The sequence below is a fragment of the Bacillus sp. GC_Bacil_1 genome (assembly GCF_026540675.1).
Classification (GTDB): domain Bacteria; phylum Bacillota; class Bacilli; order Bacillales; family Bacillaceae_G; genus Bacillus_A; species Bacillus_A cereus.
Genome location: NZ_JALNUG010000015.1, coordinates 1 through 57671 on the forward strand (window position 1 = coordinate 1; position 57671 = coordinate 57671).

Sequence of the window (57671 nt, forward strand, 5' to 3'; positions counted from 1 at the left end):
AACGGGAGCAACCGGAGCAACAGGCCCGACTGGAATAACGGGACTGCCCGGAATAACAGGAGCAACCGGAGTAACAGGCCCGACTGGAATAACGGGGCCGACTGGAGTAACAGGACCGCCCGGAGCAACGGGAGCAACCGGAATAACGGGAGCAACCGGAGTAACCGGGCTAACCGGAGCGACGGGAGCAACCGGAATAACGGGAGCAACCGGAATAACGGGACCGACAGGAGTAACTGGAGCAACAGGTCCTACTGGGGGCATTGGTCCTATAACCACAACCAATTTGTTATATTACACTTTTGCAGATGGAGAGAAACTTATATATACAGATGCTGACGGGATACCTCAATATGGTACAACGAATATTTTGTCTCCTAGTGAAGTTTCTTATATTAATTTGTTTGTTAACGGAATACTGCAACCACAACCATTATATGAAGTGAGTGCTGGTAAATTAACTTTATTGGATACGCAACCACCATCGCAAGGATCTTCAATTATATTACAATTTATCATTATTAATTAAAAGGACAGTTCCTTAATGAAAAGGAATCTGTCCTTTTTGTTTTATATTTGAATAGTTAAAATTAAGTGAAGGTACATTCAATTTCTAGCTGTTATAAATGGTTGAATGATAGGAATTTTAACTTCAATCCTTTTCATAGTGTATTGGAATAAAATATAAAATGAATTTTGCAACATAGTATATGAGAGTTCTCTATAATACAAACGGCTTCATGTTTAAAAAAGAGAACACAATCTTAGTAAAGAAATAAGGTATATTTATATGAAAAAAATGGCACTGTTAATTGTTGAGTATATTCAAATTAATATGTGTATTTAAACCTAAGAGATAAACGTGGAAAAATAAAATAAACTCTTAAGTTTAGGTATTTAATCTAAGCAGTCAATTATTAAAAACATATAATTAATATGTGAGTCATGAACATAATTAAATAGCGTTTGCAAGTTTAATTATATTTCATGTTTCCTATTTTAAGTCAATATATAACACATACTCTTTTACAACTTTATGATCCTTATAATAGGAAAAACTCAAATATAAAACAAGTAAGGAGGACATAAATGACAAGTAATAATTGTTTCGGTCATAACCACTGCAATAATCCGATTGTTTTCACTCCAGATTGCTGTAACAATCCACAAACAGTTCCAATTACTAGTGAGCAATTAGGTAGATTAATTACTTTACTAAACTCTTTAATTTCGGCTATTGCAGCGTTTTTTGCAAATCCAAGTGATGCAAACAGATTAGCTTTACTCAATTTGTTTACTCAACTATTGAACTTACTAAATGAATTAGCACCTTCTCCAGAAGGGAATTTCTTAAAACAATTAATTCAAAGTATTATTAATTTACTACAATCTCCTAACCCAAATCTAAGTCAATTACTTTCTTTATTACAACAATTCTACAGTGCTCTTGCACCATTCTTCTTCTCTTTAATTATTGACCCTGCAAGCTTACAACTTTTATTAAACTTATTAACTCAATTAATTGGTGCTACTCCAGGAGGCGGCCCAACAGGTCCAACAGGTCCAACAGGTCCAGGAGGCGGAGCAACAGGAGCAACAGGAGCAACAGGAGCAACAGGAGCAACAGGAGCAACAGGTCCAACAGGAGCAGGAGTAACAGGAGCAACAGGAGCAACAGGAGCAACAGGAGCAACAGGAGCAACAGGAGCAACAGGTCCAACGGGAGCGACAGGAGCAACAGGAGCAACAGGCCCAACAGGAGCAACAGGATCAACAGGTCCATCAGGAGTAACAGGAGCAACAGGCCTAACAGGAGCAACAGGTCCAACAGGAGCAACAGGTCCAACAGGAGCAACAGGTCCAACGGGGGCAACAGGTTTAACTGGTGCAACAGGCTTAACTGGTGCAACAGGAGCAACTGGTGGCGGAGCTATTATTCCATTTGCTTCAGGTACAACACCATCTGCGTTAGTTAACGCGTTAATAGCTAATACAGGAACTCTTCTTGGATTTGGATTTAGTCAGCCTGGTGTAGCTTTAACTGGTGGAACAAGTATCACATTAGCATTAGGTGTAGGTGATTATGCATTTGTAGCACCACGCGCAGGGGTTATTACGTCATTAGCTGGTTTCTTTAGTGCAACAGCTGCTTTAGCTCCATTATCACCTGTTCAAGTGCAAATACAAATATTAACTGCACCTGCAGCAAGCAATACGTTTACAGTACAAGGCGCACCTCTTTTATTAACACCAGCATTTGCCGCAATAGCGATTGGTTCTACAGCATCAGGAATCATTGCTGAAGCTATTCCAGTAGCGGCTGGAGATAAAATACTACTGTATGTTTCATTAACAGCAGCAAGTCCAATAGCTGCAGTTGCTGGATTTGTAAGTGCAGGTATTAATATCGTTTAATTTGTTACAATGTTTAGTAGGAAATTAAACAGGGGTTTGTATATAGTCCTTCCTAATAAATTTAGGAAGGACTATATTTTTTGAGGAAATAAGTAATAAATCAATTGAACAATTACTCTTTATTAAGTTCGTATAAAAAAGTATAATTTACCCTTTCTCATTTAAGGCATAAGTTATGTAACTTTAAAAATTTCCGATCAGCAAAAAAAGATGAATTCTTTTAAAAAAGAATTCATCCATAAAATAAACTATTTATTTTTATTACAGTTACATCCTTTTTTCTTTACATAGCCTTGCTCGGCTAAGTCTCTTTGCGATTGGGAATTGGAAGATTGAGAATTGGAAGATTGAGAGGATGCTGAAGAGCTACTATTTTTATTATAAGAGTAGTTTTTTCGATAGTTATAATTACTCATAGTACTATCACCTCCAATTTAATATATAAATATTATATGTATGTACACTATCAATTGTTACTATTATTAATAGGAAGAGAACATACAATAAAAAAATCTCCTCGGTATTTTCCTAGGAGATAAATGATGATTCTTTTAAAAATTTACAAATTAATAGCCCCAGTAAAGAGGAAAGTAATAAGAATCTTGGGGATACGGATTATGTTGTTGAGGGAGGGGTTGGGTTGGGTAATTTTTCATTCCACGGTTTTGATTGCAGTTTGCCGGAGGGCCAATAACAGTAGTTGATTGAATAGGAGAAACCGCTTGTTTCCATTGTTGTTCATTGAGGCAGTAAGTATGGGCCATCATATGAGCAGGAGTTAATCTTAAAATATCAGAACCGAAAATAACTTCTGGCGCTGGGGCATTGAAAATAGCTAATAAATGAGTATTATCAGCTGTAGCAATTTCATAATGCCACCACGCTTGTGGAATGTTGGCAACTTGCCCCGGTTTTATCGGTAAGTTTAATATTTGATTCGTAAATGGATTAAGTAAAGAAACAACAGCAGACCCTGAAATACAATAAACAAGTTCAGCTGCATTTTGATGAATATGTGGTTCTACAACATTTCCTGTACTTAAATAAATATCTAATAAAGAAGTATTTTCTAAAGTGTTTAATTGTTTAATACCAAGTACATTTATATAATTTTGGGCATCTTTCCGAAAAAAATTACTTTTATTTACATCATAAGTAAAATTGGTTGAGGGGGAGGTATAGTCGATGTTGGCAGTCAATTGTATTACCCGCCTTTCTATAGGTAAGTTAGGTTACAAAATTAGGATATGTGTCTAGTCTTTGTTTTGTGCTGTTGTCGGTAGCTTAATAAATTCACTTATTCCATAAAGAATAAAGTATAAAGATTAAACTATATTCGTATTCCCATTCATACTTTGGATTGATGGAAAAAAGTAATGAAAATGTTAATTTAAAAGTACATCAATCATTTATAAGGAGTGAATGTTCATGTCATTTAGTGAAATGATTAGAAATGAAGTACTCAGCTGGGCGGGTGTTTCTGAAAAACCGCATCGATTTGGTGGTATTGAAATAAATTATGGTAAGAAAGAACTTGGCCATCTTCATGGTGATAAATTAGCTGATTTACCATTTCCGAAGTTAAAGCGAGATGAATTAGTGAAGCAAGGATTGGTAAAACCACATCACGTATTACCTGAATCAGGATGGATCAGTTATTATATAAAGAGTGAAGAGGATATTCCATTTGCAATTGAGTTATTTCGTATGCAATATGACCGAATTAAAAAATAATGAAATAAAGTAGGGTAATAAAAATTTATTTTCATGTCACATCCCTCCTTAATCGTTCGTCTTGTATGTAGAACGATAAGGAGGGATTTTATTATGAATACATTTGATGTAGCAATTGTTGGCGGTGGGCTTGCTGGATTAACAGCATCTATATATTTAGCGAAAGCTGGAAAGAAAGTGATTGTATTAGAAAAATCCAGTCAATTCGGTGGCCGAGGGATGACTATAAATAAAAATGGAATCTGCATGAATCTTGGTGCACATGCTTTATATAGAGGCGGGGCAGCGTTTATAACTTTTAATGAGCTCGGTTTGAATCTTCCAGGTGGAATACCATCTACAAAAGCACATGGAATATGGAAAGGGGATATATTCACCATCCCAACAGATTTTCGCTCAATTTTATCAACACCACTACTTTCGTGGTCTGCAAAAGTACAATTCTCACGTCTTATGATTCGTTTAGGAAATTTAGATGTAGGAGAAGTTCCGAAAATGAGTCTAACTACATGGGCAGAAAATGAAATAAAAGATCCAATGGTTCGTAATATATTTTATGCGCTATGCCGGACAACAACATATACGTTTGCTCCTACAATACAATTAGCATCATCTGTACTAAAGCAAATACAGCTTTCTATAAAAGAAGGAGTGCTTTATGTAGATGGTGGTTGGGAGACGATAATAACAAAATTAAGAGATTTAGCGAATGATGTCGGGGTAAAATTTTTGGCTAAAAAGCATGTTTTGGAAATAGAGCATTATGAAGATAAACAAAGAATACATTGTGTTGATGATGAGGTTTTTGCAGTAGATACAGTCATCGTGACGACTCCGCCAAAAGAGGCTTGTAAAATAATAAAAGGTGCAGAAGGAACAAATTTGCATAGATGGAATGAACAATCGGTACCGGTTACTGTTGCTGCATTAGATATTGGCTTGAGACAATTACCCAATCCTACACATCAATTTGTATTAGGATTAGATCAACCTATATTTTTCACAAATCAATCGAGAGCAGCTAAATTAAGTGAAGATGGATCAATTGCAGTGAGTCTAATTAAGTACCATAATCCTATGCTAGAGATGAATCATATTCATGAAGATAAAGAACAGTTGGAAAGTACGATGGAGTTGTTACATCCAAATTGGAAAAGAGAAGTTGTTGCACAGCAATATTTACCGAAAATAACAGTAGTACATGATTTTCCTCATATTGACCGTGTTGAAAAGCCGGGTCCTAATATACCTGAAATGCCAGGTGTTTATGTTGCAGGAGATTGGGCAGGGCATGATGAAATATTAGCTGATGCTGCGGTAGCAAGCGGGAAACGAGCAGCGTTACACATTTTAAAGCAATATGAAAGTGAGGCAGTTCATCATGGAAACGGAGCAGTTATATGAAGCGTATCAACCATTATTATTTTCGTTAGCATACAGAATCCTTGGGAGTGTTATGGATGCTGAGGATATCGTTCAGGATGTATTTATCTCGCTAAATAATATAGAAGATCCTCAATCTATAGAAAATATGAAAGCATATTTATGTAAGATGGCGACAAATCGTTCAATTGATAAATTACGATCGGCAGCGCATAAACGTAACGTGTATGTAGGGATGTGGTTACCAGAGCCACTTGTAGACGAGAGTGATGAGCCATCAAAGTCATTTATAATGAAAGAATCCCTTTCCACCGCATATTTATTACTTTTACAACAACTATCTGAGGTAGAAAGGATTGTTTTCATATTAAGAGAGGTTTTCAGTTATGAATACGAAGAAATAGCTTCAATTGTTGATAAGAGTAGTGTGAACTGCAGGAAGATCTTTCAACGTGCAAGAAAAAGCATTTTGGAGAAACCGAAGCAATCAAAATTAAGCACGGAGAAAATGGCTTCTTATGTTGAAAAGTTTGTATCATCATTACAGTGTGGGGATGCGGAAGGTATGTTAGAAGTATTAAAAACAGATGCTATACTCAAAGCTGATGGTGGTGGTAAAGTTACGACTGCGATTAATCCGATTTATTCTGCGGATCGAATTATACGTTTGTTCTTTGGGATTGCACAACGATTGACAGAAGAGTACACTGTTGATTTCAAAATGGTAAATGGTATACCAGGAGTTATAGTTACAATAAATAATAAAGTAACGTATGTTCTTTCGTTTGCATTTGAGGATGAGAAAATTTCAAATATTTATATGATGGTTAATCCTGAAAAACTTATGCATTTAAATGTAAAAATATAAAAAAGCGCATTTCTTCAGAAATGCGTTTTTTATTATTTTTCTAACATTTCAAGAGGTACATCTTTTTCGCCCGCTACCTCAAATTTAATTTCCCCGTCTTCTTCATAAATACGTGTAATAATCGGTATAGTAATCATTAATTTTTTATGCTGCTTTCGTTTTCGAGCAGCATCTAAGCTAATCACGTTCATTTGTAAGCATCCTTTCTTCTGGAAATATATAAACAAAGAAAATGCGTCCGAAAAGGGCGCTTAATTGAATTTGAAATACCGATTCATTTAAATGGGGTTTATATAATTTAATAACTGCAATTTTAATATGAAATAATATGAATGGAATAATTGCACGTAGAAATTAACTTTACCAAAAAACGAAACAATATGCTATAAAAAATTATAAATCTTTGTCATATAACAGGAAAAAGGTTTTTGTTTCGCATATAATAAAAAGTAGACGGGCAGCAAGAGCTTTTTCATCATATTGCTTGGAAAGGCGATGAAAAGAATGGATACAGTAGATTCATTATTATTGCAACTTGAACAATATGGAGAAGAGCATGATCGAAATAAAAAAACAAGGGAAGAAAAATTACGGAATGTTTCTCGTGAGATGGGGCAATTTTTATCAATTTTAGTAAAAGGGTGTAATGCAAAAAATATCTTGGAAATTGGAACTTCTAATGGTTATTCTACATTGTGGTTAGCTAATGCGGTAGAAGAAACAAATGGAAATGTAACAACTGTAGAGCTTTCTTCAGAACGAGTTGGAGAGGCACTTGTCAATTTTGAAAAGGCAAACCTGTTACAAAGAATCGATATTCATAATCAAGAAGCCGGGGCATTTTTAGATTCGCAATTAGATCATTCATTTGATTTTATTTTCCTAGATTCAGAGCGCACGCAATACATGTGGTGGTTTGAGCATATAAAACGTATGTTACAACCAAAAGGTTTTCTTGTTGTTGATAATGCAACTTCTCATGCGAGTGAATTAGATGAGTTTATAAAAATGATTGAAGAAGATGATACGTTTGAAACGGTGTTATTAGCGTTTCAAAAGGGAGCATTTGTAGCTCGCAAAAATAAATAGAAGTGAGTGTAATAGAATTATCACATTGAAAACAGGTGAATGTCAAAAGATTGAGTGTAGCACGATTGAAAGAACGTAAATTATTTAGGAAATATATGAAGAATCCGCCTTCAGCATGTTGTTCTCTAGGTCTTAAGTCTGAGGAAAATTATGTTGATTACAGGTATACTTATAGTAAGAAACAGGGAATGACTGCATAAACAGGCATTTCTAAAAAAGTCGATTTCAAGCAGTCAGAATGTATATGAAATACGATATAATTGATGAAATATAGTGCATATAAATTCGCACATATAAATAAAGGAGCGATTTTGTTGACTGAACTCGAGAAAAAAGAACCTGTATCCATTGTGAAAGATAATAATGTAGAAGTAGTAGTTGATACAGTTATAAAAGATGCAGAATTAGAGGAACTAAATAAAGAAGCGGATCTTTATGTACAAAAGTTAAATAGCGAGCAAAATACAGATTTATCAAAAGTATTGTCTCAGCTAGGAGATTTAGGGGATAAAGAGCAACAAGCAGCAGGACAAACGTTATCAGCTTTAAAACGCCCTGTAACAGCGATGATGAATGGGAAAAATGAAGAAATTCCAAATACATTGTTAGAATTACGAAAAGTGGTATCAGAGCTTGATCCCAATTCACTTAAAGCAAGTGGTATGAAGAAAATAATGTTTAAAGTATTCAAGAAAAATCCACTTGAAACATACGTGCATAAATACCAATCTATAGATAAACAAATCGAGGAAATTATTAGATCCCTTCTAATTGGTCGTGATAACTTACAAGAGGATACAGTTGGTCTTGAAATGTTAAAAGAACAATCGCACGATAAAATTCATGCTCTTGATAAACAAGTATACTTAGGGAAAAAGCTTGCTGGCATGCTTGAAGCTGAGAAACAAAACCCAGAGCGTCAAAGGGATATTCCGTTAATTAACGATGCATTAGAAAAGATACTTGTACGTACACGTAATATGCAGCAAGCGAAAAGTGTATTATTACAATCTATAGCTTCTGTAGACATCATTAAGAAAAATAACGAAAAATTAACAGAGGCAATACGTAATGCGATTACGATGACGCAAAACGTTGTAACAGTTTCAGCTGCTATTCAGCTTGCATTAACGAATCAACGGAAAACAATTGATGCAGTAAATGCGACGAATGAAGCAATTGAATCGATGGTATTAAGTAATTCTCAAGCGTTAAAACAAAATACAGAAGAAACGACGAAATTGCTTGAAAACCCTGCTATTAGCATGGATAAATTACGTGAATCATTCCAAAATGTGTTCGCTGCAATTGAAGCATCTGAAAAATCTTCAGAACGTATTATTGAGTCAAGTAAGAAGTTCGTTATTGAACTAGACACATTTAATGATGAGATGAAGCAGAAACTCATTCAGCGTCCAAGGAAATAACTGATTATTAGAGGAGGTGAACAAATGAGTTTCATTCAAACAGTACTATTACTACTCGGTACATTGCTTTTAATAGCATTTACTGTCGTTGTTTTAGTCGTATACTTCGGGCGGAAACTGTATTTTTCATGGACGAAGCCATATAAAAGAGCGCAAGATTCTCTAGATAAGATATCAAACAAATCAATACCGTTTCTACAAGAATTTACACAACATCCACTGTTTTATCGCTGGATTCGCACCGAAGGAAAGAAAGAACAAAATACATTAAATACTCTATTTTGTACATCAGGTCAACGTACGAGAGAGCAAGTCTTCTCGATGTTACCGAAAGAAAAGCAGAAAAAAGTGCATGTAATGGCAAAAACTACGAAAAAGCTTACGAATGAAGATATTGATGTGGCTGCGATGAAAGTGAAAGATTTCTTAAGACAAGAAACGCAGCAAACTGTAAAACCGACAGACTTATCATTTTACAAATTGTATTTTTATGACCGTTATCCAGACGCATTAAATGCAATTCAAGCGTATAAACGCTCAATAAATCCTTCATTACAAAGAACGGTTGATGATATTACAATTTCAGTATTAAATGCACTTCCGTACTATCAAGAGCAACGCATGTTTGAACAACAACATAAACTTGAAACATTCTTAATGAAAGATTTAACGGCCATGTTATCGTTGGTAGTACAATTACCACCTTCACAAAGACCAGAGAAGGAAGAAGAACTGAAGATCTACTTGGAAAATTTCAAAAAAGAAATGGAAGTAGTAGAGCGAGATATTCGCGACTCGATTGATCACGATTTAAATGTGAAGATGAGAGCAGCGACTGAGAAGTTTAAGAATAAATAACAAAAAGCGCCTTAAAAGCTAAATATCACAGCTTTAAGGCGCTTTTTTTATGAGGCTTTATTTTGCTCTAACGGTAGTATGACTAGAAGCCACACTTTCATTATGCAATCGATCAACTGCAGTTACGACATACGTATACGTTTCTCCAGAAATAGCGGTTTTATCTACATAAATTTCTCCAAGTTTTGTTTTTCTTACAGTAGTAAGTAAATTTTTTGGGTTTTGTATATCCACTTCATTTTTCCCATTCGCGCGGTAAATAGCGTAATAAGCAGAATCATTATCTCTATTGTCAATGATGCCAATTGCAATACCTTCATTTCTTGGAATGGCACCTTTTAAAGTCGGTTGTTTTGGTGGATTATGATCAATCCAAGGCATAGGCGGGATTAATGCAGGGTGTTTATATATGTCTTTTGAGAGTCTATCTTTAACTCCAAGTAGATTGTTATTAATATCTTTTAAGCTAAAATGCATACTACCTTTGATTTCAGGATATAGCCGGTTTAATGCAATTTGTCTTGGATATTCTTCTGGATCAGACCAAGCAGGGACGGAGTTATTATTAATTTTATAGGCCGCTTGACCAATGTATAGGTGAATCGGTTTGTTATTTGTTTCTTTAACCCACCAATCTACTAATATGTCATATGAAGCTGGGGTGAAACCTATATTCCAATATATTTGCGGTGTAATGTAGTCAATATATCCTTTTTGTATCCACTCACGTGTGTCAGCATAAAGGTCATCATAGTTTCTTTGGCCTGCGGTTGTGTTAGAGCCAGTCGGATCGTCAGCTATATTTCTCCATACGCCGAACGGACTAATGCCAAACTTTACATATGATTTTTCTTGTTTTATAGCATTATTTAAATCTTTTACAAGTTCATTTACATTGTTACGTCGCCAATCTTCTATATTTGTAAATCTACCGTTATTATATGTTTCGTACGTTTTCTGATCTGGAAATTCTTCACCGGCTACTTTATATGGATAAAAATAATCATCCATATGCAGCGCATCAATATCGTAATTTTGTACGATTTCTAAAGCACCTTCTGTTATAAATTTTTTCACTTCTGGAATACCGGGATTGTAATATAACTTTCCGCCATAAGGGACAACCCAATTGGGATGTTGCCTTGCAGGGTGATAGTTTGATAATCGATTTATATCGGTGTGATTCATCGTTATTCGGTATGGATTAATCCAAGCGTGGAATTCTATATTTCTTTTATGAGCTTCTTCAATCATAAATGCGAGCGGGTCATAACCAGGATCTTTTCCTTGTGTACCCGTAATGTATTCAGACCAAGGACCGTAATTTGAAGGATAGAAAGCATCAGCGGTTGGTTTAATTTGTACAACAACTGTATTCATACCAGTGCTTTTTACATTGTCTAATAACCTTATAAATTCTTGCTTCTGTTTTTCAATAGGTAAGCCAGTTTTTGATGGCCAATCAATATTCAGAACTGATGCGATCCATACAGCACGTAATTCATGTTTTTTGTACGTAGTATTTACTTCAGCATAAGTAGAGTGAGGGGGAATGAAAGAGAAAGGGATGAACAAGATAACGATACAACATATCATTAATAAACGTTTAACGATCATTTATACGCCTCCCTATCATATGATTATTTAAAATAATATCTGAGGCAAGGTTGACCTTGCAATAGAGAAAATTGCATATTGAAACATTAATTTAATAGGAAAAATATTTTTAATGAAATTTACTTTCATTATAACTAAATTCATTTACTACTTCATATGCTTGTTAGTAAAGTGAAACTTCCTTTCATTTGAAGGGTAATAAATTATAAGTATAGGAGGATTAATAAATGAAGGTTTTGTTCGTCTGTTCTGGAGGAATGTCCAGTGCAATTGTTGTAAACGCTTTAAAAAAAGAAGCGGAGAAAAATGGTGTGAACATGGAAGTGCATGCAATTGGAACGAATGAGGTAGAGGAAGAAGTAAAGAATGGCTGGGATGTCGTAATGGTGGCACCTCAAATAAGACACCGATTTGATTCTGTAAAAAAATTTGCAGAGGAGGAATCTATTCCGTGTGGCATCATTCCACCGCAAGCATACACGCCACTTGGAGGCCCGACTTTATTAAAAACTGTAAATGAATTAATCAGTTAGGGGGAAGCGTTATGAATAAGTTTGTCACGTTTCTTGATAAAAACTTATCTGGCCCGATGGCAAGGCTTTCTGAGCAGAGGCATCTACAAGCAATCCGTGATGGAGTTATTTCGGCGTTACCATTTATTATAGTAGGAAGCTTCTTTTTAATAGTAGCATTTCCACCACTGCCGAAAGATAGTTTCATATCGGTTTGGGCATTAAAGAATCAAACAAGTATATTGATACCATATCGTTTAACTATGTTTATTATGTCCTTATATATAGCATTTGGAATAGGATATAATTTAGCGAAAAGTTATAAATTAGATGCTTTATCAGGAGCACAGCTTGCGGTATGTTCACTACTTTTAACATTAACGCCTGAGTTAATTGATAAAAAAGGGTTCATGCTTCCGATGACAAATCTCGGAGGTCATGGATTATTTGTGACGATGATTGTTTCTATTTTATCCGTAGAGATTTTAAGATTTTGTAAGAAGAAAAATGTAATGATTAAAATGCCAGAACAAGTACCGCCATCTGTGTCGCGTTCGTTTGAAGCACTTATACCTGCTGCATTCGTTATTATTATAATGAGTCTAGTAACTGTCGTTTTTAGCATTGATTTACACCATGTTGTTGATAAATTAGCAGCACCATTAGTAAAAGCTGGGGATAGTTACTTCGGTGTAATGATTCCAGTGTTTTTAATTACGTTTTTTTGGTCATTCGGAATCCATGGTGTGTCGGTTGTTGGAACTGTTGCTCGGCCATTATGGGAAGTATACCTAGGGAAAAATGGTGAAGCAGTTGCTAGTGGAGCAGATCAGTTGCCATTTATTTCACCAGAGCCGTTATATCAATGGTTTATATGGATTGGCGGTTCTGGTGCGACGTTAGGGCTTGTATTAGCTATGATTATATTTGGTCGATCGAAATATTCGAAAGCATTATCAAGAACTTGTATTGTTCCGGGTATTTTTAATATTAATGAACCAGTCATATTCGGATTACCGATTGTACTAAATCCAATTTTAATTATCCCATTTATCATTACACCACTTGTAACAGCAACTGTTGCATATTCAGCAACTGCGATGGGATTTGTAACACCAACGCATATTATGCCGCCATGGACATTACCTGCTCCAATTGGTGCATATTTAGCAACAGGTGGAGATTGGCGTGCGATTGTATTAGTTTTTATAAATATAGCAATATCGTTCCTTATTTATTTACCATTCTTTAAAATGTACGACAAAAATATGCTTGAAATTGAAAAGAATGGTGACGGGGAATCTGTTAATCCTTAATCTGCACGCTGTTATTTTGAGTGATAGACTTTTTGTCTATCACTTCTTTCACATTAAAACTAGAAAGGGGGAAATAGAATGAATATAAAATTTAGTTATAAAGGCGTATTTTTATTATTATTTGGAGTGATTTGTGCAAATTTACTTTTTGTCCCTTTATTAGGCATGCTAAATCTATCACAAATGCATAGTATATGGCTCGTTACAAGTATTGCGGCAAGCGTTTTGCTTACGGTAGTTGTTTCTTTCATTGATGGATCGTTTGCATCGAAAGCTCAGTTGTTTTTTAGATTTATATTGTTTTCGATTGGTTGTACGTTCGTTACTTACATGATTGTTTTTTAGTAAATAGGAGGTCATGCACGTTATGTATATTGCAGGGGTAATGTCTGGTACTTCATTAGATGGAATAGATGTAGCGCTCGTTCATATAGAAGGAAGTGGTGTAGATTCTAAAATCGAACTCATCCATTTTACTACTGTTCCATTTTGTAATGATATGAAAAATGAGATCCAACAAGCGTTATCAATTGAAACTTCGAATGTCCAACTTATATGTAGTTTAAATTTTAAACTTGGTTTATGCTTCGCCAATGCTGTAAAGGAAGTTTGTAAAGAGGCCAATTTTCCTTTGAGACAATTAGATTTAATAGGCTCTCACGGACAAACGATTTATCATCAGCCAAAGCAAGAAGGTAATATTCTTTCTTCAACTTTGCAAATTGGGGAACCAGCAGTAATAGCGTATGAAACGAATACGACAGTTATTTCCAATTTTCGAACGATGGATATGGCAGCTGGAGGACAAGGTGCACCACTTGTACCATATTCAGAGATTATTTTATATCGTCACCAAACTAAAAATAGACTACTACAAAATATCGGCGGGATTGGTAATGTGACTGTAATACCAAGTCAACTAAGTGAGAAGAGCGTTATAGCATTTGATACAGGTCCAGGTAATATGGTAATGGATGAAGTATGCCAAAGGTTATTTCAGTTGTCATATGATCAAAATGGTAAGATTGCAAAACAGGGGGTAGTTGTAGAAGAAATTTTGACATATTGTATGAACCACCCATTTTTGAAAATAAATCCACCGAAATCAACAGGTAGAGAACAGTTTGGAGAAGCGTTTGTGACTGAATTATTGAATCGATTTGAAAAGCATAGTAGAGAAAATATATTGGCAACTGTCACGATGTTTACAGCAAGTTCAATTGTTCATCATTATCAGGAATTTATTTTTCCGTATTATGAAATCGATGAAGTAATATTAGGCGGGGGCGGAAGTTATAATCGTACACTTGTTGAAATGATACGATTTGGATTAAAGGAAGAAAAATGCAAAATATTTATTCAAGAAAATTTAGGCTATTCCTCAGCGGCGAAAGAAGCGATCGCCTTTGCGGTTTTAGCAAACGAAACGTATTATCGTAATCCGAGTAATGTGCCGAGCGCAACAGGTGCTAAGAATTCCGTGGTTTTAGGGAATGTAACATTCCCTCCAATATGTAAATGAAAATGAGGCGAACATATGAAGTATATGATCGGAGTAGATGGCGGGGGAACGAAGACAGAGGCAATTGCATTTGATCAAAATGGAAATGAAGTTGTAAGAGGTATGAGCAGATTTGGAAATGTATTAATAGATTTTGATGAGGCACTTTTGCATATTATGGAAGCAATTGATCAATGCCAGAAGAATTTAATAAATGAGCATTGCGTTTGTATTTGTTTAGGATTAGCTGGTATAAGCGGAGCGAATACAAATGAATTAACATTACGTTTAAAAAAGAAATACGGAACAAAAATTGAAATTTTTAATGATGCAATGATCGCGCATGCAGCTGCTTTAAAAGGAAAGGATGGAATATTAACTATAGGTGGTACAGGTGCAATTTGTATAGGAAAGAAAGGAGAAGTATATCAGTATAGCGGTGGATGGGGACATATTTTAGGTGATGAGGGGAGCGGATATTGGATTGCATTACAAGCTTTAAAGAAAATGGCAATTCAATTCGATCAAGGAATCAGTCTTTGTCCATTGAGTTTGAATATTCAAAGTCAGTTTCAACTGTTGACACCGTCTCATATAAAAAGCTTAGTATATACTTCTTCTAAAGATAAAATTGCAGCAATCGCGCCATTAGTTATTCAGGCAGCGAGAAATGGCAATGATTATGCGCATGAAATTATAATGCGAGCTGGAAAGGAATTAGCAAGAATTACGGTAGATGTTTATAACAAGATGCAATTTAAGCACTCAACTCCAATTGCAGTAAGTGGCAGTATATTGCGTTTAGTTCCTGAAATATTTGCTGCATTTAAGAAATGCTGTGAAGAAAGTATTAAAGAAATTGTATTTGTATCACAAGCAGAAATGGCAGTGAAAGGAACATATTATTTAATGAGAGATATATATTTTTAAAAATAGCGTATGAGAATTTTTGTATGATTTGTAAAAATATGATGTTAAAATGTATAAAGGGATGTATGTTAAAACGTACAATATACGTAGTAATTGAATATTGTATATGTAATCCCATGTAGAAAGTGAATGATTACATGATTAATAGTATGCAGTTTTTATATTTGATGGCTTCTTATTTAATTGGAAACATCTTGACCGCTTATATAGTAACAAAATTGAGACATAACGTTGATATTAGGGGTGAAGGAAGCGGAAATCCTGGTGCAAGAAATATGGGGCGCGTATATGGAAAAGGGTATTTCATCGCTACATTTTTAGGTGATGCGATTAAAGGGGCAATCGTTGTTACTGTTGCAAAATATCTTTTTGAAGATCCTACATTCGTAATGTTAACATTATTGGCCGTTATTATTGGACATATTTACCCAGTTTTATTTAAAGGTAAGGGCGGTAAAGGTATTTCAACATTTATTGGAGGATTAATCGCATTTGATTATTTGATAGCGCTTACCCTCATAGGCATTTTTATTGTATTTTATTTAATATTTAAAGGATTTACGAAGCCAGGACTAATTACGATTGCTTGTTTACCAATTTGTATGATTTTTTATTCTTATTCTATTGTTACGACTATTTTAAGTGGAATGATTATTGTACTTATTCTATATGTAAATCGAGAATAAAATGAATGTTTAATAAGTGGGGATAATCTCCACTTATCATTTTTTATTAAATAGATAAAGGAGATAAGGCATGGGGTTAATTTATAAAGTTGCTGATCAAGATTGGGAATTTGAAAGTATACATAAATTGAATTATAAAACTTTTGTAGAAGAGATTCCGCAACATGAAGAAACGAAAGACCGGTTTCGTATAGATCGGTTTCATGAAGAAAATACATATTTAATTTGTTTAGATGAGGATAGATTAGTAGGTATGGTCGCGGTGCGGGGAAAACGACCATTCTCGTTAGATTATAAAATTTCAAATTTAGATATTTATTTGCAAGAGCATGGAGAAAAAGTGTATGAAATTCGTTTACTTTCAGTAGAACGTGAATATAGGAATGGAAGAGCGTTATTAGGATTAATTCGTTTTCTACATCGTTATTTGCTTCTAAATGGATATGAATTGGCACTCATTTCTGCAACAACACGTGAACTAGCTTTATATGAGCAAATGGGATTCAAATCTTTCCATACGTTAGTTGGTACAGAAGAAGCAGCCTTCCAGCCAATGTATGTTACCCCTGCTATGTTTGAAGAATCGAGTGTTGGAAGTATTATGACGAAAGAATACACGTTTTTACCTGGTCCAGTAGATATTGAAGAGAATGTTCGAAAGGCATTTTCTACGCGGCCTATTTCGCATCGCTCTAAGTCATTTCAAGTGACGATGGACAATGTGAAAAAACGGTTACTTCACATGACAAAAGCAAAACATGTACAGCTTATGTTAGGAACAGGGACGTTAGCAAATGATGCAATTGCTTTGCAACTACGTTCTTTAAAAGGGAAAGGACTAGTATTAACAAATGGAGAATTTGGAAATAGATTAGTTGGGCATGCAAAACGAGCACAATTACATTTTGATACGTATAAAAAGGAAATGGGAGAGCCGTTTATTTATAACGAATTAGAAGAAATAATGACAACCGGAAATTATGAATGGCTTTGGTTTGTTCATCATGAAACATCTACTGGAATGTTAAACGATTTAAACGAGCTAAATACTCTTTGTAACGAGAATCAAATGAAACTATGTGTAGATTGCATAAGCTCAATTGGAGCAATACCAATAGACTTGAAGGATGTGTATTTTGCAAGTGGTGTTAGCGGTAAAGCGATTAAATCATATACAGGAATTTCTTTCATTTTTCATAACCACATTGTAAAAATAAACGAGGCTGTGCCGGCTTATATGGACATTGGTATGTATGAAGAAAATGAAAGCATTCCATACTCACAATCATGGAATTTAATTTATGCATTGCAAGAAGCGTTGAAGAGATTTGAAGATGAAAAGGCATTTGTAAAAATTAAAGAGACATACGATTATGTTGAAGAAGTTATTACTGATATGAGCTTAAAGCTTGTTTCACCTAAAGAACATGCCGCGCCAATTATACTTACTATTGTATTGAGCGAGGATCATTCTTCTAAAGTAGTAGGCGATGCATTAGCATTACAAGGATACATCGTTCATTATGAGTCATCTTATTTACAAAAGAATAATTGGATCCAAATTGCATGTTTAAATCATTATAAAGAACGTGATGTGAAGAGGATGTTAAATTGTTTGCAAATGTGTTTATTTCAGAGTGGGGTACATATATAAAGACTTTTTCTTTTCGTATAAAGGAGCTACGACTTACGAAAACTTAGGAATAGAACAGTGGAAGAGGTGTAAGTATGATAACTAGAAAACTACCATTACATATAGACGATATTAAAAAAGCTCACAAGATTCTAGATAGAAATGCTCGTAAAACGCCATTAGTAAAATCGTTTTACTTGACTAGTAAAACGGGGGGAGAAATTCATTTGAAATTAGAAAATATGCAATTAACGGGTTCTTTTAAATTTCGTGGCGCATTTAATAAAATGTCGCGGCTCACGGGTCAAGAAAAAGAAAGAGGTGTAATTGCATGTTCAGCAGGTAATCATGCACAAGGAGTTGCATTATCTGCTCATTTACTCGGTATTAAGAGTAAAATTGTTATGCCAATTTCTGCACCTCAGGCAAAAGTTGAAGCAACTAGAGGATATGGATCTGAAGTGATTTTACATGGTGAAACCTTTGATGATGCAAAGGCAAAATGTGAAGAAATTATAAGGGAAACAGGTGAGACATACTTACATCCATATGATGATGTAGAGGTAATGGCTGGTCAAGGTACAATTGGATTAGATATTCTTGATGATATGTGGGATGTAGATACTGTCATTGTACCAATAGGTGGAGGCGGAATTATTTCTGGTATTTCTGTAGCATTAAAATCTTTTAATCCATCGATTAATATAATTGGTGTCCAAGCAGATAATGTTCATGGAATGAAGGCATCTTACGATAAAGGAGCAATTGTAGAACATTATGAGGCGCCTACTATTGCAGATGGTTGCGCTGTTAAAATACCAGGGGAATTAACATTTGAAATTGTAAAAGAATTAGTAGATGATATTGTAACTGTATCAGAAAAAGAACTGGAAGTAGCGATGAAAGATTTATTACAACGTGGGAAAGCTGTTGTAGAAGGTGCAGGTGCATTAGCAACTGCTGCACTTCTTGCAGGAAAAGTTGATAGCTATATAAAAGGAAAAAAAGTAGTAGCGGTTATATCTGGTGGGAACGTAGACTTACAGCGTATATCAAGTGTATGTGAGCACTTTTTTGTCGCTAATGAAGTGAAATAGTTTTATGAAAGAAGAGCTAAGAGAAATAATCTTAGCTCTTACTTTTTGTCTACCGTTTACTGTAAGTAGCAATAAATTTACTGTTTAATGAATGGTTTTATTTAAGCGCCAATTTTTACACATATCTTGAATGTTACAATAATTATTTCAATATTGTCGAAACATGAGCAGAAATTTAATATAATAGTTTTAATGTGCTAATGAGCGGTGAGGAGGGCAGGTCATGAATAAAGAAGAACAGGTCATGAACGGTTTCAGGGAATTATATAATAAGCTGGTTTGGCTTAATAAAGATAAGATGGAAGAAGGTCTTAAAGGTTTTAAGTCTTCTGAAGTTCACTGCATTGAATATATTGAAAACAATGCAGATTCTAACGTGACACAACTCGCAGAGGCTTTTTATGTGACTCGCGGTGCTATAAGTAGAATGACTAAGAAGCTCATACAAAAAGGTTTTATTGAAAGCTACCAAAAGTCAGAAAATAAGAAAGAAATTTATTTTAGGCTTACCGAACAAGGGAAAGAAATTTATAAAATCCATGAAAATCTGCACAAAGAGTTTCATGAGCGGGATAAAGCTGTATTTGAGCAAGTAACTAAAGAAGAATTCGACAGTATAATTCGTTTCGTGGAAAAGTATAGTAGACATTTGGATGCAGAAATAAAGAAACAAGGTATACATATTAAATCGTAATACATTTTAATAATGAAATGGCAGCCCTACTCTAATGCGAATAGGCTGTTTTTTTATTATGTCATTTTTGTTGACTAATCAACAAAACGGAGTTATTATTTTGTTGACGAAGCAACAAAGTATTTTAAGGAGAGAAGTTAAATGTCTATATTTAGATCACAAAATGAAAGGGAAACTGAAAAAAGCATAGATAAACATGCTTTACTATTCGGACTTATTTCTGTATTTCTTTGTGGTATAGGTTTCAGTATCATCATGCCTGTAGTCCCATTCTTAGTACAGCCATATATAAGTAATCCGGAAGAACAAGCATTAGTTGTAACACTACTAACTTCCGTATATGCGGCTTGCGTGTTTTTAGCTGCCCCAGTACTCGGGGCTTTAAGCGATAAGTATGGCCGTCGTCCATTACTTTTAATATGCTTATTTGGTTCTGCAATTGGGTACTTAGTTTTTGGAATAGGAGGAGCTTTATGGGTACTATTTGCTGGACGCATAATAGAAGGAATAACAGGCGGGAGCATAAGTACTATCTTCGCATACTTTGCAGACATCATTCCAAAAGAGCAGAGAACGAAATACTTTGGATGGGTGAGTGCAGTTGTAGGTGCGGGAACTATCATTGGTCCAACCATTGGGGGGGGACTTGCCAAGTTTGGTGATACTGTACCTATGTATTTTGGTGCAATCATAACGTTAATAAATGTTGTATATGGGATCAAATATATGCCTGAGAGTCTTGAAAAAAATAATAGGTTGAAAGAGATTACTTTTGTAAGGTTAAATCCTTTTGCACAGCTAGCAAACATACTTTCCATGAAAAGTTTAAAATGGTTACTTGTCTCAGCGTTTTTACTTTGGATACCTAACGGATCTTTACAAGCAATTTTCACGCAATTTACAATGGATACTTTCAGTTGGAAACCTGCATTAATCGGACTTATGTTTTCAATTTTGGGCTTTCAAGACATCTTTTCACAAAGTTTTATCATGCCAAAGCTTTTGATCCAGCTTAGTGATAAACAAATAGCAATTCTTGGGATGGTTTCGGAGATTATAGGATACAGTTTTATTGCGGCATCAGCTTTGTTTTCACTCTATCCACTACTTATCGTTGGAATGCTGATGTATGGTTTTGGGGATTCAATTTTCGGGCCTTCATTCAACGGGATGCTTTCAAAGTCTGTTAGTTCTAGTGAACAAGGAAGGATTCAAGGTGGAAGCCAATCTATTCAAGCTTTAGCAAGAATGATTGGTCCTATTATTGGAGGACAAATCTATGTATCACTTGGTCATGCGGCACCTGCTTTTATGGGTGTGATCCTTATAGTCGCGGCAATAGCAGTTTTGTATAAGGGGACACATGCAACTGTATAACAGATAGAAATAAGAACAAATAAAAGGGTGCCAGAACTTAGGAACAAGTGCTGACACCCTATTTGTTTACGGTTTGAGGACTAAGAGAAATTCTTTTACTGTTTAGGAATTTATTCTGCAATGCTCTCATGGTAAATGACTAGATAGTTTAATTATGCTTGTGCTGAAGTAAATAATGACTCCATCTTTACTTTGCTCTTCTCTCGAATTTCAGCATCTGCGTGTCTCATAACGTATTTATGCGCTACAGCGATTGCTAAAACATCATCTAATAAGCCAATCCCAATAATAGCAGCTATATCTGGAATGAAATCGATTGTTAATACGTAATAAGATAAAGCGGCTAATATTATGAATTTTGCTTTAGTAGGTAATTCTTTCTTTTTCATTGTGTAGAATAAAATAATACTTTCATATACGCTGGATTTACCGAGGTTTACAGAGCTTTTTTTGAACTTTTTCCAAAGTGTCTGTTTCTCCATATAAACACTCCTTTTACAAAAACATAGATTTTTTAAAAGGATGGACAAAGAAGTGAGAGATTAATCAATTTTATTGTTTTTCTTAATTATATATTTCCATAAAAATAGGGGAATACCTGTTCAAAATAATATAATTTGGATTATGAAACGATTCACAGTGTTCCGTTACATATTATATATATTGTAAGATGTATGTGGGTGATTTAGTTATTATTATGCATTTTATAAGCGGTATGGGGGAAGAAAAATGAAAATAATAGAACTACCAATTGAATTCGAATTTAACGGGCAAAAACAATGTATTTATCCAAGTTTAATTATATTACATAATGAATTAACGTTAGTTGATACAGGATATCCAAGTTTTTTACCTTTAATTGAAAATGCAATATTAAAACATGGATATGAGATGAAAAACTTAAAGAATATAATTATTACCCATTATGATGACGATCATATAGGGGCTGTATATGATTTTAAAGTGAAATATCCAAATATTAATGTTATTGCTAGTGAAATTGAATCTAACTATATTAATGGTGATATAAAATCAGAGAGGTTAGTTCAAGCTGAAGAAATGTTAGAACGTATGCCAAATGAAGAAAAAGAATTTGGCAAATGGTTTATACAACAGTTAAAAAATATAAAAGATATTTCCGTCGATGAAAAAGTACATGATGGTCAAATGATTTTGAATAATGAATGTCAAGTAGTGGCAACGCCAGGACATACCTCGGGGCATATTTCATTATATTTTCCGAATTTAGACTGTGTAATTACAGGAGATGCAGCGGTTCAAGAGAATCGAGAATTAGTTATAGCTAATCCGAATTTTTGTTTAGATATAGAAAGGGCGGAACAGTCTTTAAATAGGATTAAAAGTCTTAAAGCAGCACAGTATTATTGCTATCATGGAGGAAAGCTTACTGTATAAACTAATGAAAACCGGTCTTTCCTAAATCGAAAAGATCGGTTTTTTAGTTCATATATTTTGCGAGTTCAACCAAATCAGTAACATTATATTTCGGTAAAATTGAAGTATATATGTAAAGAAGAATATATATAATTTGAGCAAGGGTATAGGGGGGAGAAGATGGGTTCGTTATTTGATGTAATAGCAGATATCATTTTATTTTATCCTCGAAATGACATGAAATTGAAACACCATATCGCAAAATTAAGTGAATTAGAGTGGTTTTGAAATCTACATGAAGATCCGAAGTATACAAGTTTAATTTGGAGTAATAGAAAAATTAAGAAGTTCATTTTGTCTTCTACTAACATGGAAGCATTAATAAAATCTGAGAAAAAGCAAAAAGAATTTGTTCATCTAGTACAGGATGAATATAAAAAAAGAAGATAAGAATTTTTTTATTTTTCATATTTGGCGAAACAAATGGTACAATGAAAGCTAATGTGAAAAATAAGGAAAAGAAGTGGTCTATTTGAAAAACTTTTTAGAATTAGGAATTAGTGAAACTTTTAATCATACATTACGTGAAAATGGAATTACAGAAGCAACACCAATTCAAGAGAAGGCAATTCCTGTTATTATGTCAGGTAAAGATATTATTGGGCAGGCGAAAACAGGAACGGGTAAAACGTTAGCATTCGTGTTACCGATTTTAGAAAAAATCGATCCAGAGTCTAGTGATGTTCAGGCTTTAATTGTTGCACCAACAAGGGAACTAGCCCTGCAAATTACAACTGAAATTAAAAAAATGCTTGTTCAAAGAGAAGATATTAATGTACTAGCGATTTATGGTGGGCAAGATGTAGCACAACAGTTGAGAAAATTAAAAGGTAATACACATATTGTTGTAGCAACACCAGGACGATTATTAGATCATATACGACGTGAAACAATTGATTTAAGTAATCTTTCAACGATTGTACTAGATGAAGCGGATCAAATGCTTTATTTCGGTTTCTTATATGATATTGAAGATATTTTAGATGAGACACCTGGTAGTAAACAAACGATGTTATTCTCAGCAACGATGCCAAAAGATATTAAAAAATTGGCGAAACGTTATATGGATGAGCCGCAAATGATTCAAGTACAAAGTGAAGAAGTAACGGTAGATACAATTGAACAGCGTGTCATTGAGACGACAGATCGTGCAAAGCCAGATGCACTTCGTTTTGTTATGGATCGTGATCAGCCATTTTTAGCAGTTATTTTCTGTCGTACAAAGGTTAGAGCAAGTAAGCTTTATGATAATTTAAAAGGACTAGGTTATAATTGTGCTGAACTTCATGGTGATATACCTCAAGCGAAACGTGAAAGAGTTATGAAGAGTTTCCGCGAAGCTAAAATTCAGTACTTAATCGCAACGGATGTAGCAGCTCGTGGACTTGATGTAGATGGTGTAACGCACGTATTTAACTTTGATATCCCTGAAGATGTAGAAAGTTATATTCACCGCATTGGCCGAACAGGACGTGCAGGTGGATCAGGTCTTGCAATTACGTTCGTTGCAGCGAAAGATGAAAAACATTTAGAAGAAATTGAAAAAACGCTTGGTGCACCAATACAAAGAGAAATAATCGAACAACCGAAGATAAAACGTGTAGATGAAAATGGAAAACCGGTACCAAAGCCAGCTCCGAAGAAATCAGGTCAAAATCGTCAAAGAGATAGCCGCGAAGGTTCGAGAAGTGAATCAAGACGTGATTCTAGAAATAGCTCAAGAAATGATTCAAGAAATAGTTCGAGAAATGAAAACAACCGATCATTTAATAAGCCAAGTAATAAAAAAGGTAGTACAAAGCAAGGTCAGCAACGACGTGGCCGTTAAATAGGTATTATTGTCAAAGAGTCGCAAAGCGTTGCGGCTCTTTTTTTATACAAAGAAGTCGATACAAGTACAAGGGAGGTGTTAAAGAGTAATTCTTGAAATTTCATTCACCGTATTAAAATATTTTAAAAAATCCATAAAGGAAATAGAAAGTATGGTGTTGTATATGTACGATAATAGGAAACTTTTTGCAAACTAAACATATAATTTTAATAGACCGACAGTCGGTCTAGTGAGAAGGAGAACTTGAATGCGAATTGTAAAAGAGTATGAGGAGCGTAGAAAGGAAATTTTAGAAATAGCTGAGCGTTTGTTTCTTACGAAAGGCTATACGAAAACAACCGTGAATGACATTTTAAAAGAAATTGGTATAGCAAAGGGGACGTTTTATCATTATTTTAAGTCGAAGGAGGAAGTAATGGATGAAATCATTATGAGGATTATTAAAGAGGATGTCACTAAGGCGAAAAGGATTGTCTCCAATCCCGATATTCCAGTTTTAGATAAGTTATTTAAAATTTTAATGGAACAATCACCAAAATCGGGAGATGTAAAAGAAAAAATGATTGAACAATTCCATCAACCAAATAATGCAGAAATGCATCAGAAAAGTTTAGTGCAGTCCATTATACATTTATCTCCTGTATTAACGGAAGTTTTAGAGCAAGGAATAGAAGAAGGCATATTTTGTACCTCATACCCACAAGAAACGATTGAACTGTTAATTTCCTCAGCGCAAGTCATATTTGATGATAGTTTATTCCAGTGGAAACCTGAAGAAATGATAAACAGAGCTAAAGCTTATATCAAAATGATGGAAGCATCTGTCGGAGCGAAAGAGGGATCTTTTGATTATATGATGGAAGTTTTAATTAAACAGAAATAGTGATTTTCTGTTTAAGTATTATCGACCGACAGTCGGTCTAGGTTAAATGAAGGATGTGACGAGGATGCCAGCAAGTATTCAATCTTCCTTGAAAGATTTTCACTTAATGGTAAGTGGTCAAATTATTACTATTTTAGGTTCAACACTATTACGTTTTGCTCTCTCACTATATGTGCTAGATATAACAGGGCGTGCAGATATATTCGCAGGGTTATATGCGGTAACGAGTATTCCGTTTCTGCTAGCACCTCTTGGCGGAGCAATAGCAGATCGTTTCAACCGCCGTAATGTAATGGTCATTTTTGATTTTATAAACGCTGCTATTGTATTAAGTTTTATAGTTTTGTTATTAACTGAATCGGTATCTATTTTAATGATTGGAACAATTATGTTTTTACTAGCAGTCGTTAGTGCAATGTACGCACCAGTTGTAATGGCGAGTATTCCTCAATTAGTTCCAGAGAAAAAGTTAGAACAAGCAAACGGTATCGTAAATGGTGTGCAAGCATTATCTAATATAGTTGCACCTGTACTAGGAGGAATATTATACGGCATAATTGGTTTGAAAATGCTCGTAATAATAAGTTGTCTCGCTTTCTTTTTATCTGCAATTTTAGAAATGTTTATTACAATACCATTTATAAAAAGAATACAGGAAGGCCATATCGTACCGATAATTGTAAAAGATATGAAAGAAGGTTTTCTTTATGTTTTAAAGCAACCTTTTATTTTGAAGGCTATGTTACTTGCAGCTTTACTAAACTTAATTTTGACACCGTTATTTGTTGTTGGAGGACCTATTATATTACGAGTAACTATGCAGAGTAGCGATACGATGTATGGAATTGGAATGGGATTAATTGATTTTGCAACTATATTAGGTGCATTGTCAATCGGTTTCTTTGCTAAAAAGTTACAGATGAAAACATTATATAATTGGATGCTTATCATAGTTTTATTAGTAATACCAGTGGCACTATCAGTTACACCGTTTACTCTTAATTTAGGATACTATCCACCATTTATCCTCTTTATACTTTCTTCTCTTCTAATCGCAATGACTATGACAATTGTATCCATCTATGTGATTACTGTAGTCCAAAAGAAAACACCAAATGAAAATCTAGGAAAAGTAATGGCAATTATAACAGCGGTATCTCAATGTATGGCGCCAATTGGGCAAGTCGTATATGGTTTTATGTTTGAAGGATTCAGTGCGAAAATTTATTTACCTATATTTGCTATTAGTTTCATAATGATATTAATAGCTATAGTGACGAAGAAAATATTAAGAAATGAAGGGAACTAGCTTCATATGATTAGGAGAATGTTAAAAAGAGATTTCTCTAAAAATAAAATGATAATTATCATTTTATTTATGTTTATCAAGTTATCAAGTTTTTAATGGCTAGTGCTTCAAGTAACGTTATAAATCTATGATCGATTGTTTAAAGTATCAAGCGCACCGCACGTCGTACAGATTCATACCGGAGAAATAAATCAAAAGTCAATGGATTCATTTGTAGAAAAAACTCCTTTTGTAAAAAAGTGGCAAACGGCAGAGATGATCCAAGTACAAGTAAACGGGTATAACATTTTTATACAAAATAAAAATAAGGCGAACATAATAGCGTAATAGATATTAGTTCCGTGAAACAAAACGCTAATTTTAATTTTTTATTAGATTTAAATAATAAAGTGATACAGATTAGTAAAGGGGAAATAGGTGTACCGATTTATTTTATGCAAAAATACAATCTGCATATTGGAGATGAAATATGGATTATAAAAAATAATATAGAACAAGAATTTACGATATCAGCATGTGTTCGTGATGTTCAAATGAATCCATCAATCGTTAGTTCAAAGCGATTTGTAATAAGCAATGAAGACTTAGAAAGATTAAAACGAAATTTGGGAGAAAGAGAATATCTTATTGAATTTCAGTTAACAGATGTAAATTAGATAAATGAATTTGAAGATTTATACCAGTCATCGAACTTACCTCAAAAAGGTCCCTCTATTACTTATCCTCTTTTTAAAACACTTAATTCATTAACTGATGGAAGAATACTATCGGGAAATTAGTGTTATGAAAGCTATCGGCATTACAAGTAAAGATATTCAAAAACTATATGTAACAAAATATGTTGTTATTTCAGCTGGCGGATGTATATGTGGATATATTCTTTCACGATTTGTTACAAAAGTATTCACCTCAAATATCGCTCTTTATATGGGGGCAGGAAAAAGTGATATACGGATAGATTTACAGCAATCTGAAAATATAGAGCAACGATTTAAGGGCGTTATATCAAGAATATAACATGTTAGGTCAAACAAACCTTGATATAACAATGTTTGTTTAACTTGAATTTGTAAAACATTTACATTTTATAAATGCAAGTTATCCAAATCAACGTAATTATAAACATAAACATGATTAACACCAATCGGTTTACGTGACATTCGTATATTTTAAGTCTTTGATAAATAATACAATTTAAATTTTGCAGATCAGTAGAATGAGGAAATATGCTTAGAGTATTAGCGAAACCCAACCCTAATCAATTCTTCATCATTTATTTCAATTACGAATCTATATTCTTTGTCTAATAGCCAGTAATAAAAACTGACTGCATCAACGTCAACTAGTGATTGGAATACTTTATCAAGATTTGTACTTACTACAGGGATTTCATAGTTATCCCATATTATAAAAATCTGTTCGTCAAAATCTAGTTGGTTTGCTCTAATAAGGGAAATTATTTGTTCTTTGTTCGAAGCTATGAATTGGTTATCTATCTGTTCCCAATCTATTCTTCCCGAGACAGTTATAGGAAATGAATTCATTAAAATAGTAGCAATCTGTTGGCTTTTTTCTTGGGAGAAAATGAGAGTTTCGTTTCCTAGGGATTCAAGGCATTCACTAAACAAAGGGTTTGTGTCATTGTTGTTTTTGGTTTTCAGTGCTCTTAACTTTTGTCGCAATTTCCATTGTCTTGACGATCTATCATCCATTTTTAACATTCCTTATACAATTATTTAAGAATGAGTATAGCATATAAGGGAAGTCTTTATGAAAAGGAACTTTTTAAATATAAATTAAATAAAAGCGTTATTTGAAAAAAAGCCTTTTAAGGAAAGATAAGAGGCCATCAAAAAATATAACAACATGAAAATTTTATATTATGTATATACAATTTAAAGAGTTAGTGGAAATAATAAAATGTATAAAATTCTTATAAAAAAGCCCTAAGATTAGGGGATCTAGGGCTTCCTCTGTTGGTATATCTCACACGACATTATAAAAAGAAAAGAACTTAATGAAGGTAACACATGAATGTTTCGTAAATGTATCAAAAAAGTGAACAAAAGCGTTATTTTATTAGAAAAGTATGATTGTATGAAATAACATGTATGAAAGAAGAGGCGTTAGCAAAAATATCCCTTAACGAAATCGGCTTTATTTTTCAGCAAAGTAACCTTCTTAAGTGACTCATGTTGTATAGGTAGCAGAGAAAACAAAAAGAGTTCTTTTTATGGAGGACGGAGAAGTTGTTAGTGAAATACAACTAGGCAAGTTTAGGAATGATGATTTAAAAGCGCGAGAAGAGAAATTGTTAAAATGGTTAGCTGTACTCGGATTTTAAAGACAAAAACTCCTATTGAATATAGGAGTTTTTTCTTTGTTTGAAAGTTCGAAAAGATATATAATAATTTTCTGACTATTAATTTATGGAGGGGTATTAATGAAAACTGAAACGTTACACACACAAGAAGACATTTTAAAAATGCTTGATTCATTATTAAGACCTGCAGAACCATTTTGGAATGATTTTTATGAGAATAAAGAAAAAGATGTTCCGTTTTTTGAAAATATTCCAGATGAGAATCTAGTTTCGTATATAAAAAAAGAGAGAGTTTCAAAAGGGAAAGTATTAGAACTTGGATGTGGTCCAGGTAGAAATGCCATTTATTTAGCGACTCAAGGATTTGATGTAACAGCAGTGGATTTATCTGTAGAGGGCATTAATTGGGCTAAAGAGAGGGCATTAGAAAAAGGAATAGGAATTCATTTTATTTGTAATTCAATTTTTAATTTAGAGGTTCAAAACGAATTTGATTTTGTATACGATTCGGGCTGTTTGCATCACATTCCACCGCATAGAAGAATAAATTATGTGGATTTAATTAAAAACTCATTAAAATCGGGTGGTTATTTCGGATTAACATGTTTTGCGGCAGGCGATTTAGATGAGCGAAATGGATCAGAAATAACAGATTGGGATGTATATAGAGGGTGGAGTCTACAAGGTGGTCTTGCATACTCGGAAGAAAAGTTAAGAGAGATATTTAAAGAATTTGAGGTAATTGAGATTAGAAGGATGAAACAAATGAAACAACCGAATGAAATGTTTGGAGAATCATTTCTTTGGACAGCATTATTTAAGAAGAAATAATAAAGTAGATAATTGACAAACTCATCGTTTTTATAGACAATATATTAATAGGAATATACGTTCGGTTTTTGAGTGACGTATGTTTTACATAAATACATAACAAGGGGCTGTCTCCATATGAGTAACGCAAATCAAAAAATTACTACGTTTTTAATGTTTGAGGGCAAAGCTGAGGAAGCGATGAATTTTTATACTTCGCTATTTGATCAATCAGAAATTGTAAGTATTTCTCGCTACGATGAAAATGGACCTGGTAAAGAGGGAACTGTAATTCATGCAACTTTTACGCTAAATGGCCAAGAGTTTATGTGTATTGATAGTTATGTAAATCATAATTTTACATTCACTCCAGCTATGTCTCTTTATGTAACTTGTGAGACAGAAGAAGAAATTGATACGGTCTTTCATAAACTAGCGCAGGATGGAGCAATTCTTATGCCTTTAGGTTCTTATCCGTTTAGTAAAAAGTTTGGCTGGTTAAATGATAAGTATGGTGTATCTTGGCAGTTAACTCTTGCTGAATAAAAAAGAAAAATCATAGCTTATTTGTTTAAAGGATTTAGTTAAAAGCTTGAAAAATGAAATAACATAAAAAAGCGTTCCAACTGTTAACAGATTTGGAATGCTTTTTTTATGTGGAAGTGAGTTGTTTAAAACTTACCAATTCTACGATTAGTTCAAATGAATGGAATAGATGTGTAATTCTTTGTCTTTTTAGAATTCTTTGGTAATTATTTGCATTTATCTGTTAATATAAATATAGACAACTATGTATGAACTATTAGGCAGGTTAATAGAAAAAGGAAAGCATTAAGCTTACACATTGAATGCAACTAGATCGTTAGGAGGACTAATCGCGATGGATACTACACAACAAAACAGCAATGCATGGGATAAGAAGGTTGAAGAAGGTTCTAGATACACGCAGCCTGTAAGTAGCGAGATTGTTGAGAAAAGCAAATTAGGTGAATGGGAGATTACAGTCACTACGGAAAAATCAGTTCCTAGAGAGTGGTTTCCAAAGTCATTAGATGGATTAAAGATACTTTGCTTAGCATCAGGTGGTGGACAACAAGCACCTGTTCTAGCTGCTGCTGGAGCAGATGTAACAGTAACTGATATATCTAAGAAGCAATTGGAACAAGATGAAAAGGTAGCAAAAAGGGATGGTTTGTCTTTAAAAACCGTACAAGGAGATATGTCAGACCTTGGTGATTTTGAGGATGATTATTTTGATATTGTTGTAAATCCTGTCTCTAATTTGTTTGTAAAAGATGTTCATCTTGTATGGAATGAAGTTTCTAGGGTTTTAAAGAATAAAGGTATTCTTATTGCTGGATTTACAAATCCGTTACTATGGATCTTTGATGATAACCAAGAACAAAAAGGTATTCTTGATGTTAAACATTCAATTCCTTCATCAACATTGGATTATTTACCAGAGGATGAAGTTCAAGATTACATCGATTCAAATCAAACAATAGAATATGCGCATACTTTAGAAGACCAAATCCAAGGCCAAATTGAAGCTGGTTTTGCTATAACAGGTTTTTATGAGGATGATTTTGGTGGGACAAGGATATTAGATAAGCATATTAAAACATTTATTGCGACAAAAGCTATAAAGTTAAAGATGGATTAAGAATTTTTGCTTGTCATACGGGGCGTTAGTCGAAGAATGCTCTTAAAATAGAAAAGGATGGTGCTTTCCATCCTTTTCCTTATGTATTTTGAGTGTCGAAACTATTCTCAAAACAAGTTTTACACTACCAATTGTATAATTAGGTTATGCTTTTATATTAAGAATTTTGCTGACCGAATCTTTTCCCGAGTTTAGCTAACAATTCAGGTTGATCGCTTTGGCTCATTATAACTTCAATAAAGATAAGTTGATTCTTATTAAAAGTTATATTTGTTAAGACTTCTGCTAATTCTGCTTCATTTTCTACTTTAAATGTTAGACTTTTTTCTTCTGATCCAAATACCATTGATAGTTTATTGTAATCCCACATTTGTATATCATTATAAAGTTGGTTTTGGCCGTGAATGGCACGTTCAACAGTGTATCCGTTGTTATTGATTAAAAATATAATCGGTTTTAAATTTTGACGTAGTATAGTTGATAACTCTTGGGCAGTTACTTGGAAAGAACCATCACCAATAATTAAAATGTTGCGCCGTGATAAATTGGCGAGCTGTGTACCAAGTAGAGCGGGCAGTGTATATCCGATAGATCCCCATAACGGTTGTCCTACATATGCAGTGTTATTAGGTAGAGGGATAGCAGCACTACCAAAGAAAGGTGTTCCTTGTTCTACAATTAAGATGTCGTTTTCTTGTAAGAAATGGTACATTTGCTGCCAAAAACGTTTTTGTGTGACCATTTGTGCTTTTGGATTGAACTCTTCAGTAAAAGGTGATGGTGCTGAAATAAATGGCTTAATTTCAAGAGTATCTTTATTACGATGCGCAATTGAATCACTTAAATGTTGTAAAACATCCTGCATTACAACTGGACCGTATTTTTTATCTATAATTTTCACAGTGTAGGGATGGATTTCTATAACTTGTTCTTTTGTAAAACCTTGTGTGAAGCCGCCTGTAATAGTATCAGTTAACTTCACACCAATACTAATAATACAATCAGATTCATCAATTCTTTTTCTCAAGTACGGAGAACTTACATCACCAGTATAAATCCCTATAAATTGAGGGTGTTTTTCTGGGAATATTCCTTTTCCCATACTTAACGTCGCGATGGGAAACCCAGTTTTTTCTACGAATTGATGTAAATTTTCTTTAGCGTGAAATCGATCTACTTCAAAATCAGCTAAAATTACAGGTTTTTTGGCATTATTTATTATTGAAGTGGCATGTAGAAGCATTTTATCCAACGCTTCTTTATTACTTAAAATCGGTTTATATAAAATTGGTTCTGTAGGTTTATTAATTGGTTTATTATACACATCAATCGGCAAATTAATATGAACCGGGCGTTTTTCATTCCAACATGCGCGTAAAACACGGTCAATTTCCTCAGCAGCATGCTCAGGTGTTACATTTGTTTGTGCCACAGTGATTTCTCGATACATATTGGAAAAGTGATCGAACTTTCCATCTCCTAACGTATGATGGACGATTGCTCCATTTTCCATTACTTTTGTTGGTGGCGTACCCGTGATTTTTATAACTGGCACGTTTTCCGCATATGAGCCAGCAATACCGTTAATAGCGCTTAATTCTCCAACACCGAAAGTAGTAATAAGAGTAGCGATTCCTTTTATGCGAGCGTACCCATCTGCTGCATATGCAGCATTTAATTCATTACAATTGCCAATCCACTTTAACTTTTCATGTGCCACCACATCATCTAAAAAGGCAAGATTATAATCACCAGGAACCCCAAATATATGTTCAATTCCTAATTCGTGTAGTCTATCCAATAAATATGTACTTACAGTGTATTGTTTTTTTAAATGAATCAGCTCCTAATTATGCAATGAATGTTTCAATAGACTGAACAAGTTCTAATGCGTTGATTAAAATATTCATTACTAGATTGTGGTATAATTTACATACAGGGGGAAAGTAGATGACACAACATAAAGAAGAACAGATGAATGAGGCATTAGCATTATTTTATTTTGCATATAAAACATTTACTGAAAAGCCAGATGAAATTATAAAAGAATATGGCATTCAACGAGTACATCATCGAATTTTATTTTTTATCGCACGTTTTCCAGGGATAAGTGTGAATGAGTTATTATCACTATTAGAAATAAGTAAACAAGCTCTTCACGGACCGTTACGTCAACTTGTGGAAAAGGGCTTAATTGAGAGTAATGAGGCTATGCATGATCGACGTGTAAAACAGTTGTCTTTAACAGAAAAAGGTGCAGATTTAGAGAAAAAACTGAGTGATGTACAAAGACAACAAATGGGTGTTATTTTTTCAAAATTTGGTGAATCATGTGAGGACAATTGGCACCAAGTTATGAATGAAATGGCAAATAGCCGATCAGGTTTTGATGCTTGGGTATCAAAACGGGAAATACCAGTCGATCAAAAATAATGAAAAAACTTCTGTTTTTATCGTTTGAAAAAGAACAAATTTTATCCATACATTTGGCAACTATCGTTTGGTCATAGAGTGAATGGATAAAAAGATACATTACTAGATACTTTATACGTGTACGCAATGGAACAATAAAATTCACATTTCCGAAAGGGGAATTATAATGATAAAACTTGTACTTATTCGTCACGGACAAAGTTTATGGAATCTTGAAAATCGCTTTACTGGATGGACAGATGTTGATTTATCAGAGAACGGATTAAGTGAAGCGAGAGAAGCAGGAGCAATATTAAAGAAAAACGGATATACTTTTGATGTGGCTTATACATCTGTATTAAAACGCGCAATTCGGACGTTATGGATTGTACTTCATGAGATGAATCTTACTTGGGTCCCAATACATAAATCTTGGAAGCTAAATGAAAGGCATTATGGTGCATTGCAAGGGTTGAATAAAGATGAAACTGCTCAAAAATATGGTGAGGAGCAAGTTCATATTTGGAGAAGAAGTGTTGATGTAAGACCACCGGCTCTTACTGAAGACGATTCTCGATATGAAGCGAATGATCCAAGATATAAAACACTCAAAAAAGGTGAATTCCCATTAACTGAATGTTTAGAGGATACGGAGAAGAGAGTACTTGCTTATTGGCATTCAGAAATTGCGCCGACATTAAAAAGTGGTAATAAAGCAATTATTTCATCACACGGTAACACAATTCGCTCGCTAGTAAAATACTTAGATAACCTTTCAAGTGATGGTGTAGTTTCATTAAATATTCCAACTAGCATTCCGCTTGTTTATGAATTAGATGAAGATTTACGTCCGATTCGTCATTATTATTTAAGTATGGATGGAGAAGTACCTGAAGGGGAAATTCCGAAACATATTTCTTTTTAATACGAAAATTTGAAATGGATGCTTGTCTACATATACAATGTAGACTCATGGTAAAGTAAAACTTTAATCAGTGGGGGTCTTATTGCCCACAAATAGCAGGATAAAAGACGTGGCACCTTCTAATATATATGCGATGTAGCTAAATTTAGAAGCTTGTCCACGTCTTTTGTCATAAAGAGAGCAGCTTGCGCATGTAATGATATCGTGAGTAGTTTTTGAATGGAGGGTGATGTGATTAATGATCTCTAACATTCGAATTGGCTTATTTGTTTTAGCGATTGTCTTTGTAGTCCTTGTTTTCTTTTATTGGAAAAATGAAGAGTTGTACGAGGAGAAGAAGCAACGTATTAGAAAGACTTGGTATGGTTTGTTTATCATATCTGTCACTGTGTATTTCATGATAAAAGGAATCGATTTAACCCACTGGAAAAATCTTTTAATGTTTACTGCAATGGTTATTTTTGTTGATATTGCGTTCATTTTAACACCTAATATTTCAGAAATATGGGGTGCGAAATTTACCGATATTGGCAAGACAGTTCAATCAATAAAACGATCATTAATTGCATCTAAAGCGAGAGGAGAAATATACACGACAATTATTCAAAATGTTAACCCATCAGTATTCGGTACGATGGAATGGCATACAGAAGAGGAATATACAAAGAGCTTAAATGCATTTTTAGATTCATATGGGGAAAAGATTGGTGCGAAAATTGTTGTTTTTGAAGCCGCGAAAGAATTAAATACAAACTTTCGGGGTATTCGCTCGCAATTTAGTATTATCGTTCCGTTAGAACATATCGAGCAATTGAATGAGCAGAAAGCGGTGCAAGTAGAAAATGTCGGGATTATACCAGCAAAAATAGTAAGTGACGTTTTCATTATTATTGATGGAAAGAAAAATAACCTGCAAGATCGAGATTTTGAAAATGTATATAATTTAACAATACATCATAGTTATTTTAGTAAATAAGGACAGAATCTTCTTCTGTCCTTTTCTTCTATACATAAATTAAAAACAAAATCCGACAAAGTTGAATAAAATTGGACAATCATTCCTACACTAGCATGTAGAGGTGATTATAGTGGTAAAAGATTATGACAATGATTTTTTTAAAGAAGATAACGAAGATACAACCGATTTCTCTTTAATAAAAGGGGATACGTTGCAGCAAGTAGAAGAATTAGAAGAAGAATTAAAAAGAAAATCATAAGTGTACACTCTTTCTACATTTGCTATATAATATAAATAAAAGGTTGTATCTTTTTGAAAAGGGGGAGAAGAGATGGCTGAAGTCAATGTACAAAAGTCTTCGTTTTTTAAAGAAAAAAAAGAAGAATCCAATACAGATTTCTCTCTTGTGAAAGGTGCATTAACGGAGAATATAAATCGGTTAGAGAAACTGATGAATAATAGTAGTTCAAAATATATACAGGTGAAAAGAAAAAAAGAAAATGCATAGAGCATTTTCTTTTGTTTTTTTATTTAATAGTAAACTTTTCTCTTATTTTTTCAGGCAAATCTGCTTTCTGAATCTCTTCATAGGACTTTACTTCAATTGATGATATTTCATTTTTATTATTATCATCTTGATCTACATAAAGGCGTAAAAACGCGTCTGCATTTAATTTATGATTGTTTTCTTTTTTTGTACTTCTAAATGTAATTTGTTTTTTGACGCCATCTTCATCATATGCGGGCAGCGTATCGTTTCGTAAGTTTCTACCATCTACCTTTTCGATAGTTCCTTCGCCTTTTATCTGCATGTAATATACATCTTTGCCAATTCTATTTAGTGACGCTCTCTCACAGCCAATAGTAAAACTAGAAAATAATAAACATAGTGTAATAATTGCTAAAAACTTTTTCATTTTCTTTATCTCCTTTAATGTGTTTCTTTAAAAAGTATACGGCTATTATTAAATGAGAAAAATCGATATAGATTACAATGCCCTTACAATGTTGTAAGAGTGTTTTACATAAAATGAACAATAAAAGTTAAAAGAAAGGTAAAATAATGAATCATGGTATAATGATAAAAGACTTACATACTATTTTTTCATTTTGAAAGGAGCTTGAAAAATGTATTCTACTTTAGAACAATTAACAAAGCACCCTGTATTTTATCATTTTGCAGAAATTTCAAAGATTCCTAGAGGATCAGGTAATGAAAAGGAAATTAGTGATTATTTAGTGGGCTTTGCAAAAGAGCGTAACTTAGAAGTCATTCAAGATGAAGCATTAAATGTCATTATTAAAAAAGAAGCAACAGCTGGTTATGAAAATGTACCAGCTATTATTATTCAAGGTCATATGGATATGGTTTGCGAAAAAAATCAAGCAACAGTACATGATTTTGAAAAAGATCCAATTGAATTAAGAATCATTGGGGATATGTTATATGCAAATCAAACAACTTTAGGTGCTGATAATGGTATTGCAGTTGCGTATGCATTAGCTTTATTAGATTCAAAAGAAATTACGCATCCAGCACTTGAAGTCGTTATCACTACTGAAGAAGAAACGACAATGGGCGGGGCTTTTGCTATTGATCCAAATCATTTTGAAGGAAAGATATTTATAAATATTGATTCTGAAGAAGATCATAAATTACTTGTAAGTAGTGCAGGTGGTGCGAAAGCTGTTGAAACAATTCCCGTAATTTGGGATGAAACGCCAGCGAATATGGATGCATACCGTCTATATGTTGGTGGTCTAAAAGGCGGACATTCTGGTATGGAAATTGATAAACAACGCGGTAATGCGAACAAAGTATTAGGACGAGTATTACGTGATTTATCAGCACATACGGAGTTTAACATAAGTGAAGTTCACGGCGGATTAAAAACGAATGCAATTCCGCGTGAAAGTGTAGCTACAATTTTAATTCGTACAGAAGATGTAGGACAAGTAGAAGAAAAACTAGAATTATGGACACGTGTATTACAAGAAGAAATGCGTGCTGTTGATCCAGATGTTCATGTTACACTGACAAAATTGGATGAAAAAGTTGAAAAAGTATTCGCTAAAGAGACACAAAAGCAGCTTATTTCATCATTATTCTTAATTCCAAATGGCATTCAAAGTATGAGCATGGATATTAAAGGTCTTGTAGAAAGCTCAACAAATTTAGGCGTTATTGAAACGTTGCAAGATGAAATTAAATTACGTAACGAAGTGCGAAGTTCTGTAAGTAGTTTAAAACAACATGTTGCAGAAGAAATCAAATATATTGCTGAATTAGTTGGTGCTACATTTGAAATAGAGTCAGAGTATCCAGAATGGCCATACAATCCAAACTCACAAATTCGTAATTTATTTGAAAAAGTGCATCAAGAAAAATACAATAAAGAAATTGAAATCTTCGCTGTGCATGCGGGGATTGAGTGTAGCGCATTCGTTCAAAAAATGCCTGAATTAGATGCAATTTCATTCGGACCAGACATTTTTAACGTCCACACTCCAGATGAACATATCAGTATCTCTTCTGTAGTGAATAACTGGGGATTCTTCATTGATGTAATGAAGGGTACAAAAGAATTAGCTAAGTAATAACGACGAAATAAAAAGGAGCCTATAAAAATTTATAGGCTCCTTTTTTGTATTGGAATTTATCCCGCTATTTGCAGAGCAGCCCGATTGGTTTAACTAACAATCAGTGGGGGATGAATAAAACCACTACTGATCAAAGTTTCACTTTATGAGAAGTCATTTTTCGTTAGTATGTAATATTAAGCTTGAACAATTAATAAGGATGAATTGTTGATGTTTTTTAGTACTGATGAAGGGGTGGAGAAATGAAGGGAAGAAAGCATTTTATTGTTTGTATGTTTTTATTGTTCTTCACATTTAGTTTTATTGGTGTTCAGAAAATAATAGCAGAGGAAGTTGAATTTACAGGAACAACAGCTCCATTGAATGTAAATGTTAGAGAGGCAAAAAGTTTGAATGCAAATATTGTAGATGTGATTCCCGGAAATACAAAAGTATCTTTTAAAGGATGGGAGTATGGTGAAGCGGTTAAAGATTACTGGACAGGAAATTTAGATAATCGTTGGTTTTATTATTTTAAAGATGGAAAAAAAGTATATGTAACGTCAGCGTATATTAATGGAAATCCTCCAAATACATCAATAGATCGTAAATTATCTGTACCTAACATATTACAAGAAAGATCAAATTGGTGTTGGGCAGGCACTTCGGTTTCAGTTTTAAATTATTTTGGGAAAACTCCTTCACAAGATCAGTACGTTAGGTATGTTAAGGGTGGATCATATAATAATCCTGCAACTTCACGTGAAATACAATATGGATTATCGGGATATGGTGTTAGCTCAGCTATAAGTTCTGGAGCAAAATCGTATGATTGGTTCAAAAGTCAAATTAATAGTAATCAGCCGATGATTGCACTCATTATGTGGCAAAATGGAGCTAACATCGGACACTTTGTAGTACTTGATGGATTTTATAAAGGGACAAATGGAACAGATTATATAACGTACATGGACCCTTGGTATGGTGATCATTATAATCATAATTTCAGTACGTTCCATAACAATAATAATTTTTGGTGGAGTGAAACTGTTTATAATATCCATGCAAACTAATAATATTAAAAGCGGGGGTTCATAAATGGGAAAACTACTTAAGCTTGTGATACCGTGCATGTGTTTAATGACCGTTATTATTTTCGCTAGTAAAATTAGTTATGCATCAAAAAATAAAAGTGAATCGGTACAATCGATCGCATTAAAAGATTATCAATATAGTAAGGGAAGTTCTTCTGAAAATTTAAGCTTTGAAAAAATAATAACATCTCCATTTTCGTTACCAATCTATGAAACAATTCCAGCACAGCAAATTTTAAATAGCTCTGAATTTAAGCATTTACTATTACCAACAAATGAAAAGTTGTGGTTTATTATGAAGGGTGAGCAGCCAGAAGGACTAATTGTTGCGAATGATATTGAACCGATTCGAACGGGCGGAGAAAATAGAAGTAAAGATTTATATGGATTATATACAGCAATAAAGAATAATACAAATGAAACAAAAGATATTAGTTATTTCGAATTTGAAGGACAAGGAATATTGGTAGTAAATCAAAATAATGATCAAGAAATATACCTTAGTAAAGGTGCCGCTGCCATATTAAAACTTCCTGCTGGTCAAAAAGTATTGAGCAGTGAAGTATTACAGAAAATGAAAGAGAGAATTGTAACTGCTTTTGAATAGTTAAATATAAACTGAATAAACAAATCAATAAATAAATGAATATGTATTTAATATGAAATTTCATGTACTGTATTATTTTCGAAAATAATACAGTACATAGTATAAAAAGAATAACATAAGAAAAGAGTGTAAGATTTTATGAAAAAATGATGATTATAGTAGAAATAGTTGATTCTTACTTGTTTTGTATAAAGTTCGATTCAAATTACACTTCATATTTAAAATATTTAAATAATTCAAACGGAAAAGCTTGACCTTCACACTATGTAAAGGTTTACAGTAAGACAGAAAAGGAGGTTAAGAAATGAAAAAAATAACGAATTTGTGTATGAGTGCTATACTAACCACATCTATTTTCAGTGGTTATGCTCTAGGGAAAGGGATTGAGAAAGTTCAGGCGAAGGAAATTGAAAAAACGCAAAGAAAAGATATGAAGAAAGTAGAGGTACGAAAACAAGTAGGAAAGTATACAATGCCAGATGAAAAAAGCAAACATGAAGGAACATGGCTACAATGGCCTCATGAATTTACATATGGGCAAAAATATCAGCAAGAAGTAGAGCCAATTTGGATTCAAATGACAAATGCTTTAAGCAAAGGCGAAAAAGTTCATATTGTTGCATATGATCAAGAAGAAAAAGAAAGAATTACTGAGGTTTTAATAGATCACGGGGTAAATATGGGGAAAATTGATTTCTTTATCGCACCTACTGACGATGTATGGGCGAGAGATACTGGACCAATTTTTGTTTATGATAATGACAAAAATCTAAAGATATTAGACCCAGGATTTAACGGATGGGGAAAGAAAACACCATATAAGAAAGATGCTCGTCTTCGTGAGAATCTTAGTAAACAGTTAGGAATTGAAAGAATTTATTGGAATAAATTTGTTCTTGAAGGTGGCGCATTTGAATTAGATGGTAATGGAACTGCTTTACTAACTAGAAGTGCTGTAACGAATAAAAATAGAAATGCAAAATTGTCAGAAAAATATATTGAAAAATATATTAGTGACCTTGGGGTAACAAATTTTATTTGGTTAGATGGAGTACCTAACTTAGATATTACTGATTTTCATATTGATGGATTTGCAAAATTCCACGATAAATCTACTATTATAACATTAAACAAAAAAGATTTAGCTGAATGGGGAACGTCTGATAAAGATATTAACAAGTTGTTGCAGGCAAAAGATGCTGAGGGTAATAAGTACAAGTATGTATATCTGCCGCTAAGCAAGAATAATGTTACATTAGAAAACGGAAAGCAACTTGATTATAAAGGTTCATATATTAATTATTATATAGCGAATCAAGTTATCTTAGTACCTAACTATAATGACCCTAATGATAAAATAGCAAATGAGACGATTCAAAAACTTTATCCTGATCGTAAAGTGGTGGGGGTTGATGTAAGAGAGCTTTATAAAAATGGTGGTATGATCCATTGTATTACTCAACAACAACCAATTAATTTAAAATAATATATTTATAGTGTTTAGGGAAGTTTTCTATTTCTTATGAGAACCTGTTTATCTATAGGATAGGTAAAGATGCGATGGCATTTTTACCTATTTTATTTTATTTTATTTTTTATCCTGCATTAACGGGCAGCTCTAATGATTAAAGTTTCAGTTTATAAGTTAAGTATACCTTTCCTATAAACTGAAGAAACCCACCCTTTTTGAAAAAGCTTAATCAAAATGGATGGATTTTCTACATTAAAAGCTATACTTGCTGTTACGGAAGAAACATTGTCTAAAGGTATGTTTTTACCTTTTAAAAGTTCCTGGTACAATTAGTCTTACTAAAATATCTAAATACAATCTATATTTTTTCTTTTAGCAAGCCATACATGCCCATTACCTTCAGAATACAGAATTACCTTAAATAATAAAAGTTCAGCGACTTTTCTGTTTTTATTTGTAAATGAACCACATTATACTTGGTCAATTATTGTGCAACCTTTTCGAATAAATGATTTTCTTTATTTGAAAATAAGGGTGCATCTATAAAACCATAATGATAAACTAAAATACCTAATTCTACTCTAGAATTAATATGCCATTTTTCTTTAATATGATTAATTATCGTTGAAATTCTTCGAGGGGTAACATATATTTTTTTTGAAATTTCTACATCTGTAAATCCTTTTGCTACATAAATAGCCACTTCTAACTCTCTTTCGGTCAACATTCTTTTCATAAAATACGCTCCTTCGAAATGATTTATATAAAAATCAAAAGAAACTATTAAAAGAAATAAAGGTGGAAAATCATATTTAGTTCTTTTAATTTCGCTATTTGCGGACAGTAAGATACCCACCTCAAAATTTAGCTGTGGCAAAGAAGTCGGACTCTCTGTAAATGCCTGCCTGGAGTGGACTAATAATCAGTGGGCATGAATAAAACTCCCATTGATTATTAGTGAACCATATTTTAATAATTTCTCGTATTGTGATACAAGTTTGTAAAAGAAACTATAAATCCATATAATTAGTAATTGTAACTATATTAATTTTACATTACATTAAAAGTTGGAAAATATTCTTATACTCATAAAGTGTTACATTTGAGGGAGGAAAGATGGAATTCTACAATCTTGGTATTATTATTAAAGAACTTAGAAAGAAAAAAAACATGTCACAATCTGAATTATGCCATGGAATATGTTCACAAAGTCAAATTAGTAAGATAGAAAAAGGTATTATTTATCCATCTAGCATATTGTTGTATCAATTATCTGAAAGACTTGGTATTGATCCAAATTATATATTTGCACTAACCAAAAACAAAAAAATAAAATATATTGAAAATGTAAAATATGTAATGAGAGATTGTGTGAAACAAAAACAATATAATGAGCTTTACGAAATAGTGAAAAAAGAGAAAAACGAAAATAATTTCCAATCAAAAGAAGATAAACAATTTCTATTATGGCATGAAGCGATTGCTATATATTATGTAAATGGAGCAACAATTAATGCTTTTGACATTTTAAATAGAGCACTAAAACAAACCTTAAGTAGTAGTAACTTTTTATCAGAAAAAGAAATAAGCATAATGAATTCAATTGCTATAATACATGCAGAAAATAAAGAGTATGAGAAAAGTATAAATATATTAAAACAAAGTTTAATTAATTTTAATAAGATAGAATTTCCTAGAGAAAAAGAAATCAAATTAAGACTCATTCATACGTTAACAAAATGTTTACACCTTGCAAATCAATATGAAGAAGCAATAAAGTATAGTGAAATAGGCATAAAATTAGCCATAAATATGAATACTTTATACTTATTAGGTGAATTATTCTTTGAAAAAGGTGCAATTTTATTAAAAGTTCAGCACTCTAATGAAGTTGGTTTAACATACATAAAAAAGGCATTATTTATATTTGAATTAACAGAAAGAAAACAATATATACAAATGATCAAGGATAAATATATTAAAAATCAAGAATAAACAAGAAATAATTCTAACATAAGTTATTCCTAATTGGTATTTATTCCTAAAAAAAGTGCTGTAATACGAACTATTCCTAATTGTTGTTTATTGCTAAAATAAGTACCGTAATATTAGATAAAAATAAAGGGTGGCATTTTATGAAAACAAGAGGGATTACTCGTAAAGCAGATAGCATGGGGCGTATTGTTATTCCAATGGAAATAAGACGGAGTTTAGGAATTGTAGAAAAAGATTCTCTTGAAATGTTTATAGAAGAGGATCAGATTATTTTACGAAAATATCAATCTCCAAGAGCTTGTGCACTTACAGGGGATATTTCAGACAGCAATATTTCGTTAGCGAATGGGAAGATTATTGTAAGTCCAAACGGCATGGAACTGTTAATAAAGAAGTTACAGCAATATCTTTTAAAATAAAAGGTAAGTAAGAAATTTAAAATAGAATATACTTGGAAAAAGGTCCTCTATCACCATTTAGGGGACCTTTTTATTGTTATCAATAAAATTGAGAGGCCGTAGTTGGTTCAATGAAATACGAATTAACTCATAAATAGTCTGACTATTTTTTATAAAAAAACTATTTATTTACATTTTTTGGTTTCGTGTTATATTTTTAGTGTCAATATATTTATATTGAAAATTCTGATTTTAAACTCAGGAAAACTTTAGAAAATGAAATACTCTTACTTGAATTGAAAATCATATAAACATAGTTTGAAAGTAAAGTATGAAAATGAATCAGATTTTCAAATTAAATTTGCCAATTTAACGGAGATTCGTGGGGGAAATGTGACTAAGAAGAAATCTCTTATACTCCACGTTTTTTATCTGTAAATTGGTAGTTCTAATAGCTTTGAAGAAAAGCAAAGGAGCAAAAAAGAAGTAGGTAGTTCATTTAATAGAAGATATGGTGTGAAAAAATAAAACAACGGAGGTTTTATAATGAATAAAGGAACACTGCAGATTACAGAAATTGAAGAAATTAGCATTCCTAATGTATTGAAGGATAAAATCAAGAATCTAATAGACTATGAATTAAAAACTCATAATCCGTATACTTGTGATCAAGAAATAGCTGCAAGCTTTTCGAGAGAGTGGCTTAATTGTTTGATTGATTATTCAAAGAAAACTTCGAATTCAGACATAAAAAAACTACTACATATGATAAAAGTAGCGAATTGTGGTGGGAACGTACCACCTACTCTTATTAAAAATATTCCATGTGATCCTATGGAAACACTATTACCTGGGGAGAATCGCAAAGGTTTTAATTATGGTGAAGACGAAGACGATAGAATGAAAAAATATTTTTATGCAGAATGGGTCACATGGCTTTTTGCCACACTTTTTAATTATGATGCTTTAATTCACCCATCCGAACATGCAGGGAAAAATAGATTTCACCTCATTTCCCCTTTGAACAACGATGAAGTTTTGCGAAATGTCGGTGCAAGCACCGGTGGTGGGAATTTTTATCAACATAACGATGCCACAGTGTTTACAGATATGAAAGACCAATCAGATATTGAAGCAAGATTGAAAACATTCAATACAAATTTAGAAATTGTATCAAATAGACTTAATAAATCCGTGGAACGAATAGTGTCTGAAATTACTTGTGGAAAATTTACTAGAGTTGATGCTCTTTTATTAAAAGGAGTGTTAAATTTAAAAACTCAAACTCATATTGGAACGCCAAAATTACTTCAAAAGCATCTTGAAGAAAATCACTTCAGTAAAGATGATATATTGGCGATAAGTAAAATGCCTATTGCTCATATCGCAGGAATGGCGGATGGTGAAATATCTGGATTTGTAGGGGAAATAAACCAAATTATATTTTTGGATGATAATGGTGATATTATTGCAACTTGTTTGAATGGAGCAGAAAATAGATTGATTTATGTGGGAGAAAGTGAAGAAGAAAAATTGAAATTTGACATGTTTTTAGAACTCTTACGAACAACGCCTACTTATAAGGTTCCACTTACATCTGAAGATTTATTAATTATCCCAAATTCATACTATGGTAAACAAACAAATGTAACTCATGGTAGGGAAAGGTTATCTGAGGAAGAATATAAAATCCCGATTGGAGATAATAAGTACGGAAGAAGAATTGTTTGCAGGCAGTACGTTTCCAGCCGATTACGTGATCAGAAAGAAAGTTACTTTACAGATATCATTAACTAGTTTAAAGAGAGGAGGGGCGATGGGGAGGTTTGGGTTATAATAGCTCAAGCCTGCCCCTATTCTTTGTATGGATTTTACTATTGAATTACTCATACTACTATTTTTAGTAGCTGTATTAGCAGGATGGATAGATACAATTGCTGGGGGCGGCGGTATGATAACTATCCCGATAATGTTATTAGTAGGTATGTCTCCTTCTGTAGCGATAGCAACTAATAAACTACAAGGGAGTAGCGGAACCCTCATGGCAACAATGATTTTTATTAAGAAGAAAGAAATTAATCTCAAAGATATGCGTTTGTCCATCTTAATGACCTTTTTGGGATCCGTTTTCGGTGGATGGCTTGTTTTACAGATACGGGCAGAATATCTAATCATGATATTACCTTTTTTACTTATTATTATTGGTCTTTATTTTCTATTATCTCCAAATATAGCAAACGAAGATCGACCGAGAAAAATAAGTATGTTGTTGTTTGCGTTAACAGTGGCTCCATTCCTTGGATTTTATGATGGCTTCTTCGGCCCAGGAACAGGTAGTTTAATTGCTTTAGCATTCATTCTTTTATGTGGATATAGTGCTACAAGAGCAACTGCAAATGCTAAGATCTTGAATTTTACAAGTAATTTCGCCGCTTTGTTATATTTTATTATTTTTGGCCAAATCGATTGGACAATTGGGTTGATTATGATGCTTGGTCAAATTATAGGATCATATATTGGAGCGAAGATGGTGCTTACAAAAGGGACGTCATTAATACGACCAATAGTGGTTATTGTTTGCTTTGTCATGGCAATTAAAATTTTTTTACAAAATATGAACTAAATGTAATCAAAATATTATTTGGATCAAAGTTAGAGTGTTTTCATGTTCTTATTGCAGTATTACGCTGTTTAAGATGTGTTCAAAATTACACAATTTGACTAGTGTAATGTATTGCGTTATGCTTTTTTTAGTATAAAAGAAAGGCTTGAAGATAATGATTCGTCGTTTGAGAAAGCTAAAAAATGTAGCTGTCGTAATAAGCTTCTAAGTAAATAGCAAAATATATAATACTTAGAAGCGAGGAATAAAGTTATGAAGTATCCATTATTTAATCATTGGTCAGAAACACAGTATATAAAAGATATAGTAACAAATCCACTCATTGAAGTGGGAGAGTACTCCTATTATTCAGGCTATTATAGTCATCAAAATTTTGAAGATGGCTGTGTAAGGTATTTGTGGGGGGATGCTAAGTCTCAAGCACTTTTCAATCCAATTGAACAGATGGGATGGCATCTTGATAAACTCATTATTGGGAATTATGTTTGCATTGCAAGTGGAGTAGTCATTTTAATGGGTGGTAACCATAATCATCACTCAGAATGGATTACAGTATATCCATTTGCTGAGCAAATTGAACAATCATATGAACCTAAGGGCGATACAGTCATAAAAAGTGATGCTTGGATTGGAATGAATGCTATAATAATGCCTGGCGTTACTATTGGTGAAGGGGCAATTGTTGCTGCGGGATCTGTCGTAAGTAAAGATGTTCCGCCGTATACAATAGTTGGTGGAAATCCTGCTAAGGAAATAAAGAAACGATTTACTGATACAGAAATAAATATGTTAATGGAAATGCGTTGGTTTGATTGGGATAGGAAATTGATTGAGAAGGCAATTCCGCTGTTATCTAGTCCATCCATCGAACCATTATTTGCTTTTTATAAAAATAAAGTGAAAAATAAATAAATCAGTTAGAAAAACTACATCCAGTATAGGGTGTAGTTTTTTTATTACAAAAAACTAATAGTTTAGACTAAAGAAAATTCATCTCTAATATAAGTCTAGCAAATAGCTGAATTGAATAATTAAAATCCTTGATAGCTAATAAAGCATTAACGGGCAGTAAGACCCCCACTGATTAAAGTTTCACTTTATTTTTTGTAAATATGGAACAAATGTAATATCTAGATTGTCTATTAATTGTAATCCTAAAAAATATGAAAGTGCGAATCATTTTGAAAAATATAAGGGGATTAAAAATAGGGATATGTGTGGGAATACAAAGTATCAGGGCATCTAAAAGTGTCGGGTGAGATGGTCTATATGAAAGCGATTCTAATGTCTTATATGTATATACAATTTGAGAACACTGTCTGTTTTTTTGAGATTATGTTAGAATAACGCTTTTTTGAGTACAAAGATATTGGAGGTAACAGAAGTGAAAGGTATGTTTTGCAAGAGATTTATTGCAATAGTAACAGTGCTTACACTATTTTTTAGCATGTTCGTTACATTTGGAAGAGCAGCAGCGGAAACAGTTTCTGCTATAGACGTTGAAGCGGGATCAGCAATTTTAATAGAAGCAAATTCCGGAAAAATTTTATATGAAAAAAATGTAGATGAATCATTGGCAATTGCTAGTATGACAAAAATGATGAGCGAATACTTAGTTCATGAAGCGGTGGATAAAGGAAAACTTAAATGGGATCAAAAAGTTAAAATCTCTGAATATGCACATAAGATTTCGCAAGATCGTTCATTATCAAACGTTCCATTAGAAAATGGTGGCTCTTATACGGTAAAAGAGTTATATGAGGCAATGGCAATTTACTCTGCAAATGGTGCAACAATTGCTTTAGTTGAACAGATTGCTGGTAAAGAAGTTAATTTTGTAAAAATGATGAACGATAAGTCGAAAGAGTTTGGAATGAAAGATTATAAATTTGTAAACTCTACAGGCTTAACAAATCAAGATTTAAAAGGATATCACCTAGAAGGGACAACTCTAGACGAGAAAAATAAAATGTCTGCAAGGGATTGTGCAATTTTAGCACAACGTCTTATTCAAGATTTCCCCCAAATATTAAATACAGCAAAAATTCCTAAAAAAACATTCCAAGAGGGTGGTAAATATCCAATTGATATGGCGAACTTTAACTGGATGTTAAAAGGTTTAATTAAGCAATATGAAGGTGTAGATGGTTTGAAAACAGGAACGACTCCAGAAGCGGGAGATTGTTTCACTGGTACAGTAGAAAGAAATGGTATGCGCCTAATTTCTGTAGTGATAAAAGCAAAATCTCATACGGCACGTTTTGATGAAACAAAGAAATTATACGATTATGGATTTGCGAATTTTGAAGTGAAGAATGTCTACGGAAAAGATTCAGTAATAAAAGGATATGAAACAGTTCGAGTGGCAAATGCAAAAGACAAAGATGTAGTAGTTCAAACGAAGCAAGCTGTTTCACTTCCAATGCCGAAGGGCAATAAAGACATTTATAAAAAAGAATTTAAAGTATTGAATAAAGAACAAGAAGCGCCTATTAAAAAAGGTGTAACAATTAGCAAAATGATTATCTCGCCTAAAGATAATACAGATCCTGGGTTCTTATCAGGTAAATCATTACAAATAGACCTTGTAACAAAATCTGATGTGGAACAAGCAAATTGGTTTACACGTTTTATACGTAAAACAGGATCTTTTTTTAGTGGTATGTGGGATAGTGCGATTGATATAGTAAAAAGCTAATTTTCTAGGATACAACTAAATATTAGTCTGAAACAAAAGGTTTCAAAGTATTATAGATTCTTAGGTGCATAGTTTGGAATGAAAGAGTGTATTACTTTTCAAATTGGGTCCTTCGGAATTTTTTGTATTTCTATCAAGCTAAAATAAATTTGTATCCATATATCCCAAAAACGCTATTCTTTTTGTAGAAATATACAGAAAGGATGGCGTTTATTATGAATCTTTCGATTTAAAGGATTCGGGTGCAAGGTTAGTTTAATAAAGTTACATGATGAAAAAACACCCACTATTCCATCAAATGACAATAAAAAATTAATATCCGGTACGTATTTCTGTAATTAGATTGTATCCCGCTATTTGCCGGGCAGTAAGACCCCCACCTCAAAATTCAGCGGAAGCAAGGAAGTTAGGTGGGGGCCCTGCTGCCCGTAAACGTCCGATTGGCGAGGGCTGATTAAAGTTTCACTTTATAAAAATTTAATAAAATCTTTTCTTTGTATTAAATATTTTGTTTTAAATTATGTATATAAAGAAATGGAGGTCAAATTAACTTTGTACTGCTTATATTAGGAATTTAAAGAAACAATATGTACAATTCTCCCACTACATTCTTATAGTGGCCTTTATGAACAGCAAAATTTACAATTTACAAGGAGAACATTTTATGAGTAACAGAATAAAAGAATTAGATTCCATACGAGGGTTAGCGGCACTTACTGTGGTATTTGGACATTTTTGTTTAATGCTACCATCGTTGCCTAATTCTATTAAATTTTCCCCGCTTAGGTTTTTATGGGCGGGTGGGGAAGCTGTTATCGTTTTTTATGTACTAAGTGGTTTTGTGTTATCTATGGCACTTTATCATTCAAAAACAAATTATTGGGGATATTTAATTAAGAGATTTGTAAGAATCTATATTCCTTATTATTTTTGGATAATCGTTACCTTTGTTTTATTTATTTTATTTTCGTCGTATGAAGTGGTAGGATTACGGGATTGGTTCTATGATAGGTGGCAAGGGTCTATAACAAAATTAGATATTCTAAACCACTTTGTGCTTCTTAATAACTTTTTTACGGAAAATTATAATCCAGTTATTTGGTCATTGGCTCAAGAAATGCGTATATCTATTGTGTTTCCTTTGTTATTCCTTCTTTTTTATAAACTGAATTGGAAGAAAACGATACTATTTGCTTTGAGCTTTTCATTAATTAGTGTTGTTCTTAATATGTTGCATATTGGGAAAGCTGAAGGGTTTTATAATGGTTATGCTGATACACTGCATTTTACATCTATGTTTATGGTTGGAATGTTACTTTTTAAGTATCAGGAAAAACTTATCTACTCATATAGGAATATGAAAAAAATTAAAAAAGGATTTCTTATTACATTAGGGGTTATTCTATATTTATATTCCATTTTAATTTATGGTTTTTCCCGTAATGATACAACTTTCTTAATAAAAGATTGGGGTGTCGTAATGGGGGTTAGTATATTTATTATAATGGCTATGAGTAACCTAAAAGTAAAAGCATTTTTAAATAAGAGTGTATTTGTATATTTAGGAGAAATTTCATACAGTATCTATTTATGTCATTTTCCAATCATGATGGTACTATTTAAACTTTTGTATACAAAGATACCTATCTTTTTCCTTCTTACTTTGTGCATTGCAATGACACTACTTTTTTCTATAGTTTCATATCATTTAATCGAAAAGAAATGTATCAACTGGGCAAAACAAAGAACAACAAATTTTTTGAAAAAAGTATAATTCCTAGATAGATTGTATTTCTTTAGTAAATATATGAATATGACCGATTCCTAAGTATACTTAGGAATCGGTCAATTTTAGATTCTAAATGTAAATATAGTAAAGTGGAATATAATTGAAATCGAAAACCACTTAGAAATAACAATTACGGTGTGAGCTATTGTATAGTATAGATATGGTTAATAATAAAGGGGGAATACATATGTGGAAGCGATTTGTAGCAATTGGCGATAGTTTTACAGAGGGGATAGGGGATGAAGTTGAGGGAATTGCATTAAAAAGCTGGGTAGATCATTTTGTTCAACTGTGTGAAAACGATATAGAATATGCCAATTTTGCAAAGCGTGGGTTAGTAACTGAAGAAATTCGCTCGCAGCAATTGGAAAAGGCGCTAACTTTTAATCCAGATTTGGTTAGTCTCATTGCAGGGGCAAACGATGTTTTAAAAGGACGTTGGAATCATGATGCATATAAGAACGATATGGAATTTATGGTAGATACATTAAGTAAAGCAGGGGCTGATATTATTATAGCAAACCTTCCGGATTTTACAGTTAGGCTTCCTTTTGCTTTTGAAAAAAAACAAGTAATAAAAGAACAATTATTAGAGGCAAATGAAGTTATACGTTCATTGAGCAGAGAGTATAAGCTTCATCATGTTGATTTTTGGAATCATCATTTAGTTAATGACAATACGCTTTGGTCTAAGGATTTAATTCATCCAAACTCAAAAGGATATGTAAAAGTTGCTGAATTAATTTTAAGTAGTTTGCCTGTACAGAAGACAAAATAATAGTTTGCAATGTAACGAATATGGTATTAATTGTATTAAGCTATGTTTTTTAGTAAATGGAAAGAACTAAACATTTAGCAAACAAAGCGTATCTACGATATATTTCTACAGTAGTGCATAAATGTAGAATCACAAAGAAAGATCACTTATGGAAATAGGTGATCTTTAAACGTTTTTATAACTAAATTAAAATATATACTGTATTACTAACAATTTCGTACTACATAAAAATTAAGTTCTCTTATAGAAAAACTAATTTTATATTATCTTAAAATATAATAACATATTCAAATCATATTTTGGGTATGTATCCTAATTGTGAATAATGTGTAATTTTTTTGAAGTATAAATATCCAATAAATAAAATAGGTAGTAGGTGCAGAAGTATTAATACTATATTATTCAATTCTGTTATGAGTACATTAGTAATTGGTAGTATTATATTTTTATTATCAATTTTAGTTATTGGAATTAATTTGCATAGAAAATATGTAGGATAAGAAAAGATAAATATACTTTATTGTATATTTATCTTTTTGTTTAGTAGGATTTATAGCCTCTTTAAACTATTATGTTAATAAAATTAAAAAACTTAATTTTTGATATCCTTATGGCTAAAGCCATCTATAAAATGGCAATATAACTAAATAATTGTTTGGTATGATTTTTGGATTTGGTTTTTTATCCGAATTTTCTGATTCAAATATTTCAACTTTATGAATATAGTAGGTGAAATATTTGTGTGATAGTATTTGAGATAGAAAAAAGCCAACTTTAAAAAGGATGTGAATTGAATGTGCAAACGACTGTAAAGGGTTATATTAAGGCAACGTTTAGCTGTTATTAGTGTAAGGGAAAGATATATTTTGTAACAGTTGATATAAAAATGAAGAAATGGGTACGCTTTATTTTATCTGACTATTTTAAAGATATAAAAAATAGTTTAAGTTTTGACGAAGTTAAATTTTAGGTGAGATGTCAATAATGATTAATTTGGTTTAATAAAGAGGTACCTTATACGCAAAAGCGTTTATATTAGTAACCTAAGGAGCTTGCTTTTATGAAAACTACCGATTCAAAAGGCCTATTAGGAAATAGGGTATATTTACAAGTTTTCTCTGCCTATTCATTGCTTATGCTTGGTGTTTTTATTGATATGTTAGCGATTATGACTATAGTTGGGTTTGAATGGGAAGTAGATCCTACTATGATTGGATTGATTCCTGTTGCATATGCACTTCCAGGAATTATTTTTGGCTCATGGGCAGGTGTTATTGCAGATCGTTTTAGAAAAATTCCAATTATGATGTTCTGTAATCTAATGGTTGGTCTAATAACGATTGCTCTTTTATTTGTACAAGATATCCACTGGCTCTTAGTGGCATTAATGATTCGTTCCATTTTTATTGTTTTCTATTATCCTGCACAGCAAACACTAACAAGACAGATTGTATCCCCGGATTTGCTTACTAAAGCAGTAAGTATCAACGGAATAGTAGAGCAGGGTACCAAAATAGTAGGCCCACTTATAGGGGGTATGTTGCTGAGCTGGTTTCAACCAGAGTTCTGCCTCATTATAAGAGCTATAAGTTGTTTATTAGCTACCTTAGTTCTCATACCCACAATAAAATTTAAAGAAACTATATCGAAAGAATTTGTTGAAAAGCAAAAACAAAGTACTTGGACCGCTTGGGTACAAGGGTGGGGTTATGTGTTATCTAATCGGATAATATTATCAACCATGATTTTCGTTACAATAGCCATGGCAGTATTACAATTAGTAGACTCACAATTCCCAACTTTATTTAAGAGCCTATTCCCACATGATAAAAGTAAAATGGGATATATCATTTCTATTATTGGTCTTGGCGGGATACTTGGTGCATTACTAACTCAGAAATTAAAACAATTTCAATATGGCTGGGTAGTATGTGGAGGTATGGTTTTAATGGGAATTGGTTTTGGGGGGATTGGTTTGATAACGCCCGGTACGGTCTTCGTTTTAGCCTATTTAATTAGTTTTATCGCTGGTATCGGAAGTGGGCTGATGCTTGTATCTAATCAAGTCATATTACAAATAGAATCCGATCAAGATCAAGTAGGAAGAGTATTTGGTATTCAAAGTAGTTTAACAAACGCAGTTTTAATTATTTCTCCTGCTATGAGTGGCCCATTAGTGCATTTGTTTGGAGTAACTCAACTCTATGTTTATGGAGGGATTGGGCTTGTTATTATTGGAGTAATTGGAGTTTCAATGCAGAAATATTTATGGGGTAAACATAAACACGAACCTATAAGAGCAAATAATTTTTGAAGGGAAGATTTTTATGACCAATGAGGAATGTTATCCATTAAGCCATCCGCAGCGAAGAATATGGTATACAGAAGTTATTCATTCTGATAAAGGAATATGTAATTTAAGATTTTTATTTAAACTTCATCGAAAAATGAATTATTCAAAATTAAACCAAGTTGTGAATCGCGTTATCAGTGAAAATGACGGTCTGTGCATTAGGTTAAAAGAAAATGGGCATCAGGAACCGAAACAATATTTTATTAAACATGAAGAACAAGAATTTGAGTTTTTTGATTTCAGTAATGTGGAGAATACAAATTTACTTGAGGAATGGATTGAGCAGAAAACAAAAGAAACGTTTACATTATTTAATTCGAATTTATACTATTTCGCTTTAATAAAATTAAACGATAATGAATGTGCAGTCTTTGGAAATGTTCATCATATTATTATGGATGGTTTATCAATTCAAATATTTACTGAGCAGATTGCAAAATATTATTATGACATGCATAACGAGAATGAAGAAGGAGAAATTAAAAATTCATATGTTCAATTTCTGACCAATGAACAAACATACTTGAATAGTAGTCGCTTTCAAAAAGATCAAAAATTCTGGTTAGAGGAATTTAAAACACTGCCATCTGCGACTGGATTGAAGCCTTATAATACGTACCAAGTTAGTACCAAAGCATCACGTGAGACGTTTATATTAACGGAGCATTTGAAGAGAAAGATAGAAAAATTTTCTGAAGATTACAAATTTAGTTTATACACCCTTTTTGTTGCTGCTTTCTCGTTGTCCATGTATCGGTGGACCTCATCGCTTAATATTGGTTTAGGAATGGCTTACGGCAACCGTATGACTAAAATGGAACGAAAATTGATTGGAATGATGGTGAGTACAGTTCCTTTAAGAATGGATATTGATCCAGAAGAAGAAGTACTTTCATTTATTAGTAGAGTGTCCAGAAAACAAAGTAAATCATTAAGACACCAGAAATATCCATTTGATTTGTTATTAAAGCGGATTAATAAAGAGAATAACAGTAATGTGAGACTTTTCGGAACTACGATTGATTATAGGGATCGTGATGAAAGTGGTGACTCACTATGGATTCCAAACCGTGAAGAAGTACAAGATTTTGCAGTGCATATTGAAAATCTAATTGATATAGACTCTTTACATGTACATATTGATTATCGTGAGGAGCTATTTTCTAAGGAAGAGATAAAACAGTTTTTTAACGTGATGTTAGCGATAATGGAAAACACTTTTGAAAACCCAAAGCAGAAGGTGGCTGAAATAGAAATCATTTCTGAGGAAGATAAAAGAAAAAGTTTAGTTGAGTTCAACAATCCTAAACTGGATGTCCCGCCTCAAGTAACTATTCATGAAATGTTCGAACGGCAAGCGATGATTTATCCAAATGCTATTGCAGTTACGTATGAAAAAGAAAAAATTACTTATAAGGAGCTTAATGAACGTGCAAACCAGTTAGCTCATTATCTGCAGAAAAAAGGAGTAGGACCTGATACTTTAGTTGGACTGTGCGTTGAACGTTCCCACGAGATGATTGTAGGTATTTTAGGGATTTTGAAGGCTGGTGGGGCTTATGTCCCACTTGATCCAACATATCCAGAGCAACGACTTCAATATATTTTAGAAGATGCTAGCATTCAGTTATTCGTAACGCAAGAAAGTTTAAAAGAATTGAACTGGTTACCAGAAAATGTTGAGTCGATTTGCCTGGATCGTGATCAAGATGAGATTGGGAAAGAAAGTAAGACTTTGCCGGTTTCTAGTGTCGGTCCCCAAAATCTGGCATATGTAATCTATACTTCGGGATCAACGGGAAATCCAAAGGGCGTTATGATAGAGCATCACAATGTCATTCGGTTATTTAAATCGACGGATTGTTGGTATCAGTTTAATGAAAAAGATACTTGGACGCTTTTTCATTCGTATGCATTTGATTTCTCAGTATGGGAAATTTGGGGAGCATTATTATATGGTGGAAAATTAGTTGTTGTTCCGTACTGGATTAGTCGATCACCTAAGGATTTTTATCAATTATTGGTGGAGGAAGAAGTCACAGTTCTAAATCAGACACCTTCCGCATTTCGACAATTAATACGAGTGTGTGAACAAGAAGATAAGAATAAAAATTTGCAGCTGCGTTATGTCATATTTGGCGGAGAAGCGTTAGAACCTACTAGCTTGTTACCGTGGTTTCAAAGGTATGGGGAGAAAAACCCACAGTTAATTAATATGTATGGAATTACAGAAACTACAGTTCATGTTACATATTATCCAATTACTCTAGATGATGTGCAGCATGCTTCAAGAAGTAATATTGGAAAGCGGATTCCCGATTTAGAAGTGTATATACTAGACGCTTATCAACAACCTGTTCCTATAGGTGTCGATGGTGAACTTTATATTGGCGGGGCAGGGCTTGCACGTGGGTATTTAAATAGACCTGAATTAACAGCAGAGCGTTTTATATCTCATCCATTTAGTAGTGATCTGAAAGCAAGATTATACCGGACAGGAGACTTAGCGAGGTATTTGCCAGATGGGAATCTAGATTATCGTGGAAGAATTGATCATCAGGTTAAAATACGTGGTTTCCGAATTGAGATTGGGGAAATTGAGTCTACTTTACATACATATGCATATGTAAAAGAGGCAGTTGTAATTGTAAGAGAAGATCAGCCGGGCGATAAAAGATTAATAGCATATGTTGTAGGAGATGGAAATGTAGATGCGTGGAGAGAGTATCTTAAAGCGAAACTACCAAGTTATATGGTTCCTTCGGGATTTGTGGCGATGGAAGCTATTCCACTTACAGCTAACGGTAAAGTTGATCGTGAGGCCTTACCTATGCCAGAGGAAAAGCAGATTAATAGTGAATGTGTTGGCCCTCGGAATAGTAACGAACAGATACTGACTACCATTTGGAAGCGAGTATTAGGTGTTAAAAAGGTGGGAATCTATGATAATTTCTTTGAAATTGGTGGCGACTCGATTCTCAGTATTCAAATCATATCTCAAGCAAGTCAAGTGGGGTTAAAACTTACTCCAAAGCAAATGTTTGAATGCCCAACTATCGCTGAGCTGGCACAAGTGGCTATAGAAACGCAGGGAGTACAAGCGGAGCAGGGAATTGTGATAGGTGATGTGCCTCTTACTCCAATTCAGTGCTGGTTCTTCGAGCAAGAACATCCACATACAGAGCATTGGAATCAATCAATGCTTTTAAGAGTAAAAGAAAGATTGAATGTGAAATTACTAGAGGGAGCGATATTAAATTTACTGAAACATCATGATGCTTTACGTTTCCGGTACGAACAGTTACCAAACGGAACGTGGAGGCAGAGAAATGAAGGGACTGATGAGCTGTCAGTACTCCATGTTGTAAAACGTAATCAAGTTAATGAAAAAGAGTGGAATAAAATAATACAAGAAGAGATGAACATTAATCAAGCTAGTTTCAATTTAGTTAATGGTCCGTTAATGAGAGTAGTGTACTTTGAAGATAACTTGACTAGAAATGATCGAATATTCTGGGTGATTCATCATTTAGTAGTAGATGGAGTGTCATGGAGGATTCTATTGGAAGATTTACAGGT

At 33.2% G+C, this 57671-nt stretch carries 52 protein-coding genes and 3 pseudogenes (1 of these 55 running past the window's edge); 47 read left to right on the plus strand and 8 right to left on the minus strand.

The window, feature by feature from the left end:
* Positions 1-529: DUF4183 domain-containing protein (locus OXT04_RS21065; RefSeq protein ID WP_267417334.1), on the plus strand; the 529-nt coding region annotated here is incomplete at its 5' end.
* Positions 530-1089: 560 nt separating this feature from the next.
* Positions 1090-2415: an exosporium glycoprotein BclB-related protein gene (locus OXT04_RS21070; protein ID WP_267417336.1), complete on the plus strand. Its 1326-nt coding sequence runs from the start codon at positions 1090-1092 to the stop codon at positions 2413-2415.
* A gap of 566 nt (positions 2416-2981) precedes the next feature.
* On the opposite strand, the gene OXT04_RS21075 is transcribed toward OXT04_RS21070, so the two are convergent.
* Positions 2982-3614, minus strand: a complete 633-nt coding sequence (locus OXT04_RS21075) for a cupin domain-containing protein (RefSeq protein WP_000126322.1) — start codon at positions 3612-3614, stop codon at positions 2982-2984.
* A gap of 229 nt (positions 3615-3843) precedes the next feature.
* Here OXT04_RS21075 and OXT04_RS21080 point away from each other — a divergent pair, with 229 nt between their 5' ends.
* The 3 genes from OXT04_RS21080 (at position 3844) to OXT04_RS21090 (ending at position 6400) form a co-directional block, all read left to right on the plus strand.
* Positions 3844-4149, plus strand: a complete 306-nt coding sequence (locus OXT04_RS21080) for a luciferase domain-containing protein (protein ID WP_000010317.1) — start codon at positions 3844-3846, stop codon at positions 4147-4149.
* Positions 4150-4242: 93 nt separating this feature from the next.
* On the plus strand, positions 4243-5553 hold the full coding sequence (locus OXT04_RS21085; RefSeq protein ID WP_090976556.1) for a phytoene desaturase family protein: 1311 nt from the start codon (positions 4243-4245) through the stop codon (positions 5551-5553).
* The gene (locus OXT04_RS21090) at positions 5531-6400 is read left to right on the plus strand and encodes a sigma-70 family RNA polymerase sigma factor (protein WP_000447145.1); all 870 of its coding nucleotides are present in this window, start codon (positions 5531-5533) and stop codon (positions 6398-6400) included. The genes OXT04_RS21085 and OXT04_RS21090 overlap by 23 nt, the downstream gene beginning before the upstream one ends.
* A 32-nt stretch (positions 6401-6432) precedes the next feature.
* Here OXT04_RS21090 and OXT04_RS21095 read toward each other — a convergent pair whose 3' ends face one another.
* On the minus strand, positions 6433-6591 hold the full coding sequence (locus tag OXT04_RS21095) for a hypothetical protein (protein ID WP_001100984.1): 159 nt from the start codon (positions 6589-6591) through the stop codon (positions 6433-6435).
* 304 nt (positions 6592-6895) lie between these two features.
* On the opposite strand from OXT04_RS21095, the gene OXT04_RS21100 reads away from it, so the two are divergent.
* The 3 genes from OXT04_RS21100 (at position 6896) to OXT04_RS21110 (ending at position 9774) form a co-directional block, all read left to right on the plus strand.
* Entirely contained in the window at positions 6896-7489 is a 594-nt protein-coding gene (locus OXT04_RS21100) for an O-methyltransferase (protein WP_002094007.1), read from the plus strand.
* Between the two features lie 314 nt (positions 7490-7803).
* A complete protein-coding gene (locus OXT04_RS21105) occupies positions 7804-8916 on the plus strand; it encodes a toxic anion resistance protein (protein ID WP_000137396.1) in 1113 nt (370 codons plus the stop codon).
* A 24-nt stretch (positions 8917-8940) separates the two neighbouring features.
* Complete coding sequence (locus OXT04_RS21110; RefSeq protein ID WP_000008373.1) at positions 8941-9774, plus strand: DUF3974 domain-containing protein; 834 nt, start codon at positions 8941-8943, stop codon at positions 9772-9774.
* A gap of 57 nt (positions 9775-9831) precedes the next feature.
* Here OXT04_RS21110 and OXT04_RS21115 read toward each other — a convergent pair whose 3' ends face one another.
* A complete protein-coding gene (locus tag OXT04_RS21115) occupies positions 9832-11391 on the minus strand; it encodes a glycoside hydrolase family 10-like protein (protein WP_098256918.1) in 1560 nt (519 codons plus the stop codon).
* 227 nt (positions 11392-11618) lie between these two features.
* Here OXT04_RS21115 and OXT04_RS21120 point away from each other — a divergent pair, with 227 nt between their 5' ends.
* The 10 genes from OXT04_RS21120 to OXT04_RS21165 all read left to right on the plus strand — a co-directional run bounded on the left by OXT04_RS21120 (position 11619) and on the right by OXT04_RS21165 (position 21137).
* Entirely contained in the window at positions 11619-11924 is a 306-nt protein-coding gene (locus OXT04_RS21120; protein WP_000865907.1) for a PTS sugar transporter subunit IIB, read from the plus strand.
* A gap of 11 nt (positions 11925-11935) precedes the next feature.
* Positions 11936-13219: a PTS sugar transporter subunit IIC gene (locus tag OXT04_RS21125; protein ID WP_001032277.1), complete on the plus strand. Its 1284-nt coding sequence runs from the start codon at positions 11936-11938 to the stop codon at positions 13217-13219.
* Between the two features lie 78 nt (positions 13220-13297).
* Complete coding sequence (locus OXT04_RS21130; protein WP_001021963.1) at positions 13298-13564, plus strand: hypothetical protein; 267 nt, start codon at positions 13298-13300, stop codon at positions 13562-13564.
* 22 nt (positions 13565-13586) lie between these two features.
* Entirely contained in the window at positions 13587-14741 is a 1155-nt protein-coding gene (gene anmK / locus OXT04_RS21135; RefSeq protein WP_044307164.1) for an anhydro-N-acetylmuramic acid kinase AnmK, read from the plus strand.
* Between the two features lie 15 nt (positions 14742-14756).
* On the plus strand, positions 14757-15650 hold the full coding sequence (locus tag OXT04_RS21140) for a BadF/BadG/BcrA/BcrD ATPase family protein (protein ID WP_267417363.1): 894 nt from the start codon (positions 14757-14759) through the stop codon (positions 15648-15650).
* A gap of 137 nt (positions 15651-15787) precedes the next feature.
* Positions 15788-16336 (plus strand): glycerol-3-phosphate 1-O-acyltransferase PlsY, encoded by a 549-nt coding sequence (gene plsY, locus OXT04_RS21145; protein ID WP_000610838.1) that lies wholly within the window; start codon positions 15788-15790, stop codon positions 16334-16336.
* Positions 16337-16406: 70 nt separating this feature from the next.
* Entirely contained in the window at positions 16407-17990 is a 1584-nt protein-coding gene (locus OXT04_RS21150; RefSeq protein WP_090976565.1) for an aminotransferase class V-fold PLP-dependent enzyme, read from the plus strand.
* Between the two features lie 74 nt (positions 17991-18064).
* Entirely contained in the window at positions 18065-19066 is a 1002-nt protein-coding gene (gene tdcB, locus OXT04_RS21155) for a bifunctional threonine ammonia-lyase/L-serine ammonia-lyase TdcB (protein WP_090976568.1), read from the plus strand.
* A gap of 223 nt (positions 19067-19289) precedes the next feature.
* On the plus strand, positions 19290-19760 hold the full coding sequence (locus tag OXT04_RS21160) for a MarR family transcriptional regulator (protein WP_001030895.1): 471 nt from the start codon (positions 19290-19292) through the stop codon (positions 19758-19760).
* A 141-nt stretch (positions 19761-19901) separates the two neighbouring features.
* Positions 19902-21137, plus strand: coding sequence for an MFS transporter (locus OXT04_RS21165; protein ID WP_097924862.1), 1236 nt, complete (start codon positions 19902-19904; stop codon positions 21135-21137).
* Positions 21138-21289: 152 nt separating this feature from the next.
* Here the strand turns inward: OXT04_RS21165 and OXT04_RS21170 are convergent, their stop codons facing one another.
* Positions 21290-21619 carry a YkvA family protein gene (locus tag OXT04_RS21170; RefSeq protein WP_000415089.1) on the minus strand — a complete coding sequence of 110 codons (330 nt, stop codon included), beginning with the start codon at positions 21617-21619 and terminating at the stop codon, positions 21290-21292.
* A 247-nt stretch (positions 21620-21866) separates the two neighbouring features.
* On the opposite strand from OXT04_RS21170, the gene OXT04_RS21175 reads away from it, so the two are divergent.
* The 6 genes and pseudogenes from OXT04_RS21175 to OXT04_RS21200 all read left to right on the plus strand — a co-directional run.
* The gene (locus tag OXT04_RS21175) at positions 21867-22553 is read left to right on the plus strand and encodes an MBL fold metallo-hydrolase (RefSeq protein ID WP_098014486.1); all 687 of its coding nucleotides are present in this window, start codon (positions 21867-21869) and stop codon (positions 22551-22553) included.
* A gap of 159 nt (positions 22554-22712) precedes the next feature.
* Positions 22713-22982: pseudogene (locus tag OXT04_RS21180) on the plus strand (hypothetical protein).
* 73 nt (positions 22983-23055) lie between these two features.
* Positions 23056-24420: a DEAD/DEAH box helicase gene (locus tag OXT04_RS21185; protein ID WP_002152922.1), complete on the plus strand. Its 1365-nt coding sequence runs from the start codon at positions 23056-23058 to the stop codon at positions 24418-24420.
* Between the two features lie 250 nt (positions 24421-24670).
* Entirely contained in the window at positions 24671-25306 is a 636-nt protein-coding gene (locus OXT04_RS21190; protein WP_001223562.1) for a TetR/AcrR family transcriptional regulator, read from the plus strand.
* Between the two features lie 64 nt (positions 25307-25370).
* A complete protein-coding gene (locus tag OXT04_RS21195) occupies positions 25371-26615 on the plus strand; it encodes an MFS transporter (protein ID WP_001111723.1) in 1245 nt (414 codons plus the stop codon).
* Positions 26616-26621: 6 nt separating this feature from the next.
* A pseudogene (locus OXT04_RS21200) lies at positions 26622-27566 on the plus strand (ABC transporter permease); the annotation flags it as partial.
* A 287-nt stretch (positions 27567-27853) separates the two neighbouring features.
* On the opposite strand, the gene OXT04_RS21205 reads toward OXT04_RS21200, so the two are convergent.
* Positions 27854-28327: a CDI toxin immunity protein gene (locus OXT04_RS21205; RefSeq protein ID WP_048558849.1), complete on the minus strand. Its 474-nt coding sequence runs from the start codon at positions 28325-28327 to the stop codon at positions 27854-27856.
* A 491-nt stretch (positions 28328-28818) separates the two neighbouring features.
* On the opposite strand from OXT04_RS21205, the pseudogene OXT04_RS29950 reads away from it, so the two are divergent.
* The 4 genes and pseudogenes from OXT04_RS29950 to OXT04_RS21225 form a co-directional block, all read left to right on the plus strand.
* Positions 28819-28959: pseudogene (locus tag OXT04_RS29950) on the plus strand (ABC transporter ATP-binding protein); the annotation flags it as partial.
* 99 nt (positions 28960-29058) lie between these two features.
* Positions 29059-29769, plus strand: a complete 711-nt coding sequence (locus OXT04_RS21215; RefSeq protein WP_267417385.1) for a class I SAM-dependent methyltransferase — start codon at positions 29059-29061, stop codon at positions 29767-29769.
* Between the two features lie 117 nt (positions 29770-29886).
* Positions 29887-30294: a VOC family protein gene (locus tag OXT04_RS21220; RefSeq protein ID WP_000063587.1), complete on the plus strand. Its 408-nt coding sequence runs from the start codon at positions 29887-29889 to the stop codon at positions 30292-30294.
* Positions 30295-30628: 334 nt separating this feature from the next.
* Complete coding sequence (locus OXT04_RS21225; protein WP_061661055.1) at positions 30629-31411, plus strand: class I SAM-dependent methyltransferase; 783 nt, start codon at positions 30629-30631, stop codon at positions 31409-31411.
* A gap of 157 nt (positions 31412-31568) precedes the next feature.
* Here the strand turns inward: OXT04_RS21225 and OXT04_RS21230 are convergent, their stop codons facing one another.
* Positions 31569-33254, minus strand: a complete 1686-nt coding sequence (locus tag OXT04_RS21230) for an alpha-keto acid decarboxylase family protein (protein WP_080017588.1) — start codon at positions 33252-33254, stop codon at positions 31569-31571.
* Positions 33255-33361: 107 nt separating this feature from the next.
* On the opposite strand from OXT04_RS21230, the gene OXT04_RS21235 reads away from it, so the two are divergent.
* From OXT04_RS21235 to spoIISB, 5 genes are all read left to right on the plus strand, one after another.
* Entirely contained in the window at positions 33362-33844 is a 483-nt protein-coding gene (locus OXT04_RS21235) for a MarR family winged helix-turn-helix transcriptional regulator (protein ID WP_000191887.1), read from the plus strand.
* 166 nt (positions 33845-34010) lie between these two features.
* Positions 34011-34748 (plus strand): 2,3-diphosphoglycerate-dependent phosphoglycerate mutase, encoded by a 738-nt coding sequence (gene gpmA, locus OXT04_RS21240; protein WP_048558852.1) that lies wholly within the window; start codon positions 34011-34013, stop codon positions 34746-34748.
* A 238-nt stretch (positions 34749-34986) separates the two neighbouring features.
* Positions 34987-35724 (plus strand): type II toxin-antitoxin system SpoIISA family toxin, encoded by a 738-nt coding sequence (locus OXT04_RS21245; RefSeq protein ID WP_000624974.1) that lies wholly within the window; start codon positions 34987-34989, stop codon positions 35722-35724.
* 112 nt (positions 35725-35836) lie between these two features.
* Positions 35837-35965 (plus strand): hypothetical protein, encoded by a 129-nt coding sequence (locus OXT04_RS21250; protein ID WP_000237818.1) that lies wholly within the window; start codon positions 35837-35839, stop codon positions 35963-35965.
* 72 nt (positions 35966-36037) lie between these two features.
* Complete coding sequence (spoIISB, locus tag OXT04_RS21255; protein WP_088024060.1) at positions 36038-36214, plus strand: stage II sporulation protein SB; 177 nt, start codon at positions 36038-36040, stop codon at positions 36212-36214.
* A gap of 19 nt (positions 36215-36233) precedes the next feature.
* Here the strand turns inward: spoIISB and OXT04_RS21260 are convergent, their stop codons facing one another.
* Positions 36234-36623: a YxeA family protein gene (locus OXT04_RS21260; protein WP_267417387.1), complete on the minus strand. Its 390-nt coding sequence runs from the start codon at positions 36621-36623 to the stop codon at positions 36234-36236.
* Positions 36624-36834: 211 nt separating this feature from the next.
* Here OXT04_RS21260 and pepD point away from each other — a divergent pair, with 211 nt between their 5' ends.
* From pepD to OXT04_RS21280, 4 genes are all read left to right on the plus strand, one after another.
* On the plus strand, positions 36835-38304 hold the full coding sequence (pepD, locus tag OXT04_RS21265) for a beta-Ala-His dipeptidase (RefSeq protein WP_267417388.1): 1470 nt from the start codon (positions 36835-36837) through the stop codon (positions 38302-38304).
* Positions 38305-38549: 245 nt separating this feature from the next.
* A complete protein-coding gene (locus OXT04_RS21270; RefSeq protein WP_053564490.1) occupies positions 38550-39359 on the plus strand; it encodes a C39 family peptidase in 810 nt (269 codons plus the stop codon).
* 25 nt (positions 39360-39384) lie between these two features.
* Entirely contained in the window at positions 39385-39987 is a 603-nt protein-coding gene (locus OXT04_RS21275) for a hypothetical protein (protein ID WP_090976591.1), read from the plus strand.
* Between the two features lie 304 nt (positions 39988-40291).
* Positions 40292-41473 (plus strand): agmatine deiminase family protein, encoded by a 1182-nt coding sequence (locus OXT04_RS21280; RefSeq protein ID WP_141526297.1) that lies wholly within the window; start codon positions 40292-40294, stop codon positions 41471-41473.
* A 469-nt stretch (positions 41474-41942) separates the two neighbouring features.
* Here the strand turns inward: OXT04_RS21280 and OXT04_RS21285 are convergent, their stop codons facing one another.
* Positions 41943-42194 carry a response regulator transcription factor gene (locus tag OXT04_RS21285; protein WP_000827555.1) on the minus strand — a complete coding sequence of 84 codons (252 nt, stop codon included), beginning with the start codon at positions 42192-42194 and terminating at the stop codon, positions 41943-41945.
* Between the two features lie 380 nt (positions 42195-42574).
* On the opposite strand from OXT04_RS21285, the gene OXT04_RS21290 reads away from it, so the two are divergent.
* From OXT04_RS21290 to OXT04_RS21335, 10 genes are all read left to right on the plus strand, one after another.
* Positions 42575-43453, plus strand: a complete 879-nt coding sequence (locus OXT04_RS21290) for a helix-turn-helix domain-containing protein (RefSeq protein ID WP_090976593.1) — start codon at positions 42575-42577, stop codon at positions 43451-43453.
* 140 nt (positions 43454-43593) lie between these two features.
* Positions 43594-43872: an AbrB/MazE/SpoVT family DNA-binding domain-containing protein gene (locus tag OXT04_RS21295; protein WP_016512834.1), complete on the plus strand. Its 279-nt coding sequence runs from the start codon at positions 43594-43596 to the stop codon at positions 43870-43872.
* Positions 43873-44397: 525 nt separating this feature from the next.
* Positions 44398-45648 carry a hypothetical protein gene (locus OXT04_RS21300; RefSeq protein ID WP_090976595.1) on the plus strand — a complete coding sequence of 417 codons (1251 nt, stop codon included), beginning with the start codon at positions 44398-44400 and terminating at the stop codon, positions 45646-45648.
* Between the two features lie 67 nt (positions 45649-45715).
* Positions 45716-46474, plus strand: coding sequence for a TSUP family transporter (locus tag OXT04_RS21305; RefSeq protein ID WP_000347984.1), 759 nt, complete (start codon positions 45716-45718; stop codon positions 46472-46474).
* A gap of 252 nt (positions 46475-46726) precedes the next feature.
* Positions 46727-47386: a CatB-related O-acetyltransferase gene (locus tag OXT04_RS21310; RefSeq protein WP_000876940.1), complete on the plus strand. Its 660-nt coding sequence runs from the start codon at positions 46727-46729 to the stop codon at positions 47384-47386.
* 472 nt (positions 47387-47858) lie between these two features.
* Positions 47859-49172, plus strand: a complete 1314-nt coding sequence (locus tag OXT04_RS21315) for a D-alanyl-D-alanine carboxypeptidase family protein (protein ID WP_000677652.1) — start codon at positions 47859-47861, stop codon at positions 49170-49172.
* A gap of 625 nt (positions 49173-49797) precedes the next feature.
* Positions 49798-50946, plus strand: coding sequence for an acyltransferase family protein (locus OXT04_RS21320; RefSeq protein ID WP_090976599.1), 1149 nt, complete (start codon positions 49798-49800; stop codon positions 50944-50946).
* Positions 50947-51148: 202 nt separating this feature from the next.
* Positions 51149-51739, plus strand: coding sequence for an SGNH/GDSL hydrolase family protein (locus tag OXT04_RS21325; protein ID WP_141526215.1), 591 nt, complete (start codon positions 51149-51151; stop codon positions 51737-51739).
* 1060 nt (positions 51740-52799) lie between these two features.
* Entirely contained in the window at positions 52800-54053 is a 1254-nt protein-coding gene (locus tag OXT04_RS21330) for an MFS transporter (RefSeq protein WP_000858616.1), read from the plus strand.
* 13 nt (positions 54054-54066) lie between these two features.
* Positions 54067-57671: the 5' portion of a non-ribosomal peptide synthetase gene (locus OXT04_RS21335; RefSeq protein WP_097924871.1), read on the plus strand. The gene runs 952 nt beyond the window's last position; 3605 of the gene's 4557 nt are visible here — the first part of the coding sequence; its start codon is at positions 54067-54069; its stop codon lies off the right edge, out of view.

Bases quoted from the DNA above. Each gene is read 5' to 3' on its own strand.
- OXT04_RS21115 (WP_098256918.1), bottom strand. From the start codon at position 11,391: ATGATCGTTAAACGTTTATTAATGATATGTTGTATCGTTATCTTGTTC.
- OXT04_RS21140 (WP_267417363.1), top strand. From the start codon at position 14,757: ATGAAGTATATGATCGGAGTAGATGGCGGGGGAACGAAGACAGAGGCA.
- OXT04_RS21070 (WP_267417336.1), top strand. From the start codon at position 1,090: ATGACAAGTAATAATTGTTTCGGTCATAACCACTGCAATAATCCGATT.
- OXT04_RS21325 (WP_141526215.1), top strand. From the start codon at position 51,149: ATGTGGAAGCGATTTGTAGCAATTGGCGATAGTTTTACAGAGGGGATA.
- OXT04_RS21305 (WP_000347984.1), top strand. From the start codon at position 45,716: ATGGATTTTACTATTGAATTACTCATACTACTATTTTTAGTAGCTGTA.
- OXT04_RS21205 (WP_048558849.1), bottom strand. From the start codon at position 28,327: ATGGATGATAGATCGTCAAGACAATGGAAATTGCGACAAAAGTTAAGA.
- gpmA (WP_048558852.1), top strand. From the start codon at position 34,011: ATGATAAAACTTGTACTTATTCGTCACGGACAAAGTTTATGGAATCTT.
- OXT04_RS21225 (WP_061661055.1), top strand. From the start codon at position 30,629: ATGGATACTACACAACAAAACAGCAATGCATGGGATAAGAAGGTTGAA.
- OXT04_RS21090 (WP_000447145.1), top strand. From the start codon at position 5,531: ATGGAAACGGAGCAGTTATATGAAGCGTATCAACCATTATTATTTTCG.
- tdcB (WP_090976568.1), top strand. From the start codon at position 18,065: ATGATAACTAGAAAACTACCATTACATATAGACGATATTAAAAAAGCT.
- OXT04_RS21275 (WP_090976591.1), top strand. From the start codon at position 39,385: ATGGGAAAACTACTTAAGCTTGTGATACCGTGCATGTGTTTAATGACC.
- OXT04_RS21110 (WP_000008373.1), top strand. From the start codon at position 8,941: ATGAGTTTCATTCAAACAGTACTATTACTACTCGGTACATTGCTTTTA.
- OXT04_RS21165 (WP_097924862.1), top strand. From the start codon at position 19,902: ATGTCTATATTTAGATCACAAAATGAAAGGGAAACTGAAAAAAGCATA.
- OXT04_RS21080 (WP_000010317.1), top strand. From the start codon at position 3,844: ATGTCATTTAGTGAAATGATTAGAAATGAAGTACTCAGCTGGGCGGGT.
- OXT04_RS21130 (WP_001021963.1), top strand. From the start codon at position 13,298: ATGAATATAAAATTTAGTTATAAAGGCGTATTTTTATTATTATTTGGA.
- anmK (WP_044307164.1), top strand. From the start codon at position 13,587: ATGTATATTGCAGGGGTAATGTCTGGTACTTCATTAGATGGAATAGAT.
- OXT04_RS21195 (WP_001111723.1), top strand. From the start codon at position 25,371: ATGCCAGCAAGTATTCAATCTTCCTTGAAAGATTTTCACTTAATGGTA.
- pepD (WP_267417388.1), top strand. From the start codon at position 36,835: ATGTATTCTACTTTAGAACAATTAACAAAGCACCCTGTATTTTATCAT.
- OXT04_RS21150 (WP_090976565.1), top strand. From the start codon at position 16,407: ATGGGGTTAATTTATAAAGTTGCTGATCAAGATTGGGAATTTGAAAGT.
- plsY (WP_000610838.1), top strand. From the start codon at position 15,788: ATGATTAATAGTATGCAGTTTTTATATTTGATGGCTTCTTATTTAATT.
- OXT04_RS21245 (WP_000624974.1), top strand. From the start codon at position 34,987: ATGATCTCTAACATTCGAATTGGCTTATTTGTTTTAGCGATTGTCTTT.
- OXT04_RS21190 (WP_001223562.1), top strand. From the start codon at position 24,671: ATGCGAATTGTAAAAGAGTATGAGGAGCGTAGAAAGGAAATTTTAGAA.
- OXT04_RS21235 (WP_000191887.1), top strand. From the start codon at position 33,362: ATGACACAACATAAAGAAGAACAGATGAATGAGGCATTAGCATTATTT.
- OXT04_RS21285 (WP_000827555.1), bottom strand. From the start codon at position 42,194: ATGAAAAGAATGTTGACCGAAAGAGAGTTAGAAGTGGCTATTTATGTA.
- spoIISB (WP_088024060.1), top strand. From the start codon at position 36,038: ATGGCTGAAGTCAATGTACAAAAGTCTTCGTTTTTTAAAGAAAAAAAA.
- OXT04_RS21215 (WP_267417385.1), top strand. From the start codon at position 29,059: ATGAAAACTGAAACGTTACACACACAAGAAGACATTTTAAAAATGCTT.
- OXT04_RS21175 (WP_098014486.1), top strand. From the start codon at position 21,867: ATGAAAATAATAGAACTACCAATTGAATTCGAATTTAACGGGCAAAAA.
- OXT04_RS21310 (WP_000876940.1), top strand. From the start codon at position 46,727: ATGAAGTATCCATTATTTAATCATTGGTCAGAAACACAGTATATAAAA.
- OXT04_RS21120 (WP_000865907.1), top strand. From the start codon at position 11,619: ATGAAGGTTTTGTTCGTCTGTTCTGGAGGAATGTCCAGTGCAATTGTT.
- OXT04_RS21330 (WP_000858616.1), top strand. From the start codon at position 52,800: ATGAAAACTACCGATTCAAAAGGCCTATTAGGAAATAGGGTATATTTA.
- OXT04_RS21260 (WP_267417387.1), bottom strand. From the start codon at position 36,623: ATGAAAAAGTTTTTAGCAATTATTACACTATGTTTATTATTTTCTAGT.
- OXT04_RS21085 (WP_090976556.1), top strand. From the start codon at position 4,243: ATGAATACATTTGATGTAGCAATTGTTGGCGGTGGGCTTGCTGGATTA.
- OXT04_RS21125 (WP_001032277.1), top strand. From the start codon at position 11,936: ATGAATAAGTTTGTCACGTTTCTTGATAAAAACTTATCTGGCCCGATG.
- OXT04_RS21170 (WP_000415089.1), bottom strand. From the start codon at position 21,619: ATGGAGAAACAGACACTTTGGAAAAAGTTCAAAAAAAGCTCTGTAAAC.
- OXT04_RS21300 (WP_090976595.1), top strand. From the start codon at position 44,398: ATGAATAAAGGAACACTGCAGATTACAGAAATTGAAGAAATTAGCATT.
- OXT04_RS21100 (WP_002094007.1), top strand. From the start codon at position 6,896: ATGAAAAGAATGGATACAGTAGATTCATTATTATTGCAACTTGAACAA.
- OXT04_RS21280 (WP_141526297.1), top strand. From the start codon at position 40,292: ATGAAAAAAATAACGAATTTGTGTATGAGTGCTATACTAACCACATCT.
- OXT04_RS21290 (WP_090976593.1), top strand. From the start codon at position 42,575: ATGGAATTCTACAATCTTGGTATTATTATTAAAGAACTTAGAAAGAAA.
- OXT04_RS21220 (WP_000063587.1), top strand. From the start codon at position 29,887: ATGAGTAACGCAAATCAAAAAATTACTACGTTTTTAATGTTTGAGGGC.
- OXT04_RS21295 (WP_016512834.1), top strand. From the start codon at position 43,594: ATGAAAACAAGAGGGATTACTCGTAAAGCAGATAGCATGGGGCGTATT.
- OXT04_RS21160 (WP_001030895.1), top strand. From the start codon at position 19,290: ATGAATAAAGAAGAACAGGTCATGAACGGTTTCAGGGAATTATATAAT.
- OXT04_RS21095 (WP_001100984.1), bottom strand. From the start codon at position 6,591: ATGAACGTGATTAGCTTAGATGCTGCTCGAAAACGAAAGCAGCATAAA.
- OXT04_RS21320 (WP_090976599.1), top strand. From the start codon at position 49,798: ATGAACAGCAAAATTTACAATTTACAAGGAGAACATTTTATGAGTAAC.
- OXT04_RS21270 (WP_053564490.1), top strand. From the start codon at position 38,550: ATGAAGGGAAGAAAGCATTTTATTGTTTGTATGTTTTTATTGTTCTTC.